We start from the raw sequence: 52225 nt of genomic DNA, 5'->3' as shown, positions 1-52225 counted from the left end.
TGGTGGAGTCCATGACAATCAGAAGGGGGCATTTAGCTTTAAGATCAATAGTAATTATTTTATCGCTCAAATTAGTAGTTATGCTATTCAGAATATTCGATCCTCAGACGATAGTTTAAATATTAAAGATAATACGTTTTGTAGTAAGGATAGAGTTGCATTGAAGCTTTCTTCTCAAAAATCAGCCAGAATGAAAGCTGGAAATAATTACTGGAATACTACCGACAAAACAGCAATACAAAGAAATATGGTGTTTGATCATTTGGTTGATCTTGATGTGAAGCGCACTATCAGCTATGGCGTGCATAATCAAGAGAGAAACCCAAACTTGTCATCAGCCCTAGAGGCAGCTTGTGCTGCTGAAGCAGAGGGTAGTGCACCAGAAGATGCTCCAGCTTGTACATTAGGCGGAATGATCCTTCCTGGTACACCCGCATTAGACCCTACAACTTGCTCTGTCTATAATATTATTGAAGATGTGCAGATACCAAAAGGGGTAACACTTAGGGCGAATCCAGGCGTTAAGATTGAAGGAAAGTATAAGAAGATTAAAGTGGAAGGGGGGCTGGACTTTGCCGGATCAAAAGATAGCAAGGTCGTTGTTAATAACACAAATATTCAGCCAGCCGGTGATCCTGATAATCCTATATACACACTGAACCTCTCTCATTTAAAAATGACTGGAGGGTCTATTACGTTTAGTAAAAGAGATAGGGTTTTGACTGGATATTTTAATTTAAATAATTCGATATTGAAAAGTATTACTATTAGCGGCCAAAATCTTCGCGGAACTGCAGTAGTAACTGACAACACCATGGATCATAGTAGTATTACTTGTAATGATTGTGGAGTTCCTCTTGATTATTGGGGAAAACCCGGGAAAGGCTCTATTGTTATTAATGATAATGATATTGGGTTGAATTCCAGGGTTTACATTTCTAACAATAAACTTGAAAAAATCACAATTAATAATAATAATTTTGTAAATCGTAGTAATGGTGTGTACGTACACCCACACCGGTCAGTGTCAAACTACTATAAAAATTATGGTGGCTCTTATGATAAATGGACAAAGCCAGCTTTAGTTGAAATAAAGAATAATGCTTTTAACAGGGATAGTAGAGGTATTAATGTTGGTGCTGGGCTGTATGATATATCCAATAACACCTTTATAGAGAGCTCTGGAGTCCAATATTCTGGTGGAGTCCATGACAATCAGAAGGGGGCATTTAGCTTTAAGATCAATAGTAATACTTTTTGCCGTCAAAAGGGACAAGGTGGTAGTGCCTATAACGAGTATGCTATTTTTAATCAGAAAAAAGTTTCTGGCGATGATCCGGCGACTATTGTGCAAAACAACTTCTGTTCAACTGATAAATTCGCAGTAAGAATTGGCACAACACCAAATGATACAAGTGGCATGATTGCAAAGTATAACTTTTGGAATACTGGCAATCATCACACAATTGACTCGAAAATGATCTATGATCGATCTGACGATATTAATATATACAGCTTTATCCCCTACGTCCCTTTCCTCTCAGCTCCTTACGGGGAGTCATCTGGAGTATCACCAAAAGTTTCCCAGACATTGCCACAATGCACAGTAGTATCTTCTAATCGTGCTGGCAGCATCTGTGCCAAGGTATGTGAGGGGATAGTCTCTGATGGTGATGAGCCTGACCCTGAACCTACTGACCTTAATGTAGAGATGTTGTTGACCTTTCCACCCCCAGTTATTATCCCTAGAACTGAACCAAGAGGTAAAGATTCGATATTGCAAGCATCATTCAATATTAGAGTCGGGCACCAGTGGGAAGGGCAGTTGAAAAAATATGAATTGAAAAGAGATGGGACTGTTGGAAAGGAATTATGGAATGCTGGTGACCTGCTCTTTGAGAAAAGTTCTGACAATCGTAATATCTTCACAGTTGGTGATGGTTTGACTGTGAACGGCAAGAATAACTTTACACCCAATAAGGTAAATTCATTAAAACCCCTTCTCTATGGAGATAGCCATACAAATATAGATATTGAAGAGGCTGAAAAATTAATCAAGTTTGTTCGTGGCGAAGATTCTTTCAACGAGTTTCCTAATGATCAATCACCAGATCAGACTGAACGGTGGAAACTTGGTGATATTTATCATGCCGAGCTGGCAGTGATGGGTGGTCCGAATGCAAGAGTGACAGACAATCCCGAAGAGTCACATACTGATGCTGGTTACAGATATGAGTTGGGATACCATAATTTCTCTAAATCACACTCATATAGAAATAACAATAAAGTTGTGTTTGCGGGCGCAAATGATGGGATGCTTCATGCCTTTGACCTAAATCGTGGTGAGGAGTTGTGGGCCTTCATTCCACCTATGGTCGTTCCAAAGCTAAAGGATATGGTGTCAGCTGAACCCAACAAAAGTAGCAGTATCTTTGGGGTTGATGGATCACCTGTAATCAAGGATATCTATTTTAGTGGTCGCTGGCATACTATTTTGATGGGAGGTTTGGGCATGGGTGGTCATGGATATTATGTTCTTGATGTTACTAATCCAGATTCACCTGAGCATATGTTTAGTTTTTCCTATGATCCTGACACAAGAACTGGAACCAGATGGGTGGGGAGGAATGGCCAGAAATCTACCACAGATAGCTTTGATAAATTAGGTGAGGCATGGTCAAAACCACTGATTCTCCGGATTCCTATCTCTGGGCAGAGCAGATGGGTTGCTGTAATGGGAGGGGGCTTTAATGGCGGCAATATCCGAGAGTATGGGTCTGTTATCTATATTGTTGATCTGGAAAACAGTGGGCAATTGCTTCATGAAATTGAGGTTGAGGATCTTAGTGGTAATAAGATCTTTAACTCTGTACCTGCGTTCCTTACTGCAATTACACCTGATAGTAGTGACAAGGCTGACTACACAGGGGCAATGGTCTATTTCTCTGATCTTGAGGGTAAGTTGTGGAAGTTGAACCTTACTAATCAGGATGTAGCATTCTCTATGAAGCAGGTCTTTGATGCAGAGGCAGACAATTTGAATGGCAGATACTCTTATCACTCTGTTGCTCCAGCAATGGGAACAGATAACACACTAAGAATGTTCTACGGTACAGGGGATCTGCAAAAGTTAATGTCTGGCTCTCAGAATATTGATAACCGTTTCTTCGGACTTAAAGAGAAAAAATTTCCGCTGGTTGATACAGAAACTAAATTTACAGAAAACAGTCTGCTGGATACTACTGGAGATGAAGAGGCATGTTCCGCCGATGATGACAATGGGTGGAAGATAGAACTGAAACCGGGTGAAAAGACGACATCCAAGGCTATGGTTAGTTATGGCACTGTCTTCTTCTCTAGATACGAACCTCTAACGACTGATCAGTGTGCACTTGGAAAGACCTCCATTACCGGTGTAGATTACCAATGTGGCAGTGAGAAGTTTACTGTTGATTTAGGTACCGGAATAGCAACTGTGCCTACCTTATACAGAGGAAAGCTCTATCTTGGAATTAGTGGTGATTCCATTACAGATTTTGAGCTCCCTGAGGGATGGGTCAAGAAGGATAATCTACTGATGGGTGAACCTGGTGATCTCTCAAGTTGGGAAGGTGTCAAAATGAAGAGTTGGAGAGAGGAGTTCTGATGATCTGGATCAATTTAATTACTGGTAGATATATGCTAGAGTGATCATAGAGTTATGGCGAAAGATACAAAAATACTAAATGCTTTCCTGGGTGTGCTCAGCAAATATAGCCGTGCAGATGAGGAGATCATTGGTGTTGATCTTGATCCAGGGGCAATACGGGTCGCTAGACTTGCCCTGAAGAATAAAGAGTGGAGGGTCCTTGATCTTATAGAAGAGCTTATCGAGGTAGATCAATCACTATCCCCGATTGATCAGTCTAATCTCTATACTGATGCACTCAAAAGAATTCTTAAGCAGGAGAAGATAAAGACCAAAAATGTCGCTATCTCCATCCCTGTATCCAATGCGATCATCAAAGTAATCAGCATGCCGTCAATGACGGACAATGAGATTCAGAGTGCGATTGAATTTGAATCACTGTGGGAAAATATAGTACATATCTCTGAGGACCTGAGCCAATACACAATATTTCATCAGGTTATCAAGCGTCATATACAGACAAACACCATGGATCTACTATTTGTAGCGTCCAAGTTATCTGATATCAATGCCTATAACAAGATTATCCGTAACGCCGGTCTTGAGACGATAATCGTAGATGTCCGTTGTTTTGCTAACCGCAATGCTTTTGATATTGTGCTCAATACTGAAGGTGAACCCTCAGGTGATGCTGTGGCAATCGTCGAGTTTGGGGCTGTAGAGAATTATCTGCTGATCGTAAAAGATGATACTCCACATATTACAGATATCTTTGTCAAGGATAGCGATAAACGAGATCTGGATCGTGGTAGCTTTAATGATGAAGAGGCGGACAGCTTCTTTGATAGATACTCCATGCAGATTCGGCAGATACTCTCTGCCTATGAGCAGAAATATCAGTCTGGTTCCATCAAAACGCTCTATGTGATCTCTGATCTCACCAATGTCAGGAACTATCTAGAGTTGCTTGCAAACTCGTTAAGTGATCGCAACATCATCTACTATGATCCATTCTCAGAGATGAAGCTATCTGATAAGGCAAAGGATCTCGTTAAGAAACATAAAAACAGGTCAGTCTTCACTGCAGTTATTGGTCTCGCCTCCAGAAGCCTGGATATCTTTGGATACTACAAATATATAACTGGTGTAAAAAACATCAACCTCCTTCCTGATCGCTCAAAGCTCAAGAAGAAGAAGCAGGTGAATATTCTGCTACGTCTGCTGATTATTGTGATTGTTACATTGAGTGTCGGTGCAGGGGGGATAGAGTATATGATTCTCTCTAACGAGAAAGCGACACTTCTAAAACGTGTCGCACCATATGCACAATTAAAGGCCGATGTTGAGCAGAAGCAGGCGCAGCTAACAAAATTACTTGCGGATAAGAAAAAATTGAGTGCAAATCTGAGGTTTGGTGAACAGATAACAACCAACCAGATGCAGCTTTGGAACTTCTTTAAGACTCTGAACTCCTCCATTCCAGAATCTACATGGCTACACTCCATACGCTATAAGAGAGATAACTCTGTTGATGTTGTGGGCTATGCAATCAACGATGAAAGCATTCTTAATTATATAAATACTCTTTCCAAGGGTGATGAAATAGATGGTATTGTGCTCTCCACCATGGAGCTAAAAAGTCTTGAGAATGAGATGGTAGATCAGCGTTATGAGGTCAAGGCTTTCAAGATCATTGTGACTCTCAAAAATCCTGTCAAGGTTGTAAAGGGTAAAGATCCTGCTGGTGTAAAGGAGGATAAGTGATGGCTGCCTTATCATTTAGCGCAAAGATTAAAGATCTGCTGGGCAAAAAAGAGAGTAACAAGATGGCTGTCAACTCCATGCAGGATATAGAGGAGAACAGTGAGGTAGCGCGTTATCAACAATTATTAATTGTCCTGACCTTGGCTATTGTCTCTATTGCTGCAGCTGTAGCTACTGTGTATTATCCATATCAGGCGGAAATAAGTGAGCTTGAGAGAAAATACAAAAAGATTGGATCACTTAAAAAAGATCTGGCACAGATCAATGGAAAGCTTGATATACAGACCGCACTTCTGGAGGAGAAAAGGGTAGAGTATGAGCGACTTACCAGGATATTCCACTCAGAAAGTGAGCTTGAAGAGTTGTATGAGAGTATTAGTAAGTTGGCAATCAGATATGGCATGAAGGTATCTGGGTTTAGCAGGAAGAGACCAGAGGCTATTTATGAAGAGAGAAAGAAAGGCAAAAAGAAAAAGAAGAGGAGTAGTGACAGAGAGGTTTTGTATTACAAGATGAAGGTTGATATCAGTATGACTGGCAACTATCTTGCGTACATGAGGTTTATAAAAGGTCTTTCAGAATTGAAAAAGGCTGTAAATACAGAAGAAGAGACAATCACTATGGATAACGAAAAAGGGGGAGGGAATGTTAACGTACATGTAACTCTCTCTACCTATCGTCTTCCATGAGGGAAAATGGTATAGATATGAATATGAAGATAATGCTGAGTATGGTTTGTGCAATCCTTTACACAACGGCAAATTATGCTGAGGAACTGCCCAACCCTTTTACTCCACATGTTTTCATTAAGCAGGTTTTGCCACCTCCACCCATGATGCCAGAAGGTGTCCCCGGTGAGGATGTGACAGTAGAGGATCAGATTGCTGAGCATCCATTGAAAGCGTTAGATCTTACCAAGTACTTTGTGAAGGGGATCATCTTATCTGATGAGCAGGCAATCGTTTTGGTAAACGCTGGTCCAGGCAAGGATTATTTTATGCAGAAGGGGGATACTCTAGGAAAGAGTGATGCCGTAATTGAGGAGATACTACAAGATCGCATGGTTCTTATGCAGGATGAACAAAAGGTTGTGATTAAAGTACGTAACAATGAGGAGACCGCCCGTTATGGCTACTAGAAATCTCATAAGGTTATGTATGACAGCATTGGTTGCACTGACTCTCTTAGTGGGATGTTCAAATAATAAAACGAAGGATGATGGGGTTCTAAGTGAGAGACAAATTTCACCAAAAGAGTTCATGAAGAATAATCAGCAGGTCATTGATGAAACACTGGAAATAGGACCTGCTGTAAGTAAATCTCTGTCGGTAAGTTTGATAGAGAAAAAGAGGGTGTTCATTAATCGTGAGGAGGTGGACGATTACACATCAATCAGCAAACAGATTGGGATTGAGGATGGTATTTTCAATATAACTATCAATTTTGATGGGGTGGATATACATGCAGCCATGAAGATGTTGGCCGCAACGATTAATACTAATATTCTGGTGGGTGACGAGGTATCAGGTTTTGTATCCATACAGTTGCTTGATGTTCCATGGAATAAGGCACTTGATGCAATGTTAAAGACAAAGGGTCTTGCAATGCATGTGGATCATGAGGCTAATATCATTCGCATTCATAAAGGTGATACGTTAATTGCACAGGAGGATTTTGAGAGAGAACGTATCGAGAGAATGAAACAGAATCTCTCATTGAAGAAGGGAGTAGAACCACTAGAGACTGAGATTCTGCGTATATTCTATGCTGATTTGCAGACTGTCAGATCACAAATTTTGGAGATGATGCGGGATGTAAATGCAGATGCTGGGCCTGGAGGATCTAGAATACAGATTACAGCAGATGAGAGGCAGAAGAGTCTTATAATCAAGGCTGCACGAAAAGAGCTTGACCAGATAGCCACCCTGGTTGAGAAGATTGATGTACGTACTAAACAGATTCTGATTGAGGCATTTATTGTTGAGGCAGGGAAGGATTTTGATAAAAGATTAGGTGCAGAGCTAGGGTTCTATAGACCTGGAGGTTCTGGTACTGCCAAGAGCAATGAATACTCAGGAATACTGTCTGGAACAGCAGGAGCACCTACATTGAGCAGCACTACTGGCCAGGCTGTGAGTGCATCTATAACAGGTGCTGTGGGTGGTTTTGGTGTACTGGTTAATACCTCCTCTGCACAACTTAAGGCTGCACTGAATGCGTTAGAGGAAGAGATGGTCAGTAAAACTGTCTCGAACCCAAAAATTTACACATTGGATACAGAGACAGCAACCATATCCCAGGGTAAGGAGCAGCCATACGATACCCCTACTGGTGATGGCAGCTCTAACACTGATGTCTCATTCAAAGAGGCACTTCTTAAACTTGATGTGACTCCAACTATTGTTGGTGACGGTAATATTATTATTGATATTGCGCTTCAAAAAGATACTGTTGGAACAGGATCAACACCACCGATTAACAAGATGGAGATTAAGACCAGACTTCTTGTTGAAGACAAATCTATAGTTGTAATTGGTGGTATCTATGAGGATGTTGAGAAGAAGACGGAGACAAAAGTACCACTGTTTGGTGATATTCCATTGATTGGTAATATGTTCCGTTCTGATGTAGATGATATAGATAGGGATGAGTTGTTGATATTTATTTCACCTCACGTTATTTAGTTTGTTTAAAACCATCTTATGATCTGTCTCTCTGATGATGTAACCAATACGGTAGCTACCCAACTGCTTTCGCAGGAGAGCATTACATCTGATATTTTAGATAATAACAAAAAGATATCAGCTGAAAGTGGTGAGTGCCTTATACAGACGCTGATTGATAATGGATTTTTGACGCAGGAAAAATTGGCAGATGAAATTGCCAGTCTTTATGGGCTAAGACGGATCTCACTCAAAAAAAATGATGATGTAGAAGATAAATCCTACGCTATGCTGAGCGATGATTTTATCATTGAAAATCAGTTAATCCCATTTTCCAGATCACTTGATACAATCAAGGTTGCTATTGCCGACCCTACAGCATTGAGTGTTATGGGGCATGTAAAGATTTTGACTGGACGCAGGGTTGAGACATTTGTGGTGACCTTTGATGAGGTGAGGTCAATTATTTCCAGAAGACAAGGAAAGTATTTTGGATCTACGGCACAGAGACAGGATAAGCAAAATAACACTTCGGAAGATAATGAAGACTCTTCTGAGATTGTAAGATATGTAAATCAGATTATTGAGCAGGCTATTATTGAGGGGGCCAGTGATATTCACATCGAGCCATTTCGTGATAGTTCAAGACTGCGCTACAGAGTAGATGGCGTTCTATCCGCTCAATCAGAAAAGTTAATAAGTGGGTTTTCAGTCTCATCTGAATCAAGTTTTTTGCATGAACATTATGCTGCGGTTACCACCCGTGTAAAGATTATGGCAACACTGGATATCTCTGAAAAGAGGCTTCCACAAGATGGTGCGATAGTTTTTAATGCCAGGAACACCAGTGTGGATCTTCGAATATCTGTACTACCAACCAATAATGGTGAACGAGTGGTGATGCGTATTCTGGATAAGGGGGCAATATCAATGTCGATTGATTCCCTTGGATTTGATGCGGGTGATCTACATAAAGTCAAGAGTGCAATTGATGCTCCTCAAGGTATGGTGCTGGTCACAGGTCCGACCGGATCTGGTAAAACCACAACACAATATGCAGCACTGCAGAGAATTAATAGAGAAGAGATCAATATTCTGACAGTTGAGGACCCTGTGGAATACAACCTTGATGGTGTTGCTCAGGTGCATGTTAAGGAGAATATTGGCCTTACCTTTGCAAGTGCACTACGCTCATTTTTGAGACAGGACCCTGAGGTCATACTGGTTGGTGAGATTCGTGACAGGGAGACGGTTGATATTGCGGTGAAAGCGGCACTCACAGGACATCTGGTTCTCAGTACACTCCATACAAATGATGCAATTAGTACAATCACCCGTCTATTGAATATGGGAGTTGAGCCATATCTGATTTCATCCTCGCTAACTCTCATTATTGCACAAAGATTGGCGCGAAAGATCTGCCCATCATGCAAAACTATAGATGATTCAGTGGATGAAAATATGCTGCGTTCTGTGGGATTCTCTCCTGAGGAGGTAACAAGAATAAAAACATACAAGGGTGATGGTTGTGATGAGTGTCACGGACGTGGAACCAGGGGAAGAAGGGGAATTTACGAGGTTCTGAAGATTACTGACCGGATCCAGGAGGCCATTTTGGATAATGCATCAATCCATGACCTTGAACGAATCTCTGGTGAAGAGGGATTTATTACTATGCAAAAAAGTGCACGTGGCCATCTTCAGACAGGAGAGATCAGTTTTGAAGAGTTTCATCGCGTGATGATTACTTAATTTATTAGTAGTAATAAATGGCGAAATTCACATGGAAAGGATTAAAAGATGGTGCCTATAAGGAGGGTATCATTGATTCAAAGAATGAGCATGAGGCTGCATACCTTCTAAGAAAGCGTCATATAATAATCTCCCACATAGATAGCGTTGATCAGAAGGGAAGCGGTAAAAGTCTGCTATCTAAACTTTTTTCTGAACAAGACTCGGAAAAAAATATCAAGCCAAAAGATGTTCTGGTATTCACGAAAAAATTATCTACCATGGTTAAGGCTGGTCTCCCTGTTGTGGATACATTGGCGCTGCTTACCGAGCAGATGGATAATAAATCCTTCAAAAAAATTCTGAAAGATATTCATCTGGATATTGAGGGAGGAAACTCAGTCTCGGTTGCTTTTTCAAAGTATGACAAGCTGTTCGGGAATATTTATGTCAATTTGGTGAAGGCTGGGGAGGCAAGCGGCAAGCTTGACTCATTCCTTGGAAAGCTGGTTGAGAATCTGGAAAAGACTGCAGAAATCAGGGCGAACATAAAAAGCGCACTTTTTTATCCGGTGATTCTTTTGGTTGTGTCGTTAGCGGTGATATCAATCATGCTGATCTATGTTGTGCCTATCTTTGTTGAACTTTTTGCGTCGGTAGGGGGAGAGCTTCCTGCCCTTACTCAGATGATTATGTCGGCAAGTGATTATGTGCGAGATCCGATGAGAGGAGGCATAACATTTGGTGGTGTGGCTGTAGGATTCTATCTTCTAAAAAAGCAGGTGCAATCAAATTATACGTGGCGTCGTAAATACCATCGGATACTGTTAAAGATGCCGTTAATTGGCGATCTCATCATCAAATCTGGACTCTCTAAAATTGGTCTCATCCTTGGTAATCTATCTGCTGCTGGTGTTCCTCTTCTCGAGGCACTAGAGATATCTGCAACCTCAACCACCAACATTCCTCTTCTTGAATCAATGAACAACATCAAATTGGGTGTTTTTTCTGGAAGCCCACTATCAGAACTATTTGAGAAGGAGGAGATTATCCCTGCAACATTTGCCCAGATGGTAAAAGTAGGGGAGGAGACAGGAAATATGGAAGAGATGTTTGAGTCAATCTCCAGATACTATCAAGAGGAGCTAGATGCCGCAGTTCAGCATCTCACATCAATGCTTGAACCAATAATGATTGTTTTCATGGGGGCTACGATTGGATTTATCATTATTGCTATGTATCTGCCAATCTTCCAGATGGGGCAGATGATATAGCAGGGGAGTTACCAGTCGCTTCCTGTAGAGCTTGTCCGTACATTGTTTTGATTGATTGAATACCAGGTGCTGGTGTCGCTGCGTTTGTACGTAACAGCCATGTACTCTTCCTCGGTATCAGATGACCCGATACAGAAAAAGAAACTTTCATCATCAAGCGTCTCTACATCGTCAAACAACGACGTATTGATCAAGCTGGTGTGATCGCTACCAGAGCCGCAACCAGACGCAGTGCTGAAATATTCGCCGTTATCAGAGCTGTACTCCACCTCTGTTAGATAAATTAACTGGAGTGAGTTTTGGGCAGCACTGATTTTTACACTATTAATATAGCCATTGTAAACAGGGATTGCGACAGCAGAGAGAATTCCTATGAGTGCAACAACAACAAGGAGTTCAACAAGTGTGAACCCCTTGTTGTTGTACAGGTTACCATTCAAGAGCAAATGTTTGAGTTAATGTCTCTTCGGAATCATCCTTTGGGTTTTCAGCTTTTCCAGTGATTGAGATATCGCCATCAGCAGCCACTAGCTTGATATCACCCTTGTCCGGATCAGTTGTTATAAAGGCATTTTCATTAGTATATGGGTTTTTCCATCCATCATATTCAAAGTGTGACACCAGTATAGGTGCAAGAGTTGCTGCTGTTACTTGACAAGGGGTGTAATCTGTAGCTCCTGCACTGGCGGACTGTTTTAGAGACATCACATCACTTATACCGCACTTAGTCAGCTCTGCGGATATAAGAGATGAGGCATTGTTGAAGTTTGCCAGTGTTGCATTGTACTTAGCTGTTTTTTGATAACCCTGATACATTGGGATACCAACTGCAGATAGAATACCGAGGATTGCAACCACTATAAGAAGCTCGATAAGTGTAAACCCAAGAGATTTTTTCTGAAGAATCATTTTATTAGTCCTTTTAGCCCTATTATTCAATACGTATGACATTTTTCATTTCGACCAAATAACCTTCAGCACCAGGATCATCGATATCAGGATCTATTGCTGTGGTTTTAATCCAGATCTGATTGCCAGCACCAGAAATATGTATTCTACCGGCCTCAGCCTCAGTTGGTTGAGCGCTCTCACTGTAGACCTGTATATCCTCAACATTCATTGGGTTCATCCATTGATCCCCCTCAAAGTGATCCACGAACAAGGGTGCAAGAAGATTACCCTTTCGTTTGCTTATGTCTTTACAGTCAATGGCACCAGCTCCACCAGCTGTTATACGCTCACCATCAGTTCCTTTGAGATCTAGTCTCTTGCCCATGCCACACTTTGTAACTTCGGAGGATACGAACGTAATAACCTGTTTATGGGTGGCCTTCACAGCATTGAATTTGGCGGTTGCCTGATAACCTTGGTACATCGGAACTCCAACAGCAGCCAGAATCCCGATAATTGCAACAACAACGAGTAGTTCGATAAGTGTAAAGCCACTTATATTTTTTCTTGATATGTGACGACTATTCATTTTTCTCTCCTCTTGTTAACTAAAATAGATACACACGACTATATATTACAATTACCTGTTTATAAAGCCTTATAACCAAAGAAATAATGTCTGAATTAAATCTGAATTATTTGAGACTTTTATGCTGTCCGAGAAGCACCGCTATGCGCATAATGTATATTATGTTAAATAATGTCTGATGGTCATAATAATGACTCACCCATCATAAGCCCCCCTTCTTCTATTTGGTATCTTCCTGGCCAGCGGTTGCCAGCCATGTTGTTTGTTCTTAATTCCTATCTTTCTTCTCTTTATCAAGCTGTCCTGATTTTTCTGCCTCATCCAGTCCGCGCTCAATCTCCTCTCGTTCATCAACAGACTCTTTGGATCGATCAACCATCACCGTTGCCTTGTTGTAGGTTTTTGAGTGTTTGGCGACAAAGTTGCGGGGCTTTTTACTCATCAGGGTCAGGATATCTTGTTTTGATTATTTGGTTGAGGCACCAAACCAGAACTCCTCCCCCTTCTCCAGAAACATCTCTGCCGGCATTAGATGGGTACCATCGCAGGAGAAATTGACCTCTACCAGGCCGCTTATAATATTGAAGGTGCCGGTGCGCAGGTAGATGGTATCGTCTGCGCTACGTAATTGTGCGAAGCGATCAAGAATGGGACGAACCATATCAGTGGTAATCTTTGCGTTATCCGGATAGGTGCGGCGTGGATAGGCAAGACAGATTGAGGGATCAAGAATCTCCTGAAGAACGTGTGTATGTTCATCGTAGGGATCTTCCAGTAGCCATAGTGTAGCCCTGGAGCTAGGGAAACGAATTGCCGCCCGAAACACTCCACGCTCTATTACAAGCTCATCCATCAGACTGAGCACATCATCAACGTGTTCATCCATGGGGCCGGGAATAAAATGCTGTTTGAAAAGTTGTTGTCGAATTGCCGGATCACCCTTCAGCTGCTGCCAGGTACATCCCGGGAATATTGCATGTTCATCCTGAGGAAGATGTCTCAGGTCAAAATCCCCCACCAGATATCCTGTGATCTCACCGCTATATGTGATGGGATGGATGGCTGTAATGCATGTTCTGTGCAACATTGGACTTATATACACATCTGTCAGAGTCATGCGATCAAGCTTCCCTTCCAGCAGAGATGAGAGGAGGAATTCGTGCCTTACATCTTTGGCGTCAGCTGCATCATCACTGGTCATGATATTACTATGCAGCTTTGCATCAGTGGTTATTGTATAGAGACGAGTACAGAATGAGAGATCTGCCCATGGCTGAAGCTTCTTGTCCAGCATGCGGTTTATCTTTTTTTTATGATCCCATACAGATGAGCACTGGATCGCAACCCTTTTCATTATGGGTGACAAGTACTCAACCAGATGCTTGCGTCGCGTCGTAATGGTGTCAGCAAGAAATGACTTCATCAGACAGCTCTCCTCCCTAGATATAGTTACCGAGTATAACTGTAGCAGTGAAGAGGGTTTGCTACAAGCGCATCAATGGCGATTGTAATTAGTGGAGACCATAATGTAACTGGGTATCTATCGAATAATCTCGTAACATGGAGTGTATGAATTATTCGGCAGACGCATGCGGAATTGTTCCACAAAGTCTTTCAGAATCAGATCCAGAGGGTCAATAATCTCCGGGTCACCACTTAACTGATAAGGCCCCTTCTCCTCCACTTCACGAATTCCCTGTTCTCTAACATTACCAGCAACTATCCCCGAGAAGGCGCGGCGTAAATTGGCGGCCAACAGATGTGGGTCCTGATCCTTATGGAGATCAAGTTCTGCCATTGATTCATGGGTGGGATGAAACGGTTTCTGAAAGATTGGGTCTATATGCAACTGCCAATTAAAGAAGTATGCGTCACCTGACTCCTTGCGATGAGCAATAACATGATTCACCTCCTGATGAACCTCACGAGCAACTGTCTCTGGATCATTCAAGATAATCTTGAAGCGCTGTTGTGCCTCATACCCCAGGCTCTTGCCGATAAAATTATTAATTCGTTCAAAATAGTCATGGCTCGATGCCGGCCCTGTCATTATTAATGGGAACGGAATATTTTTATTGTCCGGATGAAGAAGTATTCCCAGTAGATACAGAAGCTCCTCTGCACTACCTGGACCACCAGGAAAGAGGACAAAAACATGTCCTATTCTGACAAATGCTTCCAGCCTCTTCTCAATATCCGGTAGTACTACCAGGTTACTAACAATCGGATTTGGAGGCTCTGCAGCAATAATGCCGGGCTCGGTTAGCCCAATATAGCGACCATCCCTGTTTCTCTGTTTGGCATGTCCAAAAGTTGCCCCTTTCATTGGTCCTTTCATGGCGCCGCCACCACATCCAGTGCAGATATTAAGATCACGCAGACCCATCTGGTACCCTACCTCTTTGGTATATGAGTACTCCTCTTCATTGATTGAGTGCCCGCCCCAGCACACCGCAAGACCAGACAGGTCAAGACGGTTGAAGACTGTGGCACGACGCAGGATATGAAAGACTGCATTGCTTATTCCGCTACTCTCATTATTGCTCTGGTCAAAGTAGTTGGAGAGGCGAGTTTCATTTGCAGAATATATGTCACGGGCAACCGAGAATAGATGTTCACGAATACCATTAATCAGCCCCCCGTCAACAAATGCCCTGGTTGGTGCATTGACTAACTCAAACTGAATTCCCCAATCTTGCTTTCTGGGGAAGATGTCGAAATCATGATACTGTTCCAGCACCCGTCTGGAGTCATCAATATCGGTTCCGGTATTCAGGACTGCAAGTGCACAACGACGGAAAAGCTCATGAAGCTCGCCCCTCTCCATGCTGCTATCCAGTATATTTTGTACCTCATGTTGAGATAGCACCCCCAGAGTGCCATCTGGTGAGATAGTGGCATTAATTCGGTCAGCTCTGTTATTGGTTATGTTTACCATTCCAGGATAACCTTGCCGGACTCTCCTGAACGCATCACATCAAACCCCTTCTGGTAATCATCTATCGGAAAGCGATGGGTAATCAGTGGTTGAACATTAAGTCCACTCTCAAGCATTGCTGTCATTTGATACCAGGTGTCGAAAATCTCACGCCCATATATCCCCTTTATCGTAATCATTTTGAAGATCACAAGATTCCAGTCAATACAGGTATTGGATGGCGGGATACCGAGTAGCGCCATCTTGCCACCATGAGCCAGGGTCTTCAGCATCGAGGAGAAGGCATTGGGGCTGCCAGACATCTCCAGACCAACACCAAAACCATTATTTATATTGAGTGAGCTCATCACATCATCAATAGATTCATCCTCAATATTCACAGTACGTATATCAGGATCAACCTCTGCAGCCAGTCCAAGCCGGTATGGATTAATGTCGGTCAGGACAACATTGCGTGCCCCTGCATGGAGGCAGATTGCCGCTCCCATAATGCCGATAGGTCCGGCACCGGTAACCAGCACATCCTCACCAACAACAGGAAATGAGAGTGCGGTATGGACCGCATTTCCCAGCGGGTCAAGGATGGATGCAATTTCATCAGATACGGCATCTGAGAGAGGGAAAAGGTTCTCGGCAGGTATTGACAGTAGCTCTGCAAATGCCCCCTCACGATTCACCCCAATACCCCTGGTATTTGGACAGAGGTGACGTCTTCCAGTAAGGCACTGGCGACATTTTCCACAGGTTATATGCCCCTCACCAGAGACCCTGTCTCCTGGTTTAAACCCCCTGACTTCGCTGCCAGTTGCCTCAATAACACCGGCAAACTCGTGGCCCACGGTCATCGGCACAGGAATGGTTTTTTGCGCCCACTCATCCCAGTTGTAGATATGAATGTCGGTCCCACAGATAGCGCTCTTTGTGATCCTCACCAAGGCATCATTAGGGCCAATTTCTGGCTCAGCAACCTCCTCCATCCAGATGCCCTGCCTGGCATGGCTCTTGACTAATGCCTTCACTGGATAACTCCCAATTTGCGCCCCACCCTGGTGAAGGCATCAATTGCCCTGTCCAACTGTTCTGTAGTGTGAGCTGCGGTCATCTGGGTTCTGATACGAGCCTGCCCATGTGGAACCACAGGGAAGGAGAAGCCAACCACATAAACCCCCTCATCAAGCAACAGGTCAGCCATCTGACCAGCAAGTTTTGCATCTCCTATCATTACCGGAATAATTGGATGCCTGCCCGGGACCAGGCTAAATCCTGCCTGCTCCATCCCTTTACGGAAGTGACGACTATTTTCAATTAGCTGTTCACGCAGTGAGTTACCAGACTCCAGAAGATCCAACACCTTCAGTGAGGTTGCGGCGATAACCGGTGCCAGAGTATTGGAGAAGAGGTATGGGCGAGAACGTTGTCGAAGCCACTCTATAATCTCTTTTCGACCCGAGGTGTAACCTCCGGAAGCCCCACCCATTGCCTTGCCCAGGGTGCCGGTAATAATATCCACTCTTCCCATAACACCACACAGCTCGGGGGTCCCTTTGCCATGGTCACCTACAAATCCAACTGCATGGGAGTCATCAACCATAACCAAGGCATTATATTTGTCGGCAAGATCACATATCTTTTCAAGTTTGGCTATTGAGCCATCCATGGAGAAGACGCCATCGGTAGCAATTAGGCGGTAGCGTGAAGATTGCGCCTCCTTTAGCTTCTCCTCAAGATCATCCATGTCACTATTCAGGTAGCGAAGACGTTTAGCCTTACAGAGGCGGACCCCATCAATAATGCTGGCATGGTTAAGTTGATCACTGATGATTGCATCCTCAGCACCAAGAATAGTCTCAAACAACCCTGTATTGGCATCAAAACATGAGGAGTAGAGAATCGTATCGTCTGTCTCCAAAAACTCACTGATACGCTGCTCCAGCTGCTTGTGAACTTTCTGGGTGCCAACGATAAAACGGACAGAGGCCATACCGTAACCCTTATCTTCAAGTGCCTGTTGAGCACTCTCTATCAGGGTGTGATGGTTGGCCAACCCCAGGTAGTTGTTGGCGCAGAGGTTAATTACCTCCTTGCCATCTTCAATTTTTATAACGGCCTGTTGTGGTGAGGTGACCACCCTCTCACTTTTATAGAGCCCCTCTTCATGTAGTTCTTGGGTCTGTTTTGCAAGATGGTCAAGCAGAGATCCGGACATAGTAATTCTCTTGTTTTTATTCTTTTATAAACTTGTTTTAGGGGGCTGTAGAACTTAATTTTTATTTTTCCACCCTCTTCGTTAAATAGTACCCACTATTCTCCTTAAACGGTGAAAAAATCTCTCTCAAACCAGTTTTCTCTCGCTACGGTGACCTGAATCAGACAGGCTTCTAGAGTATCCCTACCAGCGATGAATCACAAGCCTGCATCAACAGGTACGGTATCATATGCAGATGGCAAATTTTGTTGACGATCTCCTGAGGATTGACAGGAAACATCTCTGGCACCCCTATACATCCATGACAGATCCATTGGCAGTCTATCCTGTGCGCTCTGCCAGAGGAGCAGTCTTGACTCTGGAGGATGGCACAAGACTGATTGATGGAATGTCATCATGGTGGTCGGCAATTCATGGATACAATGTGCCGGAGATTAATGCTGCCATGGAGCAGCAGATTGGAGAGTTTTCCCACGTAATGTTTGGAGGGCTAACCCACAGACCTGCAGTTGGAGTTGCAGAACGACTGTTGGATATTACCCCCTCCTCTCTTAACCATGTTTTTTTATCTGACTCCGGCTCAATCGCGGTAGAGGTTGCATTGAAGATGGCAGTTCAGTACTGGATTGCTGATGGCAAACCTGAAAAAAGCAAGATGGCTGTGCTACGTGGTGGTTATCACGGCGACACATTTGCAACCATGGCGCTGGCTGATCCTGAAAATGGTATGCATGTACTGTTTAACGATCATCTTGCGCACCATTTTTTTATTCCAAGGCCTGCTTGCAAATTTGGCCAGCAGTGGGATCCATCCACCATGGAACCACTACAGCAGCTTCTGGATAAGAGCCATGACGGCATTGCTGCTCTGGTGCTGGAACCGGTCGTACAGGGTGCTGGCGGAATCTATTTTTACCACCCCAATTTTCTGCAGGAGGCGCGGAAGCTTTGTGATAGATACAATGTTTTGTTGATTGCAGATGAGGTAGCCACAGGTTTCGGAAGAACCGGAGAGCTCTTCGGCTGTAACCATGCCAATATTTCTCCAGATATACTCTGTGTTGGCAAAGCTCTTACTGGTGGAGCAGTGACATTGGCTGCAACAGTTACCACCACCACAGTTGCAGAGACAATATCATCATATGGCGATGGGGCTCTAATGCATGGCCCAACCTTTATGGGGAATCCTCTAGCCTGCAGTGCGGCCAATGCAAGTATTGATCTCCTGTTGTCATCACCATGGAGGCAACGTGTTCATGGTATAGAGGATGGATTAAGCAGAGGGTTGGCCCCCTGTAGAGAGTTTGATTCAGTCAGGGATCTGCGCGTGTTGGGGGCTATTGGGGTAGTAGAGATGGTACACCCTGTTGATCTCGCAACAATAGAGCCAATGTTTGTTGAGCACGGGGTATGGGTACGACCATTCGGACGACTTATATATCTGATGCCGCCATTTATTATCAGTGATGATGAGCTGGAGCAGTTAACCAGTGCAGTAGTTAAGGTAGTAGCCTCTCTATCCTGTTAAGCACAGTCACCGGGGATGGAAGTGCCTCTCCAGCCGTGCCGGTAACGATTTCGCTACTATAATTAAGGAGACGTACATTAGTAGCGTGCCACTTCCCACCCCTGTAGAGCCGCCCCTTTGCGGCCCGTACAATTTTGCCAGCAAGCAGTTTAAATCTGTTTTGATCAGTGGCCTCACCCCACCTGAATAGACCATCGGCAACGTAGGCATAATCATCCAAAGACGCCACTACAGAACTATTTTCGCCTCTGAGCCGTAATAATTTCTTGTCATCTCCACTCCAGTAGTTGGTGCTTAGAGTGTCTGCCAGTTGATCCCCAATCTCCCGGTACTCAGCATCTGCTATTTCACCGTTTCGCAGCAACTCGGAAAGAGCTGAGAGTAGCAGTCCATTCCATCCAGATAGCACCTTGTGGTCTCTCGGCAGAGTGCGTTCAAGACGGGCCCTCTGCAGTTTTTTTCTAATGCTCAGAATATCCTCCAACTCTCGCCTGGTGGCTTTGTTGGTATCTGGCATAAAGAGATGAACATCCCCGTCAAGCATGGTGCTATGTGGGTACCACATGGTATCAAACAGAGATTTCTCACCATCATCCAGAAGTTGCTCCAGCTCATCTCTGTCCCAGAGATAGTAACCACCCTCTTGGCCATTGCCATCAACGGCGGATAGACTGGAGATGAATATGCCATCACTGTTTCGCATCTGTTTTACCATAAAATCGATAGTCTCTAGCCCCACAGCCAGGTAGTCTGCCCTATGAAATATTTTTCCGGCACGCAGATATAGTTGTGCCAGCTGTGCATTGTCATAGAGCATCTTCTCGAAATGGGGAATGTTCCAGTCAGGATCAATTGTGTAGCGAAAGAATCCTCCCCCAACTGCATCACGGAGCCCGAGTGTTGCCATACTGTCCAGGGTAACTATCAGATGTTCTTTTAGCAGACTGTTGTCCGATTTTATGTATAGAGATAGCTCTTCCATAAGATGTGGCGTCTCTGGGAACTTGCTCTCCCCACCAAACCCTCCAGAGAGCATGTCAGCATCATCAAGAAGCATCTCGGCTGACGCCTCCATACCATTACTATTTACATTAGAATAACTTGATAGTACATTGTATTTATTGAGATCTTTAATAACGCTTTTTGCTAACGCCCTTAACTCTCCAGGATTGTTATGCCACCTCTTTTCAAGACGCAATAGCAGCTGTTCAAGACGGTCAGGAGGGAGGTAGACAAACCCAAGTAGAGGGGTTCCATCAGGAAGAAGGATGACCTGAAGAGGCCATCCTGCACTGCCGGTTGTTTTCCGGACAAAATCGATCAGGTCTCGATCAACCACAGGGCTAAGTTCGCGATCAATTTTGACCGAGACAAATGAGCGGTTAAGGATTCTGGAGATTTTATGGTTCTTGAAACTCTCTCGCTGCATCACATGACACCAGTGGCAAGAGAAATATCCACTGGAGAGAAAAATCAGTTTGCTGTTCTCATCTGCATGACGGAGGGTTCCCCTCTCCCATGTTCTCCACCCAACCGGATCATCTGCATGCATCTGCAGATATGGCGATGGTGAGTCGGCCAGTGGTGATATCTGCTCCGCAGGTATCGGTACGGAGGCGAAAGAGAGAGGGCTACTGAAAAGCAGCAGTAGCCCTCTATAGATTATGTTGCGAAGAGAATACAACCCCAACTCTTAGATTAGTTGTAGCCCAAGAATCCCTTCCATCTTCTCCGCAGTCTCTGACTTTCCTGTCCTGCTATCTCCTACCAGAGCGACCGTTATACTGACCTCGTCAAGGCTTCCGCCGGAGCGTTCACGCTTCTCAACAGCTAGCTCCTTGATATGGTCGATCAGATCCTCAGCCAGGCGGGTTGGAGCCAGCTGCTCCACCTCGTCACGATCGTGGTAGCCACAACGCTGCAGATCATCATCACTATTCTCGCTATATACACCAGCCATCAACTGACTAAAGGCAACACCAAGATGTAGCTCCTTTTTATCAACCAGCTCTTTGGCAGCAGAGATGAAATGTGCCTCATTACTAAGGTACTGTTCATATAGATCAGGATGGAGAGGAGTATCGTTCTCGTCACGTAAAAGAGGGAAAGGGTTGGCCCAGTAGCTACTCTCTTTTGATCCACGATGAGTATGGGTGCTTCCGGCAGCGACGCGTTCACCAAGACGGAAGTGGTCAATTGCATCGGTGACAGACATGTTTGCATCAATGGTAGATACCCCCTTCTCTATCAAATCAAAGTTATTCATGTAGAGCAGCATATCCAGTGGATCGCCATTCATCACCTCAATATCCTCAGTGACAGGAACAATTTGTCTGGCATTTGATCCAGTATCCTTGTTGTACCCAACCTCTCTACCAATCATCAGTAGTTTTGCCTGCTCGCTAAAACCGTCCAGACATGCAAATGCCCCGGTTTCTGTGCCAAAGAATATTGGCCTGGTTTGATTGTCATCCCCTTTCTGCAGAGAGATACGGCCCATATCATCAGCCTTGATAAGCATCTCACCAATATAGGGCTGATTCTCTTCGTCAAAATGGACCATATAGCGGGTACAACCACAATGTAGTGGAAGCTCTCCCTTTTGGATGGCAAGCACATTATGCAGAGTCAATATCGGCTTTTTGCAGTAACCAAAATATTTAAGCTCATCACGATTCGGAACAAGCCCAACCAGTATCTGGTTCTCTTCATCCCAAAAATATCCAAGATCATTCGGCTCGGCATTGGGGTCACCAAAGATAAAGACCCCATCTGGACGGCGATTTTCCTTGATATCACTAATACTGGCAAATGGAAACAGATTGAGGAGCCCAGGCTCCATCTCAACACTGCCACGTGACTTATGCAGATAAGCAACTATCAACCATGCTCCAACCTGGAGAGGAACTGATACCCAATCGTCAGGATTGAACTGATCCATTTTGAGAGGATTATGATCCAGCTCATAGAATGGCTCTGCGCGCTTGTTTGATGGCGTAGAATAATCTACACCAGTACGAATATCTGCAGCAATGGTAAGGGGCACATGTGATAGCGGCACATAATCTGCAGGCAGATTGAAGTAGTGTCCGGAGATCTCTCCCGCAGTGACATTTGGTGAAGCATCAAGACCATGACTTCTGCGAACACCATGTTCCATACCAACTTTGCGAAGCAGACGTCTTCTGGTCTGCAATATCAAATCAGAGAGAGTGGTTGCTTTCTCTGTCACCTTGTCCTTGACGGAATCAGGGGTTTCGAGTCCTGTAGAGATGACATCATTCTGCAATCTGACCAGGCGCGAATAACTGCTGGAACGAAAATGGTGGAATGCTCCATCGATGAAACGAACCAGGTTACGGGAACGCTCCATATCATTCTCGGCAATCTCTTCCTGGTCGAGAACCTGCAGAATATCGCGGGCACAAACACCCTTGATGAAATCGATCTTGTGTGTTGCTTCGTTGTGTTGACGCTCATCCCTGTGGTCGAGGTTGTCAATAAATTCGTTTTTGTAAGTTTTGAGGAATCGTGAAAAAGGGAGGCTCTTTACAAGCTGCTCCGGGGTGTTACATCCTTCACGAATTTCTAGAATCTGCTCCATTTGATCCATCCGATGCCAAAAAAGGAGCTGAATTCTACCACAAATTCAACTCAAGCTCCTCCATCGTTGAAGCTAGGAGCCTCTTTCATGGGAGAAATTGATTCATGTATGGACAACAGTGCAGGGACAAAAAGCAGAACCAGGAATGTAGAGACGGCCAATCCGAATGATATCGATATCGCCATGGGGATCAGGTATTGTGCCTGCAAGGAACGCTCAAACAGGAGCGGTAACAGTCCAGCAATTGTAGTGAGTGAGGTGAGTAATACAGCCCTGAGGCGTGCTCCTGCTGCTTGAACAATAGCCTCTCTAACCTCTATTCCCTGAGCGCGTAGTTTGCGGAAGAATGTAAGGAGAATAATTGAATCATTTACCACGATACCAGAGAGCGCAAATAGACCAAACAGCGAGAGTAGCGTGATATCCATCCCCATAATCCAGTGCCCAAGGAAGGAGCCAATCACTCCAAACGGGATGGCGGCCATCACTACCAGAGGCCAGCCGTAGGAGGAGAACACCCACGCCAGAACGATATAGATCAATAATAGCGCCAGAGCCCCGCCCTGAACCATATCTCCCATAGTCTCCCGCTCATCTGCATTTTTGCCCTCAAAACTATATTGCACCGGATATTTCTGGGTAATTTCTGGCAATACTGTCTCCTCTAACTGCTTTATAAGGTCTGATACATTCTGATTGTCTGTATCAACGTCTGCCATAACGTTTACAGCCATCACTCCATCACTGTGACGAATTACCTCAAAGCCTCGACGCGGCTGAAATTCAACCAGATTAACCAGAGGTATCGCCTCACCACCAGCCGCCATGAACATGAAACTATGGAGAGAAGAGATTCTTCTGCGCTCCTCATCTGGCAACAACACCCTCACCTCGAGCTCTTCATCTCCCTCGTTATATATCTGTATCCGTTTTCCATCAAATGCGGCATGCAGCTGACTACTTATCTCCTGCAGGGAGATCCCTCGTTGCTGCCCCTCTGCACTGAGTGAGAAGATCATCTGCTCCTTGCCATAAGGCATATCGTCCTCAACCGATAGAACCCCTTCTGTTGAGCGTAATACATCCATTATTTCATTGGAGGCAGATTTGATCTGGTCCATATTTTCCCCACGTCCGGTTAGACGAATCTCTACATCTTTTCCAGCTGGCCCATGTTTGCGTTTCTCTATGGTAAGGGTCTCGAGACCAGCGGCCTCTGGGGTCATTTTTTTCCATTGAGAGATGAATTCCCGCACCCTCAGGGTTCTATTTTCTGCAGGAATCAACTCTATAATCATTGAACCGAATTGGTCCCCGACCCTTCTGGTTCCTGCCCCTCTGGAACCAGACACTCCTCTGCGTGACTCAACTGCTGCTATAAGATCCCCGCCCAACTCTGACTCTGTCTGATATAGAGAGTGCTCCAGCTTCTTCATATATTCATCAACCGTGCTTTTTGGAGTTCCAGAGACAAAATCCACATTGGCGTAAAAGAGGTTCCCTTCGGGAGATGGGAAAAAACTGAAGGAGAGGCGTCCTCCGGCAACCAGCCCCAGAGTCAGTATAAGTAGAGCAATAGTTGAACTTATTACAATGCCACGATGGTAAAGTGCCCAGCGAACCAGTGGTTGAAAACGGTTCTCTCTAAAGGAGTTGAAGGTGTTATCAATCCTCTTGCGGATCTTGCTGGTTTTGTGATGGTGAGCCCTGGAAAATGTATGTTGAAGGTGGCCCGGTAACACCATAAAACACTCAATCAGTGACGCTATCAGTACACATACAATAATAATTGGGATATCTATAAGTATCTTGCCCATCTGCCCCCCAATCAACAGAAGAGGTAGAAATGCTGCAATGGTGGTGAGTGAGGAAGAGAGCACTGGATAGAACATGCGCCTGGCACCGCCTTCAGCTGCATGAACTGCCCCTTCGCCTCTCTGGTAATGGGCAAGTGCATCCTCGCCTACCACAATTGCATCATCAACTATTATTCCCAGAGCCATAATCAGGGCAAAAAGGCTAACCATATTGATTGAGCCGCCGATAGCGTAGAGTATTGCCAGGGTCGCCAGAAATGATGTGGGGATTCCAACGGCAACCCAGAATGCAACTCGTCCATTCAGGAAGAGAAAGAGGATTCCTATAACCAGTATGAGGCCACCAGCTCCGTTATGGATTAAGAGCGTCAACCGCTCTTTAATCATGCTCCAGCTCTCATCAAAGCGGTGAACCTCCACTCCAGGGGGCAAAGTTGTGGTAGCCAGCTCATCCATCCATGCAATCATGATCTCTGCCGACTCCAGAGAGTCTGCATGCTCTGCACGCATTAATCTCATCTCTATGGCAGGTACCCCGTGGAAAAAAGTACTGGTCTCGTTTCTCTGTTCTCTATGAGTTATGTCGGCAATTGAGCCGAGTGAGACCTGTCTTCCATCTGCCCCTTTCTGGAATACAAGTGATGAAAATTGCTGTTCACCGCGCAGCTGCCCCGGAGTTCTAAGTTGTCTGCTGTTGTCATCTTCCCCAACCTGACCAGCCGGATCATTTCTGCTCATCTGTCTGATCTGCTCTCCAATTTGCTCATGGGAGGCTCCAAGATCTACAGCAATATCCATTGGGATCTGTATGGCAATCTCCGTATCCGGAAGGCCATTTATGTATATTTTCGCAATTCCTCTGCGCAATAACTCTCTTTCGTACTCACGAATAAGTGAGCGAATTTCATCAACTCCTTCGGTTGAGGAGATTACTACCCTGGCAATAGGGTCATGACGAACTTTTCTGTATATTTTTGGGGTCTCAGCATCAACCGGAAGAGAACGGACACTATTAACAGACTCTTTTACCCGTTCTGTGGCCCACTGCATATCACTGGTATCATCAAATTCCAGAGATATTGAGGAGACCCCCTCTGCACTGGTGGAGGTCATCAGATTAACCCCATCAACCTGTCGCAGCTCCTGTTCAAGCGGTGTGGTTATTGAGGCGGCAACATCCTCTGTAGATGCACCTGGCCAGGAGACGCGGACCTTAACAATCTCTACAGAAAAACTTGGAAAGAACTGTCGGTTCATATGGGTAACTCCCCATATTCCAGCCAGTATCATGATCAACATGAGAAGATTTGCCGCAACCTTGTGGCGAGCAAAACGACCAATGAGATCGTTATTCATATCGAACCTTGATTCCCTTCATTGCCTCTGGAAGATGGGTAGTTACAATCCTGTCACCCATTCTCAGATTGGCGCCACTAACCACAATTGTTGACTCGTTACCTGTTACATCCAATGGGGATCCCCATCCCAGATTATTAACCTTGATCGGTTCCAGTCTTCCGTCCGCATCAATACGATATATTCTACTGTTTTCATAAAGTGCCTCATACGGGATAACAATAGTGTCAGTAACAGCAGGAAGTGTTACCGATAGCTCCAGCGCACGACCAGGTAGAGGGTGAATTTCTGACTCAATAATTTCAAATACCCCTTCAACTCCACCAACAGCATCTACCCTGTCCGCAATCAGTCTGGTTAAAACTGCCTTGATGGGGCTGTTGTCTACGGTGCCGTTCATATGAATCTTCTCTCCACGATCAAGACCGCCTCTTATCTGCTCTATAGCAGTTCTTGGTATCTGTGCACGAACCTGGATTGATTGTGGGTCATATAGCGAAATTAGAGTATCCCCAGAGCGTACTCTTCCTCCGACAGCAACTGAAACTTTGTGGACGATAGCCTGATAAGGGGCAACCAGTCTGGTGCGTTGCAGATCAATCTCTCTCTGCTCCAATAGAGCTTGCAGACGCTCCTTCTGAGCCAGCAGTCGACGCTTCTGAGGCTCAAATTGGTCAATCTGTTGTCTGCGGCCCCGTATCTGAATTTGCATGTTTTCGATCTGCTGTCGAGTCTGATCTATCGTAGATTGAGATACCATGCTGTTACCTTTGAGCTGCATGATCCGCTCAAGCTCATCTCTCTTTAACTGGAGCAGCTGCTGCTCCCTCTTTAATGTATCCAGATCAGCTTGATAACCAATCTCCTCAAGTCTGATCTTCTCGTCAGTCTCACGAATTTCAGCTTGGCGCTGTGATACCAAAAGAGTACTTTCCCTTGAGTCCAGCTCGATCAATAGGCCACCTTTTTCAGGATTGTCGCCATCATGAGACAAGACGTCTACTACCCCGGCATTAAGCGTTGATTTTATCTCTGTAAATGTGGCCGCCTCTGTTGTGCCATACAGTGTAAGGCGGGGGTGATTATTGGCCAGAGAAGCCTCCACTGTATTAACACGCCAGACTACCTCTTCAGAGCGGACGATTGGACGATCTTCTTTGGATGTTTTAAGAGCAATAAAACCGGCAACGGCAATTGCCAATATCAAAACAGGTACAATAAAGCGGAGAATCTTTTTCATTCTATTCTTCTAGTTATGATGTTCTCGACAGTTTACCATGTAGTTTCTACACAAAAAAAGCCTGTTATAAAACAGGCTTTTTTTGTCTCTAAAGTAGCTTACCTTACTGGTTTGCGATTTTAAGTTTATCTCTACCACCATATTTCTTCTCTGCAGCAACCACCCATTTTGGTGATCTGCCACGACCAGTCCAGGTCTCGGCAGAATTATCCGGATTACGGTAAACAGGTTTCACCTTGGCGCGTTTCGCTGCAGGCCTGCCTTTGCCTTTGCCTTTGCCTTTAGTGGATGCAGCCAACTTCTTGATTGTGGCTGCACCATATTTCTTGGCAAGTGCCGCCAGCTCTTTTTGTGCCTTGGCTTGGGCTGCACCATCTTTCTTTCTGCGGTCAGCTTCAGTCGTCATTTTTTTAAGCTCAGCTGTCATTTTCTTGATAGCTGAAGCAAGCTTGGCATCACTCATTTTATTCATGTTCATACAAAGTCCTCTAACAAAATAGTTCTTGAATATCTCTCAAATTCAATGCTGATCAATTTTTTTATAATAGGCAGCCTTGAAATGTATTGGGACTATAATACATATAGTTATTGGTTGTAAATAATTTATTTATTTTTTTTGTTTACTTTATGTCTTGCCTCTATTGCAACTATTTATACAGAAACGCCTTACCCATTATCTCTGACAGCAGAGATGACGTTCCTTACCCTTGCGAGCTTATCAAGAATTTTACTGAATCTATCTTTCGATTTTAGCCCAACAGTCAATGTTATATGGGCTGTATGGTTATCCCTGTCTGTGGATGTGTTAATAGAATCTATGTTGCCGCCCTCGTTTCTAAACAGGGTTGTAATATCACTAAGAAGTCCTGATCGGTCATAAGCCTTGATGATTATTTTATATTCACTCTCCCCGGCATCGACAGCCCCCCATGAAACCTCAATAACCCGTTCCGGTTCAGTCTCAATAAGATGGAGCGCATTGGGACACTCTTGGTGGTGAATTGTTACCCCACGACCACGGGTAATAAAACCGATAACAGGGTCTGGATCAACTGGATGGCAGCAATTAGCTATGCTGGTCATTAGTTTACCAACACCACGGATGGATATCTGGTTACTATCAATAACATCTGGCTCAGAATGTTTTTTTACTTTTCTCTTTTTACTATATACAGATGTTAATGATGATATTGCCCCTGCAATCTGTCCGCAGGTTATATCTCCCTGCCCAATTGCACCATATAGAGATTCTGGACTTTTCTGTTCATAACGCTCAACCAGTTTTTTAATTGCAAGATCTGGCTGTCCTGCACGCACCATTTCACGTTCAAGAATGGCTCTTCCAGCAGCTACGTTCTCTTCAAAATCCTGCTTTCTAAACCATTGCCGCACTCGGTAACGTGCTCGTGAGGTGTGAAGATACCCAAGATTTGGGTTCATCCAGTCCCTGGTGGGGCCTCCCTCTTTTACTGTAAGAATCTCTACCCGTTGCCCTGACTCCAGGGGGTGGTTTAAAGGCACTATCTTTCCATCCACCTTGGCACCTCGAGTTCGGTGTCCCAGTCCACTATGGATGGTATATGCAAAATCGAGCGCAGTCCCCCCTTCTGGAAGCTCTATCACTTCACCTTCCGGGGTCAGTACATAGATATGCTCCTCCACCATCTCATCCCTGAACTGTTCGGCCATTCCCTCCTGCTCAGAGACCTCATCTTTCCATTCGAGCAGCTGCCTCAGCCAGTGGATTTTTTTCTCGAATCCAGGGTCATACCTTGTCCCCTCCTTGTATCTCCAGTGCGCTGCCACTCCTAGTTCGGCCGCATCATGCATCTCGTGGGTACGTATCTGAATCTCTAGAATCCGTCCCTGCGGGCCATGTACGGCCGTATGTATAGAACGATAGTTGTTACCCTTGGGGTTTGCGATGTAGTCATCAAACTCTCTGGAGATATGGGACCAAAGACCATGCACAACCCCGAGCGCCGCATAACAGTCAGATACTGTATCTACCAGAATACGAACTGCGTGGAGATCATAAAGTGAATCAACCTCTACACTCTTCCTCTGCATCTTTTTCCATATACTGTAGAGATGTTTGGTGCGACCAGTCACAGAACCCTTGATTGATTCATTTTTCAGGGCATTCTCGATAGCGGTGATGGAGTGGTTTATATATGTATCGCGCTCAACCCGTTTCTGATCTATCTGTCGAGATAACCTCTGGTATGCATCTGGTTCAAGCTTGCGAAATGCAAGGTCCTCAAGTTGCCACTTCATGGCTCCCATTCCAAGACGGTTTGCCAGTGGGGCAAGTACATTTCTTGTAAGCATGGCATTCTCTATCTGCTGCTCTTCCGAGAGAGATCCAGAATTGCTCATAAGATTTAGATGCTCAGCCAATTTAATAACTACAACACGTACATCTTCAGCCATTGCCAGCAACATTTTTCGCAGATTTTCATGCTGTGACTCCTGTTGCATCTCAATGTTGTAAAGATGGGAGTGAAGTGCTGTCATCTCTACAGTACCCTGGATCAGTCGATAGACAACTTCTCCAAAGATCTCCTCAAGATTATGATCCAGTGACAGTGGCGCCCGCTGGTGATATGTGTAGAGCATTGCGGCAGAGATCATCTCATGATCCTGTGGAGCAAACTCATGTACCAGTTTGGCAACAGCAGAAGCATCATCCATGGCAGCTCTGTTGCCATCACTCTCTATCCAGCTCCATGCCTTCTCAATGACAACTGACTGTTTAATAAAATCCATCACTTTTTTCTGCGTCCTCTATTGACCACTTTGCCATATCTGTTTCTCGCTCTTTTCTGCTCAGCAGGAACCAGTTGCTCTTTGCCGGATCCTATCCAGCTACTTAACCCCATATCTTTCAAGGCTTGGCGCAGCAGTGGCCAGTTATTGGGGTCGTGGTAGCGCAGAAACGCCTTATGCAATCTCCGCCTTCTCCCCCCTTTTGGAATTGGCATTGAATCTGTATCACCCTTGATCTTGCGTAGCGGATTGTGTGTTGAGTGGTACATGGTAGTTGCCAGAGACATTGGGGTAGGCAGAAAGTTCTGTACCTGATCAGGACGGAACCTGTTCTTTTTTAGCCAGAGCGCAAGATCTGCCATATCCCTGTCTGTGGTTCCTGGATGGGCCGCAATAAAATACGGTATCAGATACTGCTCCTTTCCTGCTTTTTTGGAGAAGCGGTCAAACATCTCTCGAAATCGATAGAAGACATCTATTCCTGGTTTCATCATCTTGCTGAGCGGGCCATCTTCAGTATGTTCCGGAGCGATTTTCAGATACCCGCCAACATGGTGGGTTACCAGCTCCTCAATATATTCTGGAGAACGTACAGCCAGATCGTAGCGCAAGCCGGAGGCAATAAATATTCGCTTAACTCCAGGCAGCTCACGCGCCTTTCGGTATAGATTAATCAGCGGTTGATGGTTGGTATCCATATGTTTGCAGATTGCAGGATATACACAGGATAGTCGCCTGCAAGCCGACTCTATCTCTCTGCTTTTGCAGCGCATCCTGTACATGTTTGCAGTTGGTCCTCCGAGATCGGAGATATTCCCTGTGAATCCCGGGATTGACTTGATCTCCTCAATCTCGCGAAGAATAGAGCTCTCCGAACGGTTCTGAATAATTCTTCCTTCATGCTCTGTTATTGAGCAGAAAGTACATCCGCCAAAACAGCCTCGCATAATGTTGATCGAGAACCTGATCATCTCATAAGCGGGAAGCCTTGCACCTTTGTAGGATGGGTGTGGTTGACGTGTATAAGGCAACTCATAGACCCGATCCAACTCCTCCGTAGTAAGAGGCTCCGGAGGCGGATTAAGCCACAGCTGCTGGTCCCCATGCGGCTGAAGTAGTGCACGTGCATTTCCAGGATTTGTCTCAAGGTGGAAAAAACGTGAGGTGTGGGCGTACAGTCTCTTATCCCCTTTTACCTGTTCAAAGGATGGCAGGGTGATGACTGTATGGCTACGCTCCACACCTTTTCTGGTGTTACCACTGCTGCGTTCTCCCTTTGGCAGCTCTGACAAATCCAGAATATCCCAGCCTGAAATACTTTCAGAGAGCTCGCCAGATTTAAGAAGATAGGCACTTCCACGAAGGTCACGGATTGTTTCTACTGGCTCCCCCGATGCAAGCCTGTGTGCCACCTCTACAATGGCACGCTCTGCATTTCCATAAAGCAGAAGATCGGCACGTGCATCAACAAGAATTGACCTGCGCACCTTGTCTGACCAGTAATCATAGTGAGCAAGTCTGCGCAGACTTGCCTCGATCCCTCCGATAATAATCGGGACCTCATTGTAGGCCTCACGACAACGTTGGCTATAGACTATGGTGGAACGGTCCGGTCGCCTGCCCCCTTCACCGCCCGGGGTATAGGCATCATCCTTGCGGATTTTCTGGTCAGAGGTGTAGCGGTTCACCATGGAGTCCATGTTTCCCGCTGTTACCCCAAAGAACAGGTTGGGCTTTCCCAATGAACGAAACTGATCTACACACTGCCACTCTGGCTGAGAGATGATACCAACCCGAAACCCCTGAGACTCCAACAGGCGTCCTACCAGAGCCATTCCAAAACTTGGGTGGTCAACATAACCATCACCGGTAATCAGAATAATGTCGCATGAGTCCCACCCCAACTCATCCATCTCTTCTCGAGACATAGGCAGAACAGGTGCAACCCCAAAGCGATGCGCCCAATACTTACGTCTGGAGAAGAGTGATTTCATTGGCTTATTATACTCTCAGCCATGATGGATAGACGAAGAGTGGAAAAGTAGAAAAAACCCAGGGCTATCTATTTTGATAGTTCGATAGTTACAGGGAAGGCAAATGCCACCTTATCGTTTTTCATCTCATCAGGTAGCGGTGCAAATGGTTGAGCTATCTGAATCATCTGTTTTACTGCATCATCCAGCTCTACATGGTTAGAACTTTCGATAATCTCGGTCTCCAGTAGCTCTCCTGCACGATTCAGTACAAACCTGACAACAACTCTCCCTTCAATTAGGTGTTTTTCCGCAATGGTTTGGGGGTATATGGTTAGACCGTTGAGCTTGAGACGCATTTTGTCACGATAGGCAAAACCAACTCCGGTTGCTCCAGAATACTTCTTGCGCCAACTTTTGCCCCCCCTCTTTTTGGCGACAGTGGTTGTTTTGATTTTACTGCTATCGCTAGTTTCAGCAATCTGTGGGACAGGCGCCTCAAATTTTAACTCCTCCGCCTGAATCTCTGGCAGAGACTCCATCTCCAGCTCCTCAAAGTGAATCTGCTCTATCTCTATCTCAGCAAGAATGACCTCTGCTTCATCTGTCTGAAAAGATGTTATGTCAGTTGATGGAAGGAAGTTGTCAAGGCTCACATTTGGAATCATCAACCCCTCGTCAGCATCTACAGGTTGCATGGCTACTATGGAGAGATCAGATACAGTATCAACAGCCACCTCAGTCAACTCTGTTGATATTGGTATTATCATGCGGGGAACAGTAGCCTCCAGCTCTACTGTTGACTGCTCCTCCATCTCCGCATCTTCTCCAGCAGGCTCTTCAACAGGGGCGGCAGCCTCTAGTTCGACTACTGGCTGTTGATCCATATCGGCGTCTGCCCCTGCCGGCTCTTCAACGGGAACAACCTCCAGGGCAACCCCGGGTGATACTGACTCTGCAAGTGGTTGAGGGGAGTCATCCAGAGATATCATAGGCACTACTTCACTGGTGATGGCCTCAGGTTGATCCAGCACCAGTTTTTCCAGAATTTCCGGATCGGCCAGCATTACCGTAAAAGTGCTCTCAGTTATGCGCTTGACTATGGGTGCCAACTGATAAGATGGCATAAACTGAATAAGCAGAATATGGACCAACATTGAGCCTGTCAGTGCAACAAACCACTCGCGTGACTGGATAACCATAGCTATGGGGCAACCTCGGTAACCAGATCAACCTTGCGTACCCCACCCCTGCGAACCTGCTCCAGAAGCTCAATCACATCGTGAGAATCGACTCGGCTATCAGCATGAACCTCTATTGATGGCGGAATACGATTCTGGTACGCATTGTCTATAAGGTAGCGTAGCTGATAGTTATTTTTTATCTCTCTGTCACCGACAGCCATATTGCCATCCTGATCAATAAAGATTGATAGATCCATCTGATCTACCGTTGCATCGCTACTGGAGTGTGGATGCTCTATCTCCCAGAGTCCTGGACTACTGACAGTGCCTGCAACAAGAAAGAATATGATCAAAAGAAATATGACACTTACCAGTGGCGTCATATCCATCTCTGAATGTTTTTTTCTATGGTAATTGAACTGCATAATCTGTTTGCAGAGCCTCTAGCGAATAAGACTGACCAGATTGGCCCCGCCAGCACGGAGTTGATCCATCACGACGACCACCTGTTGCAGTGGAAGGTCAGCATCAGGGCGGACAATAAATCTGGAGTTTGGTCTTTTTTGCAGCAGTTGATTTGCCTTGGCAGCAAGTTGTTCAGCATTAACCTCTCTTCCGTTGAAGTCAATCCTTCCGCCCTCGTGGATACGAACCAGTGATGCCCCTTGCCAGGCACTATTGCCCTCACCTTTTTCTGCAGGAATATCGAGAGACAGCTTTCTCTGCTGAGAGAAGCTTGTGGTCAGCATAAAGAAGATAAGAAGCAGGAAAACGATATCTATAAGTGAGGTCAGGCTAAGCCAGCGCCTCTTCGATTGATATCCAGCAGCATTAAATTGCATGACGGACGCCCTGCGAGCTATCCAGCGCGGCGAATTGCGCTGAGTGTTCTGGTTACACTATCCCCCATATCCTGCCTGACACGTTCCACTATCCCCTCTAGCCAATTTACCGTGGCCAGTGCAGGAATAGCGATGGCAAGTCCAAAGGCTGTTGTAATCAGGGCCTCCCAGATTCCACCTGCCAGCATGGTTACATCGACCTGCACACCTGCCGCCTCAAGCTGCATAAATGCCTGAATCATTCCAAGCACTGTTCCCAACAGCCCCAGCAGAGGGCTTAGGTGGGCTACAGCATCAAGCCCTCTAATGTATGATGTCAGATGCTCAAGCTGGCTTCTGCCCTCACTCTCCAGCTCCTCCTTGGCAGCGCTGTTATCATCAATGGAGGTTCCCGTATCACATAGCTCGATAGCCCGCTCCATAACTCGCGCAACCGGATTTTTTCGACCGGAGAGTTCTGTAGCAGCAATACTCTTCTGCCCGCGCTCAATATTCTGTATGGCTCTATCTATAAAGTCATTGGAGCCAAACAGCACCTTACGTGACTGAAAATGGTAGAGCTTGAGTAAAAAAATTGCGAAACCATAAACCGAGAGTGCCAATAAAATAATGGCTACAGTTCCGCCCTTACTAATGAGTAGCTCAATATCCATATTGAATCCTTACTTGAAGAGTTTGATAGCGCCCTTTGCGCCAGTTGTTAAAAACCGCATACAGCCATCTATACTGCTTTCACTGTCTCTGCAAGAGAGTATCTTGTTAAGCAGGATACTGCCGACATTGTCACAGTTGGTGTTTTTCATTGAAACCAGCTTAACCACAGTCTTGTTGGCTGGGACATCACTAAAGATAGCAGCGAAGTGGGCAGTAATGATGTCATCCTTGTTAAATGCAAACAACTCTGGCTTGAATTCAGCAAATGAGGTATCAGTTTTATTATTAAAACGAACATAGGCGATACAGCTCTCATCTCTCTGCTCAAGTTTGTTTATTTCCAGGTATAGCTCTCTGGTTGGCTGTTGCTCCGCTACTGCTTCAGAAGCAGGCTCTTCCACAACAGCGGCAGGTTGCTCTTCTTCTACAACAGCATCACCCTCTTCTGCATAAGCCACAGAAAAGGAAAACAGTATTGATACCAGGAATCCTATCCACTCTATTTTCTTTGCCTTCATGTTCGTATTTTGCCTCTTGTTTCCAGTCCAGTGTATATATTAAAGTCTATTCCAGTATGCATATTTCCAGGTGAGGATTTGGGTATTAGCCACAATGCAGAGCAAGGTATTCAAGGTCGCTATCCTCTACCTCTCCCAACTCCCAATCACCGCGATTATCTGCATGACCAATTGCTGCCTGTTGCGCCTCCTCAGTGATGTCGTGAGGGATCGCCAGGACCTGACCAGCATAGATCAGATCAGCATCAATAATCTGTTCTCTGTTCGCACATAACAGTAGTGGCCACAGTGCTGCATCCCCATAAACTTTCTCATTGGATGCAATACCCCAGAGGCTATCCCCCTCAACCACCTCAATTTCACTTATGGATGGGTTTGGAATATCTGCTGATCTGGGAAGCCCAACCTCGACAGATGCCGTTGGCTTAAGCTCTTCGATTTTTGCAGTCTCAATATCGACAATCTCAACTGGTTTCTCCGGTGCAGGCAGTCCTGCCTTCTCTGCTGCATCCACAGCTATCGCATATTTGGAACGGATCTCGAGGATCTCATCACACTCTGGCTGAGCATAACTTTTATCCCAGAAGCCTGTATGGATACAGTCGCCATAAGGTGTGCGGACAATAACCCCATATCCATCTATCAGGTATCCCTCAAAACTTCCCGCCTCGATCACTGCTGAAAAAAGAAGTGCCGGCAGTGCAAAAAGAGCTGTGTAGTTGACTTTTTTCATAAAAATTCCCTTTCTATTGCTACTCTATACGTTCGAATCCAATTCTCCCAATACTACTGGAGGAACTGTTTTTTTTCCATTCTCTTTTGAAGAAAAAAGAGGAATGATAATGGTATGATCCGCCCATCAGGAAACAGATCAGAAAATAACATTTTTTATGGAGAAAAGATGAGCAAAAATAGTTTCGGAAACGGTATTTGGATTGTGCTAACCACACTGTCTCTATCTATAGCGTCACACTCTGTTGTGTTGGCGGAGGGTGCGATCAATACAGGGGCAACGTCACCATCACCATATCCGCAAAAAGAGGAGATTCCCGCCGATATCTGGAGCACTCTCTCCTCCCCCTTTGACCCCATAAACAATGGTCCAGGCTTCATGCCTCAGCCTGTAAGAGAGATAATGCAACCCATGGCTGAGGTGGTTAGTCCGCCTCTGGCCGCACCGGTGCAGATACCGGTTATGGTACAGCCACAGCCACAACCACAAATGCCACTACCACCGCAGCAGACAATCAGTTACGAGATGCCGCCACAGGAAAAAGCTGTAGCCAAGTATCCCGAGGAGTACTGGAACTGCCTTTTGAATAACCTGCAAGGTCTCGGAAGTGACGTGGCAGCCAAGTTAATCACCAGAGCCTGCCAGAAGAAGCACCCTAAACAGTAATAGTTGTATCCAGGGCAATCCCCAGGAACAGTGCCATTCCCAGCCAGTGGTTATGAAGGAACGCGTGAAAACAGCTTTTGGGGTCACGTTTACGGATAAGCCACTGGTGATAGATTGCCAGAATCGAGGCAACGGCAACTCCAAGGTAATAGAGAGTCCCAAGGCGGAATTCAGCCCCTGCAACAACCAGCAGTGACAACATGGCAAGCTGGAATATGCCGATGATCAGCCGGTCCCACTCACCAAACAGGATGGCTGTGGAACGAATCCCGACCTTCAGGTCATCCTCCCTGTCAACCATTGCATACATGGTGTCGTAAACCACAGCCCAGCAGAGAGTAGCCAGAAACAGTAACCATGCTCCTGCTGGTACATTGCCAGTCACTGCAGCAAAAGCCATTGGAATGGCCCAGCCAAATGCAGCCCCCAGAAACAGCTGAGGAAGATTGGTGTAGCGTTTCATAAAGGGATAGATAACAGCCAACCCTATGGCCCCAAATGAGAGCTGTATAGTCAGCGGATTCATGGTTAAAACAAGCAGAAATGCGATCACCACCAATGCAGTAAAGAGCAACAGTGCTGATCGTGTAGAGATTGCTCCGGTTGTGAGAGGGCGCACTGCTGTACGCGCAACATGCCGATCCACTTCTCGGTCTGCATAGTCATTAATAATGCAGCCAGCTGATCGCATCAGTACGACGCCTGCCAAAAATACAAGCAGCACCAAAAGTGGTGGAAATCCATCTGCAGCAATCCACAACCCCCAGAGTGTAGGCCACAGTAGCAGCAGAATCCCGACAGGTTTGTCGAGACGCATCAGCTGAATATAATTATTTAGTGTAGCCATAATCCCGGGTTGTTCTGGTCAGAGATTGCGTCGACGCATCCTGAAGAATCTTTTCAGTAGTTCACTACTCTCATCAGCCATAATTCCAGAATCAACTACGCACTGATGGTTAAGAGAGGTACCTTTTAGTAACTGCAAGAGTGATCCTGCTGCTCCGGAGCGTTGGTCGGCTGCGGCAAAAACAACCCGCTCAATTCTGGAATGGACGATTGCCCCTGCACACATTGGACATGGTTCCAGGGTGACGTATAGAGTTGTCCCCGGGAGCCTGTAATTCTGTTCGCTGGTTGCCGCTGCACGAATAGCCATGATCTCTGCATGGGCTGAAGGATCATGAAGTGATATCGGACTATTCCACCCCTCTCCTATAATTGTGTCATCTCTTACAATGACAGCTCCAACAGGAACCTCGCCATCACTCTCTGCATGGTGCGCCAGCTCAAGGGCACGCCTCATCCATCTTTGATCTTCTGCTATTCCCACTCGATTGTTGCGGGCGGCTTCCCAGAAATATCATAAGATACCCTCGATATCCCATTGATCTCATTGATTATTCTTGTTGAAACCTTTCCAAGAAAATCGTAAGGAAGATGAGCCCAGCGTGCAGTCATGAAATCTACCGTCTCCACTGCACGCAGCGCAACAACATAATCATATTGACGGTTATCACCCATGACACCTACTGAACGAACCGGCAGGAAGACCACAAATGCCTGGCTAACTGAGTCATACAGGTTATTCGCCCTAAGCTCAGAGATAAATATATCGTCAGCCTTACGCAACAGATCCGCAAACTCTTTCTTGACCTCACCCAGGATTCTTACCCCCAGGCCTGGCCCAGGGAACGGATGGCGATAGACCATCTCGGATGGCAGACCAAGCTCTACCCCTATCTTGCGCACCTCATCCTTAAACAGCTCACGCAGTGGCTCCAGCAACTCCAGGTTCATATCATCAGGTAGACCACCAACATTATGGTGTGACTTGATCACCTTGGCCTTGCCGGATTTGGCTCCAGCAGACTCAATTACATCAGGATAGATAGTGCCCTGAGCCAGCCACTTTACGTTTGAGAGTTTGCCAGCCTCTTCATCAAATACATCAATAAATGTGTGGCCTATAATTTTGCGTTTCTTTTCAGGGTCGATCTCCCCCTTGAGTGCATCAAGAAAACGCGATTCAGAGTCAGAACGAACAACCCTGATCCCCATATGCTCAGCAAACATTGCCATGACCTGGTCACCTTCGTTCAGACGAAGCAGTCCATTATCAACAAACACACAGGTGAGTTGATCACCTATCGCCTTGTGAAGCAGTGCCGCAACTACTGATGAGTCCACCCCTCCGGAGAGTCCAAGAAGAACCTCATCAGCGCCAACCTGCTGGCGAATCTCCGCAATACTCTCTTCAATGATGTTGGCAGGATTCCACAGTGCGGCACACCCACATATATCCAGCACAAAACGGTTTACTATCCTCTCGCCTTGACGTGTATGTGTTACCTCTGGATGAAACTGTACCCCATAAAAACTGCGGCTCTCATCAGCCATGCCGGCTAGCGGCGCATTATCCGTAGATGCCATCACCGAGAACCCGTCAGGCAGCTCTGCCACCCGGTCTCCATGACTCATCCAGACATCCAGCATGCCATAGCCTTCCGGGGTGGTATGGTCTTCAATATCCTTTAGCAGCCTCGTATGTCCACGCGCTCTTACCTGCGCATAACCATACTCACGATGGTCTGGTGACTCCACCTTGCCACCCAGTTGCTCCGCCATGGTCTGCATTCCATAACAGATACCGAGAACCGGAACACCGAGATCAAAAACTATTTGTGGTGCCCTGGGGGCATCTACTGTAGTAGCAGTCTCCGGTCCTCCAGATAGAATGATCCCTTTTGGGTTGAATTCGGCAATTGCCTCACTGCTCATATCAAAAGGATAGAGCTCACAATAGACCCCGGCCTCACGAACACGACGCGCTATAAGCTGCGTATACTGAGACCCAAAATCGAGGATCAGTATCCTGTCGTGATGTATATCTGTCATTGGTTAAACTCTGTAGTTAGGAGCTTCTTTGGTAATACTGACATCATGTACATGGCTCTCAGCCATACCTGCACCAGTCACCTGCACAAATTCCGGTCTGGTTCTCATCTCATCAATATTCACGCAACCGGTGTAACCCATACTGGAACGCAATCCTCCCATCATCTGGTGGATAATTGCAGTCATTGGCCCCTTGTATGGAACCCTCCCCTCAATACCTTCTGGCACCAGCTTCTCCACGTTACCGCTATTTTCCTGGAAATAACGGTCACTGGACCCCTGCTGCATTGCGCCCAGGGAACCCATCCCCCTGTATGATTTGTAGGAGCGCCCCTGATAAAGCTCAACCTCACCCGGCGCCTCTTCTGTGCCTGCCAACAATCCTCCCACCATAATACAGTGGGCACCAGCCACGATTGCCTTCGCCATATCTCCAGAGTAACGAATACCACCATCGGCAATTGCAGGAACACCAGTCCCTTCCAGAGCCTTTACCACATTGGAGACAGCTGTCACCTGAGGAACACCAACCCCGGCAACAATACGAGTAGTACAGATTGAGCCAGGGCCAATCCCAACCTTGACTGCATCAGCACCGGCCGCAACCAGATCTCTTGCAGCTGCTCCAGTTGCAATATTGCCACCAATAACCTGGATCTGAGGAAAATTATCCTTTACCCAACGGACTCGATCCAGAACCCCTTGCGAGTGTCCGTGAGCAGTATCTACTACCACCACATCTACCCCGGCCTCGGCCAGTGCCGCCACCCTCTCCTCGGTTTCGGCGCCAGTGCCTACTGCAGCACCAACTCTGAGACGCTCTTGATCATCCTTGCAGGCATTTGGTTTGTCTGTCGCCTTCTGTATATCCTTGACTGTAATCATCCCGCGTAGCTCAAAGTTGTCATTGACCACCAGAACCTTTTCAATCCGATGCTCATGCAGAAGTTCAATCACCTCTGATCTCTCAGCCCCCTCCTTCACTGTCACCAGGCGCTCCTTGGGAGTCATGACAGTAGAGACCTTCTCGTCCAGACGAGTTTCAAAACGGAGATCACGACTGGTTACAATACCCACCAGATCATTGCCATCTACAACCGGCAATCCCGAGATGCCATATTGACGGGTCAGATCCATAACCTCACGAACTGTAGCTGTTGGTGAAATGGTAACTGGATCGGTAACCACACCACTCTCAAAACGCTTAACCTTGAGAACCTCACGAGCCTGTTCCGCAGGCGTCATATTTTTATGGACAATACCAATCCCACCCTCCTGAGCAAGTGCGATTGCCAATCTACCTTCAGTTACCGTATCCATAGCTGCCGAGACCATTGGAATATTGAGCTCAATTTCACGGGTCAGGCGGGTGCGGAGTGATACCTCCCGCGGAATCACTACAGAGTGGGCGGGCAGGAGAAGAACATCATCAAAAGTAAGGGCTTGTTCAACAAGACGCATGGCGTACTCCAATAATCTGAGCATGTATGAAAGGCGCGAATTATAAATGACCAGACACATAAAATACAGATGCGCAGACTGCGAAATGAAGATATGCGTAAATAGTGGGGTTGCCTTACACATCACCCAGTTTGGACTATAATGGGGATAGTTGCCTTGTAAAAGGCCCTTAAACAGAAAAACAAGGATATAGCCATGAATCTGAAAACTATAAAAATAGCCCCTGTTTTGGTCGCCGCATCCCTGCTCCCGATAACCGAGACCGCACTCTCTGCCGGTTTCACTGACTGGGCCACAGTAGATAATGTTGAGGCGGTTGAACGCAGTTACACCATCAGAAAACCAGTTGAGAAGTGCTGGACCGAGACTGTCAGGGTTACTCAGCCGGGACCATCAGATGGAAGTTACACCAACGAGCTTGTGGGCGGACTATTGGGCGGGGTTCTGGGTAATCAGTTTGGTAAAGGCCGCGGGAAAGATGCCATGACCATTGCTGGTGCCGCACTGGGAGCATCTGTTGCCAATGATTCGGAGAGAGCTCGTGCAGGACAGGGCACCGGTCGCTATGAAGAGGTTGAGCGTTGCGAGACCATCTACGAGACTGAGCAGAAGAGTGAACTCTCCCACTATCTTGTTACCTACAGCTATGGTGGCCACGAATTTACCACCAAAATGAATCGCTCCCCACGAGGCGACAGTATGCGCATCAGAGTTACGGTAACACCACAGTAGAGACACCCTCCTGGAACTGAGTTCAGACCGTAAGGTAATAACTGTCTCCCAGCTTAATCGGGAGGCACGTTTTTTGCTGGAACGTAACTTTACAACCCTCTGGGTTGAGGGCGAGATATCAAACCTCTCCCGCCCCTCCTCAGGCCATATCTACTTCACCCTGAAGGATGACCAGGCACAAATCAAATGTGCCATGTTCCGTAGCAGACTGAATAACATCCGTTTTCGTCCGCAGAGTGGTCAACATGTGGAGATAAGGGGTACCGTCAGTCTCTATGAGGCAAGGGGTGACTACCAGCTAATAGCCGAACACATGAAAGAGGGTGGCGAGGGTGTGCGCCAGCGAGCCTATGAGGCACTCAAGAAAAAACTCTCTGCGGAAGGGCTGTTTGCTGAGAGCTGTAAAAAACCGATCCCCTCTATCCCCAAAAGAGTCGGGGTGATCAGCTCCCCCTCGGGTGCTGCCATTCACGATATTCTCACAGTTCTCGAAAGACGGTTTCCTGCCCTTCCGGTAATTTTATACCCTACATCTGTTCAGGGATCATCCGCAGAGGGTGAAATTATTGGCGCACTTAACAGCGCCCAACAACGTGCTGAATGCGACCTTTTGATTGTGGCTCGTGGAGGGGGATCAATTGAGGATCTCTGGAGTTTCAATGAAGAGAGCGTAGCAAGAGCCATCCATGGCTGTTCAATCCCCATTATCTCCGCAGTTGGTCATGAGACAGATTTCACCATAACGGACTTTGTTGCTGATCACAGGGCTGCCACACCATCTGCGGCCGCAGAGCTGGTATCACCAGACAGAGAGGAGCAGCTGAACAGTCTCGCTCATCTGGAACAGCGCCTATCCAGAGGAATTGAAAGAAAAGTCGAGAACCTCTCTATAATCCTTGGCGGATTAAAAAGAGAGCTACGTCATCCGCGCGAACGGATCAGACAGTTTGCACAACGGCTGGATGAGGGAGAGAGGCGGCTGAGCAACATACAGCAGGAGTCTATTAACCGCAGAAAGGCACTGTTGGACCGTATGGAGCTCCGTCTCCAGCACCTGAACCCGGCAGAGAGGATAAGTGGGTTAAGGCAGCAGCTGCAGAGGCAACATAAACAGCTTTCACAGGCGCTCCGCCACCACCTCCAGAATCAGGGCAGCAAGCTCTCCTCAATCTCGCATGCACTGGATGCGCTCAGTCCACTCGCAACCCTTGGTCGTGGTTATAGTGTAACCACCACTGCAACAGGAGAGGTTATTCGGGATGCTGCATCACTACGAAGTGGTGACCTTATCAAGACAAAACTGCACCAGGGGGCAGTTATCAGCAGAGTTGCCGAAAAAGCGTAACTACAAGTTACTCTTGTTCACTTAGGGCAAAAATCCCCGGAAGATTTCTCAGATACCCTTTGTAATCCATACCAAATCCAAACACATAGCGATCCGGCACAGTTAATGCATTAAAGTCGGATGGAGGGGCAATTTTGCGATCATGTAATTTGGTAACCAGGGTTACCGTAATAACCTCTTCAGCCCCCTGCTCCTGCGCCCATATCCTCAATGCTTCGAGGGTACCGCCCTCATCATGAATATCATCCACTATGACAACTGTGCGCTTCTCCAGCGAGATCCTGGGACGGGCAATCCACTCCAGAGTGCCGCCCACCAGCTCCTTGCCGTAACGTGTGGCGTGCACATAATCTACCTGCAGTGGAAAATCCAGACGTGTCAGTAGATACCCCATGGGGATTACCGCCCCATTCATTACTGTCAACAAAAGTGGATGGCTCTGTGCAATCTTTTCACTCAAGGTTGTCGCCATCTGGTCTAGAGCAGACTCAACCTCAGCACTACTCCAGAGGCAATCTGCCTCCATTCTGACCTTTTCAACCTCACTCAGCGATACACTCACAACTCCATCTCCTCTGTATGAATACCTTCCATACCATGAATACGTTCAACAGCCTGTTGCCAATGGCTACTACCTATCAGATCTTCCCGGCTAATGCTGGTGCTGCCATGCAACCTAACCAGACGTGCTGTCCCTAAAGGATTACCCTGCACAGGCAGAGAATCAACCACCTCTACTGCATGGTTACGATGGTTGCATACCAACACCATATCGCAACCGGCCTCCAGTGCAGCCTCCGCTCTTTCCTGGTAGCCTCCAATCAACCCAGCCCCCTCCATGCTTAGATCATCACTGAAGATTGCCCCGCTAAAATTAAGCCGGTTGCGCAGCACCTCCTGCAGCCAAAACCTGGAGAACCCCGCCGGATGGTTTGGCTCAATCGAGCTGTAGTATACATGTGCCGGCATTACCCCCTCCATCCCATACTGCACCATGCGCTCAAAAGGGATAATGTCATCGGCCATCAGATCTGCCATGGAACGATCATCCACCGGAACCTCTACATGAGAATCCGCCTTGACTCCACCATGGCCGGGGAAATGTTTGCCAACTGCCGCCATCCCCGCTCTGTGCATGCCGCGCATCCAGCTCTGTGCCAGGGATGAGACAACCTCTGGTTTGCGATGGAATGCACGGTCTCCAATCACTCCGCTTACTCCATGAGAGAGATCAAGCACCGGAGCAAAACTGAAATCTACTCCACAGGTCAGCAGCTCAATTGCCATCAACCACCCTGCCGACTCGGTATCTAGATGCGCCTGTTTCCGGTTGTTATCATGCTTCTCCCCAAACCGTGCCATCGGTGGGATTTCAGTGAACTCCTCACGAAAACGCTGTACCCGACCACCCTCATGATCAACACCTATCAGAAGTCGTGGTGAACGTATATTGTGGATCTCATCACAGAGCCTGGTTAACTGCTCGGGGGAGTGGTAGTTACGGCTAAAGAGAATTACCCCGCCTACCCTGGGGTCGGTGAGCAGATCCCGATCCTCTGAAGAGAGCTCGATGCCATCAACATCAACCATAACTGGACCTAAACTCATAGCTCTGCCCCCCCCTAATCCTCAATCATGACCGGTGTACCGGCATCAACCAGATCAAACAGTGTTACCAGGTCACGATTATGCATTCTTATACAACCATGTGATAGCGGAACCCCTACAGGCTCACTCTCTGGAGTGCCATGAATATAGATCATGCGTCGCAGGGTATCGACATCTCCACCCCGATTCACTCTGGGCTGATCTCCGCTTAACCAGATAATTCTGCTCAAAATCCAGTCGCGTCCAGGGTGCTGTTGAGCTAACTCATAAGTATAGATCTCACCAGTTGGGCGGCGCCCAACAAACACACTGTCTAGCGGACAACCATCCCCAATCTTGATGCGGACATGGTGGGCACCTCTAGGGGTGCATTCACTACCCATCTGTTCTCCTCCACCGTTGGCCGCAGTTGATACCTGGAAACAGTGCGCTATATCTTCACCCTCCAGACAAAGCTGCTGTTTGGACAGGGAGATCTTGATTAGCATGTAGTGACAGATCAGTCCCTGAAATTATCAAACTGCAGTGGAACGGAGAATTTCTCCTCACGCAACAGAGACATTACCGCTTGCAGATCATCTCTCTTCTTGCCGGTAACCCTCACCTTCTCCCCCTGAATTGCAGCCTGTACCTTTATCTTGGACTGTTTAATGGTTTTGACAATCTTCTTTGCTATGGTCTGATCAATTCCCTGAACAATCGCTACCCCCTGCCTTGCCTCGCTGATATTGGTCTCAATATCACCGGGATTCATAGCATCTGCATCAACCCCACGTTTGGCCATTTTGCCTCTAAGGATATCCATAACCTGATGCAGCTGAAACTCCTGGTCAGCCTTGAGTGTCAGCTCAGACTCATTCTGCTCAATCGAGGCACCTGTATTTTTAAGATCAAAACGGCTGCTGATCTCCCTGTTGGCCTGATCTACAGCATTAGTTACCTCATGCAGATCAACTTCCGAAACTGTATCAAATGAAGGCATCCATTCTCTCCCATCATGTTTTCTGAAAGCAGTATTTAACTACGCAAGCTCATCATCTGCAACGTGATAGATCGGATCTTCCAGAAGATTAACCTCTACCAGATCACCAGCCTTGTGTAGAAGAATACGACACTCAGGACTTAGATGACGTAGATGAAGTTTCTTGCCTGCACGGATATATTTCTCAGCCAGAGTATCAATAGCCTCAATCGCAGAGTGATCAGCAACACGAGAGTTGCGGAACTCCAGAATTACCTCATCAGGATCATCAGCCGGACTAAACAGGTCCAGGAAGTTTTTGACTGACCCAAAAAACAGGGGGCCATTCAGCTCATAAATTCTTATACCATCCTCATCATCCTGCTGCTCAATGTTTATATGGCTGGCATGCTCCCAGGCAAAGATAAGAGCCGAAACAATCACTCCAACAATAACTGCAATTGCCAGGTCAGTAGCTACCGTAACCCCAGACACAAGAACAAGTACAAAGGCATCCTTGGTTGGTATCTTTCTCATGATACGTAAGCTTGACCACTCAAATGTCCCAAGTACTACCATAAACATTACCCCCACCAGAGCGGCCATCGGTATCGCCTCGATAAGGTCAGAGGCAAAAAGGATAAAAGCCAACAAAAAGAGTGCGGCCGAGATCCCCGATAGGCGTTGACGACCACCAGAGTTAACATTGATCATGCTCTGTCCAATCATCGCACAGCCACCCATACCCCCAAAAAGGCCAGTTACACTATTGGCAATCCCCTGGCCCACACACTCCCGGTTTCCTTGACCACGAGTGTCGGTTACCTCATCAATCAGGGTTAGCGTCAGGAGAGACTCAATCAGACCAACAGCCGCAAGAATAATGGCGTACGGGAACACTATGTAGATGGTCTCCCAGTTGAATGGGACCATGGGGATATGAAAAATTGGCAAGCCACCCTCAATAGAGGCAAGATCAGCTACTCGCTTGGTATCCAGGTCCAGGCCAATTACCAGAAAAGAGACCACAAGAATAGCGGCAAGAGAGGCTGGAAATGCTCCCGTCAATTTTGGAAGATAGTGGATGATCGCCATTGTGAGAATGATCAGACCTGCAAACAGCATCATGGGGTTACCACTCATCCACGACATCCCACCGTCTGCTGTTGAAAACTGAAAATGCTGTAGCTGTGCAAGAAAAATAACGATAGCCAGGCCATTTACAAAACCGAGCATAACCGGGTGAGGAACAATACGGATATATTTTCCAAGACGCATGATGCCAACTGTAATCTGAATAACCCCCGTCAGCACCACAGCTGCAAACAGATACTCAACCCCATGGTCAGCAACTAGAGATACCATCACCACAGCCATGGCACCAGTGGCGCCAGAGATCATCCCTGGACGGCCGCCAAAAATTGCCGCCAACAACCCCACCATAAATGCAGCATAGAGGCCAACTAGCGGCTCAACTCCTGCAACAAAAGAGAAGGCAACTGCCTCGGGAACCAGAGCGAGAGCGACTGTTAATCCCGAGAGAATCTCATTTCTGAAACAGACCCTGCTGACACAACCCAACTGAAACATAATAGATTCCCGATAATTATTTGGCTCAATGAAAAAAAGGCCGTCACAAAGGAGGGCCTGTTGATACATATTGTACAGGAACTTGGCATATCGCAATATCAGTTTTCACTAATGCTTTGCCCAGAAAGTTTAAAATTAATTTCCTATTCTTGGTAACGTTGTCAAAGAGTTCTAATTTTGGAGAGATACTTGTGGAAAATTTAATCTGGGATGATTCGCTTAGTGTTCAAGTAGAGGAGATAGATGAAGATCATCGCAAGCTTGTTGAGCTCTTCAACATTCTCCTTAACTCCGTGGCAGACAATGATTCTCACAGCTACATTAATGCAGTTATTGAAGAGCTTATAAGTTGCACAATTTGGCACTTCAGACACGAAGAGAGATTAATGCTGAAGCATGGATATGAGGGGATGAGTGATCACAAGCAGGAACATGCCGATTTGGTTGAAAGTGGCAAAAACCTGCAACAGAAGGTTCTGCATGATGATGGGCAGGTCTCCATCAAGGATATTGAATTTCTGGAACAGTGGCTAACCGGCCATATCCTGGGTGCCGATATGGAGTTGGGTTCATACCTTTCAGAGAGGATGTAAGATCAAACCCCAAAGGTATGGCAGGCCACGACCAGGTAGGTCGTGAGTACAGAATTTAGTGGCCTTCACCCATTTTGTATTTAATGCTGCCAGCTACACCATTTGCAAAATCTTCAATATTTTCATATTCCATTTTTTCTGCGAATGACACCAGGTTTCCAACATGGGTCCTCATTTCTGCAATTTCTACATGGCTACGGCCACACCCTTCACAGTGAGTTCCTTCATCTGTGCATTTTCCAGTGCAGGGACTAAACTTCATTTTCAACTCCAAAGAATTTTGATTAATTATCTGTTTGCGCTTCTCAAGTAAGCTTGCTCGATCAATCTGCACACTACAACCTCAGCAGCATGAATGACCTGATTGGTTACCGGTTGGATCATACCATAAGATCAAAAATGCCTCTTTTTGGCATGTTTATAAACCCTGTTCTTCTCTCTCTTGCCAACAGCAATCACCGACACAAACAACACCTTGTCATCAACACGATAAACCAACCTAAAGCCAGACCCACGCAACTTTATCTTGTAACAGTCAGACATCCCCTTTAAACGTGCAGATAACAGACGTGGATTCTCCATTCTCTCCTCCAGCTTCTTCTTGAACTGGTTACGGACTGAGCCATCAAGCTTATTCCACTCCTGCAATGCCAACTTATGAAAACGGAGCCTATAGCTCATCCATATCAACCTCTATAAATGGCCCATCACCACGCTCCCGAACAACTCTTGCATCCTCAAGATCCTCGATATACTCAATCATCATCTCGTATGAAGCGGCCGGCACAAGATAAGCCTCAGGCTTGTTGTGGTTTAGAATGGCAACTGGCTCACTATCCAGCGACTTGATGATGTTGGCATAGTCACGTTTGAGCTCAGTTACACTGGCTGTAGTATTTGCAAGTACCGTATTCATTTCATGCGCTCCATAACATTTAATACAATATAATATTTAGCATCAATTATGATGCTTATTTTAATGTAATTCTACAGCCTTATCAACAGGCCTCATCTACAGCTTCCTACCAAACTTAGCATCAATGGAGCCCCGGGCACGAAACAAATTTCCCTGCAACATACGGCTTATTCATTGCCACTCTCCATCTTGTCGCCCCTAAACAGTCCAAATATCATTGTGTCTATACCTGTACAACACCAATACGACAGACCATGTCCGACTACATAATGGTTAACCCCATCTGATGTAAATCATCCTCATCTAAGCGGTCATCCCTGGTCACCGGTGACTGCACCTCCTGTATTCGTACTATCGCCGCCATTGCTGCCACAACCACCTTTCTATCACTATCAGGGGCACCCATAGAGAGCTCATAAAGAGTCAACGCCTTGAGCAGATCCTGCTCTACAAACTGACCAAGCTCATACATCTCTGCCAGATTGAAGATGCCGTATGCACTCTCCTGTTTTGCAGCCAGCTCAAAGAGAATGAATGCCTTCTCCAGATCAACATCTGTCCCAATACCTCTCTGATAGAGCACCCCAAGATTGCTCTGGGAGGAGGCATCTCCCAGCATTGCACGCTTTGAGAGTAGCTCGAATGCACCTTGCTCATCTCCCCCTCTCAGCATATCCATGAAGCTCATAGCGTCATTGGGGAGCTCTTCAGAAAACGCCTGTGGTGACAGCAGCTGCATGGCAGCAAACATGGTGAACAGAAAACCTCTTGTTATCTTATTTGTCATTGTGTTGCTCCTTTCCAAGCCTATACCAGTCAATATTTCTCGTCGCATACATGGCGATTGAGATAACCACAAATAGCCCCACTGAACCGATCAAAAAAGCCCTCCCCGCATGAGGAGGGCAACCAGGAGGAGCTGCCTCTATGGCAACCTACGAAGAGACCCTATTGAAGCAATTAAAAGTGGCGAAACAGTGCGCTAAAAATGCGTAACCTATGTCTATTTATTTCTGCGACATATAGCGTCGCAACAAGGCAATAGTATTGAGGCATCCAGAGAGCAGAAAAGAAGAGAGAGCCAACATGAGTTACCACATTGCGGTTGTAGAGGACGGCACACTGGTATGGCAACAGACTGGAGCTTACCCTCACCGAGTTTCTCATCCTCAACCTGATCACCTCACAACGGGGACGGGTACGCAGCTATGACGAGCTAAAGGGAATTACCCGCCAGCGCTATGTGGAGACCAACACGGTTACAGGCCATATCAGGCGGATCAGAAGAAAGTTTCAGAAGATCGACCCCAACTTCACTGCACTGAAGAATGTGCACGGGGTCGAGTATCGGTGGCATGGTTAATGCACTACGAAGCAACAGGCAGTTGAGATGCAGGAACCTTAACAGGTTTGCCATCATTGCCCATGACAGCGTATTGACCAAGAAGACGCTTTTTCTCCAAAACATCTGCTATCGCCTTATTTAATGAATGAACTGCCTGTTTTGCTCTATCACTAATTGGTTCCATCAGAAACACTCCTTAACAAATCCTCATATCTCTCATTATCTACTATGTTTCTATGATCAGCAATCTGATTAAAAATTACCGTGGCCTCACGTGACTGATTATTCATACATATCGTCTCATCACAAATAGAAGCATATTCATTCAAAAGGTTTGAAATACTCTTTGGAAAACGTCTACGGATATCACTTTCCGGAATATTGTGACCACCATGCTCCACTCTCTCTTGAACACGCTGTATAGAATACTCAACATTAGGTAGCCACAGATAAAACAAAACTACTCTCCAGCCATTCTGTCTCAGATACCGTATACGGCGCAGATGCCCTTTGCCTGAAAGTGTAGTCTCAAATGCAAAACTCTCACGAGAGGCAATATAGTTATCAATCTCTTTTAGAAAAATTCGAGACGCAGCAATTCTGTCTTTCTCAGGCGCCAATGGATAGAGCCCCACAGCAATCATGTCTGCATTAACAAAATTTGAACAACTCTCAACATCAGGCAAATACCTAAGTGCAAATGTTGTTTTACCTGCTCCATTAGGTCCCGCAATGATGTAACAGGTTGGATTGTCGTTGATCATTACAAGCAGCTACTCCCTATCATCTGACCACATTATATCCATCTGGGAATAATAAACTACTGTTCCACCTCATATTTTCTGGCATCAACCTCCAGCGGCGCATTCCGATACCCAAAGGCGACCACCTGCTGCAGGTACTTTTCAAGATATCCCTCCAGTGATCCCGCCACCTCAAACTGATGCACATGGCGAAACTCATGGAGCAGCAGCCTCTCGTACATCCGCCCCTGTTTTAGAAGAATTGAGCGCCCTACTGCTATCCCGATGGTACGGGGGGATAGTACCCCGATCTCTTTGGTCATCTCTCGCAGCATCGGCCCTGCAGGCATCGGGATCTCCTCAACCTCCAGCAGACGAATCAGCTCCGGGTGCTCTACCCCAACAGAGCGAGCCATCCTGATCCCGGTCGCATTCAGTGGCTCCCCCTCTGCCGCCACCTTTTTCTTCAGCTTCTCTGCCCAGCGCAGTGCCAGCGGCAGCATCATGGAGAGATCGACCATCCCCCTCTCAAGAGTAGCGCTCTTGATCACTACCTGTATCGGTATCAATTGCTACAAGCCTTACGCTCTTGCTGATGCCACCGGCTATCAAATTACGGATAGCATTGCGCCCACCTCCACCAATACCCATTACCGTAATCCTCGCACCAGAAGGCCGCATCACCCGCCTCATCGCCTTGCTCAGCAGATTTTCCGCCTTGAACACTGCTTCCGTGGGAATCTCTGAAAATACTACAGCCACTGTTCCTCTCCTTATTGTTATCTATGGGAAAGTACGATCATATAAAATCGGTGCGACACATCATGTCGGAAATAGTGCGGAAAAAGTGTCGAAAAAGTGCGTTAAGAGTGGGTAACGTGTGCAAATAATTATGTTGCTACTAACATCACCAACTACACATCACTAACACTGAATAATCAAATCATGTACGACTTCCGCAATCTGAAAAGCAAGATATGGAGGTACTGCATTGCCAACCTGCACATACTGCTCAGTACGATTACCCATAAAAATATAGTTATCCGGAAATGTCTGCAGTCTTGCGGCTTCTCTGACCGTCAGACTTCTACACTGCAAAGGGTCGGGATGAATAAAGTAGTGACCGTCCTTGGAAATATGGCTAGTAATAGTAGTTGATGGCTCATCTGCAAGCTGTACTCTGAAGCGATCGGCAAATTTCCCACTTTTCCAGCTCGTATGGTCTGGTGCCAGAAACTTGGGGAAGCTGGATGAGCTTGGAGAATATCCCATAGCCTTACCGTAGGAAGAGACAAACAGATACCGCTCAAGATCAGTATTCATGTGCCCCCTAGCCTCATGATTCAGTACCACCTTCAATTTGGGATCAACCACCCACTTCGCAAGTCGTTTCCTTCTATCAAGAGAGGCGCCACCATTCAGTGCAAGGTGAAAGGGATTAATAAAGTCCCCCCAGAACTGGCCATCC

General features: G+C 46.2%; 53 protein-coding genes. 13 read left to right on the top strand and 40 right to left on the bottom strand.

The window, feature by feature from the left end:
* Positions 1-160: 160 nt before the first annotated feature.
* The 7 genes from AC3ZFK_RS03790 (at position 161) to AC3ZFK_RS03760 (ending at position 11060) form a co-directional block, all read left to right on the top strand.
* Positions 161-3646, top strand: a complete 3486-nt coding sequence (locus AC3ZFK_RS03790; protein ID WP_489433730.1) for a pilus assembly protein — start codon at positions 161-163, stop codon at positions 3644-3646.
* 54 nt (positions 3647-3700) lie between these two features.
* Positions 3701-5392 carry a pilus assembly protein PilM gene (gene pilM, locus AC3ZFK_RS03785; RefSeq protein WP_487507000.1) on the top strand — a complete coding sequence of 564 codons (1692 nt, stop codon included), beginning with the start codon at positions 3701-3703 and terminating at the stop codon, positions 5390-5392.
* Positions 5392-6081 (top strand): hypothetical protein, encoded by a 690-nt coding sequence (locus tag AC3ZFK_RS03780; RefSeq protein WP_487506999.1) that lies wholly within the window; start codon positions 5392-5394, stop codon positions 6079-6081. The genes pilM and AC3ZFK_RS03780 overlap by 1 nt, the downstream gene beginning before the upstream one ends.
* A gap of 17 nt (positions 6082-6098) precedes the next feature.
* Positions 6099-6530: a hypothetical protein gene (locus AC3ZFK_RS03775; RefSeq protein ID WP_487506998.1), complete on the top strand. Its 432-nt coding sequence runs from the start codon at positions 6099-6101 to the stop codon at positions 6528-6530.
* Between the two features lie 121 nt (positions 6531-6651).
* Positions 6652-8076, top strand: a complete 1425-nt coding sequence (pilQ, locus tag AC3ZFK_RS03770) for a type IV pilus secretin PilQ (RefSeq protein WP_487506997.1) — start codon at positions 6652-6654, stop codon at positions 8074-8076.
* A gap of 18 nt (positions 8077-8094) precedes the next feature.
* Positions 8095-9807, top strand: a complete 1713-nt coding sequence (locus AC3ZFK_RS03765; protein WP_487506996.1) for a GspE/PulE family protein — start codon at positions 8095-8097, stop codon at positions 9805-9807.
* Between the two features lie 17 nt (positions 9808-9824).
* Positions 9825-11060: a type II secretion system F family protein gene (locus AC3ZFK_RS03760; RefSeq protein WP_487506995.1), complete on the top strand. Its 1236-nt coding sequence runs from the start codon at positions 9825-9827 to the stop codon at positions 11058-11060.
* Between the two features lie 8 nt (positions 11061-11068).
* Here AC3ZFK_RS03760 and AC3ZFK_RS03755 read toward each other — a convergent pair whose 3' ends face one another.
* The 8 genes from AC3ZFK_RS03755 to AC3ZFK_RS03720 form a co-directional block, all read right to left on the bottom strand.
* Entirely contained in the window at positions 11069-11500 is a 432-nt protein-coding gene (locus tag AC3ZFK_RS03755; RefSeq protein WP_487506994.1) for a type IV pilin protein, read from the bottom strand.
* Complete coding sequence (locus tag AC3ZFK_RS03750; RefSeq protein WP_487506993.1) at positions 11490-12011, bottom strand: prepilin-type N-terminal cleavage/methylation domain-containing protein; 522 nt, start codon at positions 12009-12011, stop codon at positions 11490-11492. The genes AC3ZFK_RS03755 and AC3ZFK_RS03750 overlap by 11 nt, the downstream gene beginning before the upstream one ends.
* Positions 11992-12540, bottom strand: coding sequence for a type IV pilin protein (locus AC3ZFK_RS03745; protein WP_487506992.1), 549 nt, complete (start codon positions 12538-12540; stop codon positions 11992-11994). Before AC3ZFK_RS03745 ends, AC3ZFK_RS03750 begins: the two co-directional genes overlap by 20 nt.
* Before the next feature lie 268 nt (positions 12541-12808).
* Complete coding sequence (locus tag AC3ZFK_RS03740; protein ID WP_487506991.1) at positions 12809-12982, bottom strand: DUF7230 family protein; 174 nt, start codon at positions 12980-12982, stop codon at positions 12809-12811.
* A gap of 24 nt (positions 12983-13006) precedes the next feature.
* On the bottom strand, positions 13007-13963 hold the full coding sequence (locus tag AC3ZFK_RS03735) for a hypothetical protein (RefSeq protein ID WP_487506990.1): 957 nt from the start codon (positions 13961-13963) through the stop codon (positions 13007-13009).
* A gap of 117 nt (positions 13964-14080) precedes the next feature.
* A complete protein-coding gene (ppnN, locus tag AC3ZFK_RS03730) occupies positions 14081-15478 on the bottom strand; it encodes a nucleotide 5'-monophosphate nucleosidase PpnN (protein WP_487506989.1) in 1398 nt (465 codons plus the stop codon).
* On the bottom strand, positions 15472-16455 hold the full coding sequence (gene tdh / locus AC3ZFK_RS03725) for an L-threonine 3-dehydrogenase (RefSeq protein ID WP_487507002.1): 984 nt from the start codon (positions 16453-16455) through the stop codon (positions 15472-15474). The genes ppnN and tdh overlap by 7 nt, the downstream gene beginning before the upstream one ends.
* 38 nt (positions 16456-16493) lie before the next feature.
* Positions 16494-17684, bottom strand: a complete 1191-nt coding sequence (locus AC3ZFK_RS03720; RefSeq protein WP_487506988.1) for a glycine C-acetyltransferase — start codon at positions 17682-17684, stop codon at positions 16494-16496.
* Between the two features lie 229 nt (positions 17685-17913).
* Here AC3ZFK_RS03720 and bioA point away from each other — a divergent pair, with 229 nt between their 5' ends.
* Positions 17914-19212 (top strand): adenosylmethionine--8-amino-7-oxononanoate transaminase, encoded by a 1299-nt coding sequence (gene bioA, locus AC3ZFK_RS03715; protein WP_487541395.1) that lies wholly within the window; start codon positions 17914-17916, stop codon positions 19210-19212.
* Here the strand turns inward: bioA and AC3ZFK_RS03710 are convergent.
* From AC3ZFK_RS03710 to AC3ZFK_RS03650, 13 genes are all read right to left on the bottom strand, one after another.
* Positions 19184-20896, bottom strand: a complete 1713-nt coding sequence (locus AC3ZFK_RS03710) for a thioredoxin domain-containing protein (protein ID WP_487506986.1) — start codon at positions 20894-20896, stop codon at positions 19184-19186. The genes bioA and AC3ZFK_RS03710 overlap by 29 nt on opposite strands.
* 9 nt (positions 20897-20905) lie before the next feature.
* The gene (locus tag AC3ZFK_RS03705) at positions 20906-22816 is read right to left on the bottom strand and encodes a hypothetical protein (protein WP_487506985.1); all 1911 of its coding nucleotides are present in this window, start codon (positions 22814-22816) and stop codon (positions 20906-20908) included.
* A gap of 50 nt (positions 22817-22866) precedes the next feature.
* Positions 22867-25989: an efflux RND transporter permease subunit gene (locus AC3ZFK_RS03700; RefSeq protein ID WP_487506984.1), complete on the bottom strand. Its 3123-nt coding sequence runs from the start codon at positions 25987-25989 to the stop codon at positions 22867-22869.
* Positions 25982-27229 (bottom strand): efflux RND transporter periplasmic adaptor subunit, encoded by a 1248-nt coding sequence (locus tag AC3ZFK_RS03695; protein WP_487541397.1) that lies wholly within the window; start codon positions 27227-27229, stop codon positions 25982-25984. The genes AC3ZFK_RS03700 and AC3ZFK_RS03695 overlap by 8 nt, the downstream gene beginning before the upstream one ends.
* 103 nt (positions 27230-27332) lie before the next feature.
* Positions 27333-27707: an H-NS histone family protein gene (locus AC3ZFK_RS03690; protein ID WP_487506982.1), complete on the bottom strand. Its 375-nt coding sequence runs from the start codon at positions 27705-27707 to the stop codon at positions 27333-27335.
* Between the two features lie 188 nt (positions 27708-27895).
* On the bottom strand, positions 27896-29998 hold the full coding sequence (locus tag AC3ZFK_RS03685; RefSeq protein ID WP_487506981.1) for a RelA/SpoT family protein: 2103 nt from the start codon (positions 29996-29998) through the stop codon (positions 27896-27898).
* Positions 29998-31992, bottom strand: coding sequence for a YgiQ family radical SAM protein (locus AC3ZFK_RS03680; RefSeq protein ID WP_489433729.1), 1995 nt, complete (start codon positions 31990-31992; stop codon positions 29998-30000). The genes AC3ZFK_RS03685 and AC3ZFK_RS03680 overlap by 1 nt, the downstream gene beginning before the upstream one ends.
* 68 nt (positions 31993-32060) lie before the next feature.
* Positions 32061-33173, bottom strand: a complete 1113-nt coding sequence (locus tag AC3ZFK_RS03675) for an energy transducer TonB (RefSeq protein ID WP_489433728.1) — start codon at positions 33171-33173, stop codon at positions 32061-32063.
* A gap of 2 nt (positions 33174-33175) precedes the next feature.
* Positions 33176-33580, bottom strand: a complete 405-nt coding sequence (locus AC3ZFK_RS03670; RefSeq protein ID WP_487506978.1) for an ExbD/TolR family protein — start codon at positions 33578-33580, stop codon at positions 33176-33178.
* An 18-nt stretch (positions 33581-33598) separates the two neighbouring features.
* Positions 33599-33997, bottom strand: a complete 399-nt coding sequence (locus AC3ZFK_RS03665) for an ExbD/TolR family protein (protein ID WP_487506977.1) — start codon at positions 33995-33997, stop codon at positions 33599-33601.
* A 17-nt stretch (positions 33998-34014) separates the two neighbouring features.
* A complete protein-coding gene (locus tag AC3ZFK_RS03660) occupies positions 34015-34650 on the bottom strand; it encodes a MotA/TolQ/ExbB proton channel family protein (RefSeq protein ID WP_487506976.1) in 636 nt (211 codons plus the stop codon).
* Between the two features lie 9 nt (positions 34651-34659).
* Positions 34660-35169: a hypothetical protein gene (locus tag AC3ZFK_RS03655; RefSeq protein WP_487506975.1), complete on the bottom strand. Its 510-nt coding sequence runs from the start codon at positions 35167-35169 to the stop codon at positions 34660-34662.
* An 85-nt stretch (positions 35170-35254) separates the two neighbouring features.
* Positions 35255-35902, bottom strand: coding sequence for a LysM peptidoglycan-binding domain-containing protein (locus AC3ZFK_RS03650; RefSeq protein ID WP_487506974.1), 648 nt, complete (start codon positions 35900-35902; stop codon positions 35255-35257).
* 168 nt (positions 35903-36070) lie between these two features.
* On the opposite strand from AC3ZFK_RS03650, the gene AC3ZFK_RS03645 reads away from it, so the two are divergent.
* A complete protein-coding gene (locus tag AC3ZFK_RS03645) occupies positions 36071-36568 on the top strand; it encodes a hypothetical protein (protein ID WP_487506973.1) in 498 nt (165 codons plus the stop codon).
* On the opposite strand, the gene ubiA is transcribed toward AC3ZFK_RS03645, so the two are convergent.
* Genes ubiA through guaB form a run of 4 tightly spaced genes read right to left on the bottom strand, consistent with a single transcriptional unit; the run spans position 36558 to position 40924 of the window.
* The gene (ubiA, locus tag AC3ZFK_RS03640) at positions 36558-37415 is read right to left on the bottom strand and encodes a 4-hydroxybenzoate octaprenyltransferase (protein WP_487506972.1); all 858 of its coding nucleotides are present in this window, start codon (positions 37413-37415) and stop codon (positions 36558-36560) included. The two genes, AC3ZFK_RS03645 and ubiA, sit on opposite strands and share 11 nt — an antisense overlap.
* 18 nt (positions 37416-37433) lie before the next feature.
* Entirely contained in the window at positions 37434-37892 is a 459-nt protein-coding gene (tadA, locus tag AC3ZFK_RS03635) for a tRNA adenosine(34) deaminase TadA (protein ID WP_487541404.1), read from the bottom strand.
* Complete coding sequence (guaA, locus tag AC3ZFK_RS03630) at positions 37889-39463, bottom strand: glutamine-hydrolyzing GMP synthase (protein WP_487507325.1); 1575 nt, start codon at positions 39461-39463, stop codon at positions 37889-37891. Before guaA ends, tadA begins: the two co-directional genes overlap by 4 nt.
* 3 nt (positions 39464-39466) lie before the next feature.
* Positions 39467-40924, bottom strand: a complete 1458-nt coding sequence (gene guaB / locus AC3ZFK_RS03625; protein WP_487507324.1) for an IMP dehydrogenase — start codon at positions 40922-40924, stop codon at positions 39467-39469.
* Positions 40925-41119: 195 nt separating this feature from the next.
* Between guaB and AC3ZFK_RS03620 the strand changes: the two genes are divergently transcribed.
* Entirely contained in the window at positions 41120-41656 is a 537-nt protein-coding gene (locus tag AC3ZFK_RS03620; protein ID WP_487507323.1) for a glycine zipper 2TM domain-containing protein, read from the top strand.
* A gap of 10 nt (positions 41657-41666) precedes the next feature.
* Positions 41667-43001 carry an exodeoxyribonuclease VII large subunit gene (gene xseA, locus AC3ZFK_RS03615; protein WP_487507327.1) on the top strand — a complete coding sequence of 445 codons (1335 nt, stop codon included), beginning with the start codon at positions 41667-41669 and terminating at the stop codon, positions 42999-43001.
* Positions 43002-43008: 7 nt separating this feature from the next.
* Here the strand turns inward: xseA and AC3ZFK_RS03610 are convergent, their stop codons facing one another.
* Genes AC3ZFK_RS03610 through AC3ZFK_RS03590 form a run of 5 tightly spaced genes read right to left on the bottom strand, consistent with a single transcriptional unit; the run spans position 43009 to position 47160 of the window.
* Positions 43009-43563, bottom strand: coding sequence for a hypoxanthine-guanine phosphoribosyltransferase (locus tag AC3ZFK_RS03610; RefSeq protein ID WP_487507322.1), 555 nt, complete (start codon positions 43561-43563; stop codon positions 43009-43011).
* The gene (gene nagZ / locus AC3ZFK_RS03605) at positions 43560-44609 is read right to left on the bottom strand and encodes a beta-N-acetylhexosaminidase (protein ID WP_487507321.1); all 1050 of its coding nucleotides are present in this window, start codon (positions 44607-44609) and stop codon (positions 43560-43562) included. Before nagZ ends, AC3ZFK_RS03610 begins: the two co-directional genes overlap by 4 nt.
* 14 nt (positions 44610-44623) lie before the next feature.
* A complete protein-coding gene (locus AC3ZFK_RS03600) occupies positions 44624-45097 on the bottom strand; it encodes a L,D-transpeptidase family protein (protein WP_487507320.1) in 474 nt (157 codons plus the stop codon).
* Positions 45098-45108: 11 nt separating this feature from the next.
* Entirely contained in the window at positions 45109-45591 is a 483-nt protein-coding gene (locus tag AC3ZFK_RS03595; RefSeq protein ID WP_487507319.1) for a YajQ family cyclic di-GMP-binding protein, read from the bottom strand.
* 39 nt (positions 45592-45630) lie between these two features.
* Positions 45631-47160, bottom strand: a complete 1530-nt coding sequence (locus AC3ZFK_RS03590; protein WP_487507318.1) for a SulP family inorganic anion transporter — start codon at positions 47158-47160, stop codon at positions 45631-45633.
* Positions 47161-47351: 191 nt separating this feature from the next.
* On the opposite strand from AC3ZFK_RS03590, the gene AC3ZFK_RS03585 reads away from it, so the two are divergent.
* Entirely contained in the window at positions 47352-47753 is a 402-nt protein-coding gene (locus AC3ZFK_RS03585) for a bacteriohemerythrin (RefSeq protein WP_487507317.1), read from the top strand.
* 55 nt (positions 47754-47808) lie between these two features.
* Here the strand turns inward: AC3ZFK_RS03585 and AC3ZFK_RS03580 are convergent, their stop codons facing one another.
* From AC3ZFK_RS03580 to AC3ZFK_RS03560, 5 genes are all read right to left on the bottom strand, one after another.
* Entirely contained in the window at positions 47809-48015 is a 207-nt protein-coding gene (locus tag AC3ZFK_RS03580) for a DUF1289 domain-containing protein (RefSeq protein ID WP_487507316.1), read from the bottom strand.
* 131 nt (positions 48016-48146) lie between these two features.
* Complete coding sequence (locus AC3ZFK_RS03575; protein WP_487507315.1) at positions 48147-48434, bottom strand: type II toxin-antitoxin system RelE family toxin; 288 nt, start codon at positions 48432-48434, stop codon at positions 48147-48149.
* Positions 48424-48669 carry a type II toxin-antitoxin system Phd/YefM family antitoxin gene (locus AC3ZFK_RS03570; RefSeq protein WP_487507314.1) on the bottom strand — a complete coding sequence of 82 codons (246 nt, stop codon included), beginning with the start codon at positions 48667-48669 and terminating at the stop codon, positions 48424-48426. The genes AC3ZFK_RS03575 and AC3ZFK_RS03570 overlap by 11 nt, the downstream gene beginning before the upstream one ends.
* A 262-nt stretch (positions 48670-48931) precedes the next feature.
* Positions 48932-49456, bottom strand: a complete 525-nt coding sequence (locus AC3ZFK_RS03565; RefSeq protein WP_487507313.1) for a tetratricopeptide repeat protein — start codon at positions 49454-49456, stop codon at positions 48932-48934.
* On the bottom strand, positions 49446-49550 hold the full coding sequence (locus tag AC3ZFK_RS03560) for an inner membrane CreD family protein (RefSeq protein WP_487507312.1): 105 nt from the start codon (positions 49548-49550) through the stop codon (positions 49446-49448). Before AC3ZFK_RS03560 ends, AC3ZFK_RS03565 begins: the two co-directional genes overlap by 11 nt.
* Positions 49551-49807: 257 nt before the next feature.
* On the opposite strand from AC3ZFK_RS03560, the gene AC3ZFK_RS03555 reads away from it, so the two are divergent.
* On the top strand, positions 49808-50032 hold the full coding sequence (locus AC3ZFK_RS03555) for a winged helix-turn-helix domain-containing protein (RefSeq protein ID WP_487507326.1): 225 nt from the start codon (positions 49808-49810) through the stop codon (positions 50030-50032).
* Positions 50033-50036: 4 nt separating this feature from the next.
* Here the strand turns inward: AC3ZFK_RS03555 and AC3ZFK_RS03550 are convergent, their stop codons facing one another.
* From AC3ZFK_RS03550 to AC3ZFK_RS03530, 5 genes are all read right to left on the bottom strand, one after another.
* On the bottom strand, positions 50037-50198 hold the full coding sequence (locus AC3ZFK_RS03550) for a hypothetical protein (RefSeq protein ID WP_487507311.1): 162 nt from the start codon (positions 50196-50198) through the stop codon (positions 50037-50039).
* Positions 50185-50778 carry an ATPase gene (locus AC3ZFK_RS03545; protein WP_487507310.1) on the bottom strand — a complete coding sequence of 198 codons (594 nt, stop codon included), beginning with the start codon at positions 50776-50778 and terminating at the stop codon, positions 50185-50187. Before AC3ZFK_RS03545 ends, AC3ZFK_RS03550 begins: the two co-directional genes overlap by 14 nt.
* Positions 50779-50834: 56 nt before the next feature.
* Positions 50835-51278, bottom strand: a complete 444-nt coding sequence (locus AC3ZFK_RS03540; protein ID WP_489433727.1) for a hypothetical protein — start codon at positions 51276-51278, stop codon at positions 50835-50837.
* Between the two features lie 7 nt (positions 51279-51285).
* Complete coding sequence (locus tag AC3ZFK_RS03535) at positions 51286-51519, bottom strand: hypothetical protein (RefSeq protein WP_487541402.1); 234 nt, start codon at positions 51517-51519, stop codon at positions 51286-51288.
* Positions 51520-51681: 162 nt separating this feature from the next.
* On the bottom strand, positions 51682-52225 hold a 544-nt coding region (locus AC3ZFK_RS03530; RefSeq protein WP_489433726.1), incomplete at its 5' end, for a DNA cytosine methyltransferase.

The organism is Candidatus Thiopontia autotrophica (assembly GCF_982804495.1).
Note: the sequence above shows the minus strand (reverse complement) of the source record. Positions and strands in the feature narration are given on the sequence as shown.

Excerpts from the sequence above, each read along its gene's own strand:
- pilM (WP_487507000.1), top strand. The coding sequence starts at position 3,701 with ATGGCGAAAGATACAAAAATACTAAATGCTTTCCTGGGTGTGCTCAGC.
- AC3ZFK_RS03780 (WP_487506999.1), top strand. The coding sequence starts at position 5,392 with ATGGCTGCCTTATCATTTAGCGCAAAGATTAAAGATCTGCTGGGCAAA.
- AC3ZFK_RS03775 (WP_487506998.1), top strand. The coding sequence starts at position 6,099 with ATGAATATGAAGATAATGCTGAGTATGGTTTGTGCAATCCTTTACACA.
- pilQ (WP_487506997.1), top strand. The coding sequence starts at position 6,652 with ATGAAGAATAATCAGCAGGTCATTGATGAAACACTGGAAATAGGACCT.
- AC3ZFK_RS03765 (WP_487506996.1), top strand. The coding sequence starts at position 8,095 with ATGATCTGTCTCTCTGATGATGTAACCAATACGGTAGCTACCCAACTG.
- AC3ZFK_RS03760 (WP_487506995.1), top strand. The coding sequence starts at position 9,825 with ATGGCGAAATTCACATGGAAAGGATTAAAAGATGGTGCCTATAAGGAG.
- AC3ZFK_RS03750 (WP_487506993.1), bottom strand. The coding sequence starts at position 12,011 with ATGTCATACGTATTGAATAATAGGGCTAAAAGGACTAATAAAATGATT.
- AC3ZFK_RS03745 (WP_487506992.1), bottom strand. The coding sequence starts at position 12,540 with ATGAATAGTCGTCACATATCAAGAAAAAATATAAGTGGCTTTACACTT.
- AC3ZFK_RS03740 (WP_487506991.1), bottom strand. The coding sequence starts at position 12,982 with ATGAGTAAAAAGCCCCGCAACTTTGTCGCCAAACACTCAAAAACCTAC.
- AC3ZFK_RS03735 (WP_487506990.1), bottom strand. The coding sequence starts at position 13,963 with ATGAAGTCATTTCTTGCTGACACCATTACGACGCGACGCAAGCATCTG.
- ppnN (WP_487506989.1), bottom strand. The coding sequence starts at position 15,478 with ATGGTAAACATAACCAATAACAGAGCTGACCGAATTAATGCCACTATC.
- tdh (WP_487507002.1), bottom strand. The coding sequence starts at position 16,455 with ATGGAGGAGGTTGCTGAGCCAGAAATTGGCCCTAATGATGCCTTGGTG.
- AC3ZFK_RS03720 (WP_487506988.1), bottom strand. The coding sequence starts at position 17,684 with ATGTCCGGATCTCTGCTTGACCATCTTGCAAAACAGACCCAAGAACTA.
- bioA (WP_487541395.1), top strand. The coding sequence starts at position 17,914 with ATGCAGATGGCAAATTTTGTTGACGATCTCCTGAGGATTGACAGGAAA.
- AC3ZFK_RS03705 (WP_487506985.1), bottom strand. The coding sequence starts at position 22,816 with ATGGAGCAGATTCTAGAAATTCGTGAAGGATGTAACACCCCGGAGCAG.
- AC3ZFK_RS03700 (WP_487506984.1), bottom strand. The coding sequence starts at position 25,989 with ATGAATAACGATCTCATTGGTCGTTTTGCTCGCCACAAGGTTGCGGCA.
- AC3ZFK_RS03695 (WP_487541397.1), bottom strand. The coding sequence starts at position 27,229 with ATGAAAAAGATTCTCCGCTTTATTGTACCTGTTTTGATATTGGCAATT.
- AC3ZFK_RS03690 (WP_487506982.1), bottom strand. The coding sequence starts at position 27,707 with ATGAACATGAATAAAATGAGTGATGCCAAGCTTGCTTCAGCTATCAAG.
- AC3ZFK_RS03685 (WP_487506981.1), bottom strand. The coding sequence starts at position 29,998 with ATGGATTTTATTAAACAGTCAGTTGTCATTGAGAAGGCATGGAGCTGG.
- AC3ZFK_RS03680 (WP_489433729.1), bottom strand. The coding sequence starts at position 31,992 with ATGAAATCACTCTTCTCCAGACGTAAGTATTGGGCGCATCGCTTTGGG.
- AC3ZFK_RS03675 (WP_489433728.1), bottom strand. The coding sequence starts at position 33,173 with ATGGTTATCCAGTCACGCGAGTGGTTTGTTGCACTGACAGGCTCAATG.
- AC3ZFK_RS03670 (WP_487506978.1), bottom strand. The coding sequence starts at position 33,580 with ATGCAGTTCAATTACCATAGAAAAAAACATTCAGAGATGGATATGACG.
- AC3ZFK_RS03665 (WP_487506977.1), bottom strand. The coding sequence starts at position 33,997 with ATGCAATTTAATGCTGCTGGATATCAATCGAAGAGGCGCTGGCTTAGC.
- AC3ZFK_RS03660 (WP_487506976.1), bottom strand. The coding sequence starts at position 34,650 with ATGGATATTGAGCTACTCATTAGTAAGGGCGGAACTGTAGCCATTATT.
- AC3ZFK_RS03655 (WP_487506975.1), bottom strand. The coding sequence starts at position 35,169 with ATGAAGGCAAAGAAAATAGAGTGGATAGGATTCCTGGTATCAATACTG.
- AC3ZFK_RS03650 (WP_487506974.1), bottom strand. The coding sequence starts at position 35,902 with ATGAAAAAAGTCAACTACACAGCTCTTTTTGCACTGCCGGCACTTCTT.
- AC3ZFK_RS03645 (WP_487506973.1), top strand. The coding sequence starts at position 36,071 with ATGAGCAAAAATAGTTTCGGAAACGGTATTTGGATTGTGCTAACCACA.
- ubiA (WP_487506972.1), bottom strand. The coding sequence starts at position 37,415 with ATGGCTACACTAAATAATTATATTCAGCTGATGCGTCTCGACAAACCT.
- guaA (WP_487507325.1), bottom strand. The coding sequence starts at position 39,463 with ATGACAGATATACATCACGACAGGATACTGATCCTCGATTTTGGGTCT.
- guaB (WP_487507324.1), bottom strand. The coding sequence starts at position 40,924 with ATGCGTCTTGTTGAACAAGCCCTTACTTTTGATGATGTTCTTCTCCTG.
- AC3ZFK_RS03620 (WP_487507323.1), top strand. The coding sequence starts at position 41,120 with ATGAATCTGAAAACTATAAAAATAGCCCCTGTTTTGGTCGCCGCATCC.
- nagZ (WP_487507321.1), bottom strand. The coding sequence starts at position 44,609 with ATGAGTTTAGGTCCAGTTATGGTTGATGTTGATGGCATCGAGCTCTCT.
- AC3ZFK_RS03600 (WP_487507320.1), bottom strand. The coding sequence starts at position 45,097 with ATGCTAATCAAGATCTCCCTGTCCAAACAGCAGCTTTGTCTGGAGGGT.
- AC3ZFK_RS03595 (WP_487507319.1), bottom strand. The coding sequence starts at position 45,591 with ATGCCTTCATTTGATACAGTTTCGGAAGTTGATCTGCATGAGGTAACT.
- AC3ZFK_RS03590 (WP_487507318.1), bottom strand. The coding sequence starts at position 47,160 with ATGTTTCAGTTGGGTTGTGTCAGCAGGGTCTGTTTCAGAAATGAGATT.
- AC3ZFK_RS03580 (WP_487507316.1), bottom strand. The coding sequence starts at position 48,015 with ATGAAGTTTAGTCCCTGCACTGGAAAATGCACAGATGAAGGAACTCAC.
- AC3ZFK_RS03575 (WP_487507315.1), bottom strand. The coding sequence starts at position 48,434 with ATGAGCTATAGGCTCCGTTTTCATAAGTTGGCATTGCAGGAGTGGAAT.
- AC3ZFK_RS03570 (WP_487507314.1), bottom strand. The coding sequence starts at position 48,669 with ATGAATACGGTACTTGCAAATACTACAGCCAGTGTAACTGAGCTCAAA.
- AC3ZFK_RS03565 (WP_487507313.1), bottom strand. The coding sequence starts at position 49,456 with ATGACAAATAAGATAACAAGAGGTTTTCTGTTCACCATGTTTGCTGCC.
- AC3ZFK_RS03550 (WP_487507311.1), bottom strand. The coding sequence starts at position 50,198 with ATGGAACCAATTAGTGATAGAGCAAAACAGGCAGTTCATTCATTAAAT.
- AC3ZFK_RS03545 (WP_487507310.1), bottom strand. The coding sequence starts at position 50,778 with ATGATCAACGACAATCCAACCTGTTACATCATTGCGGGACCTAATGGA.
- AC3ZFK_RS03540 (WP_489433727.1), bottom strand. The coding sequence starts at position 51,278 with ATGGTCGATCTCTCCATGATGCTGCCGCTGGCACTGCGCTGGGCAGAG.